This window comes from Rhodococcus sp. PvR099 (assembly GCF_017833315.1).
GTDB classification, from domain to species: Bacteria; Actinomycetota; Actinomycetes; order Mycobacteriales; family Mycobacteriaceae; genus Rhodococcus_G; species Rhodococcus_G oryzae.
Genome location: NZ_JAFIBV010000001.1, coordinates 2,198,187 through 2,253,399, shown reverse-complemented (window position 1 = coordinate 2,253,399; position 55,213 = coordinate 2,198,187). Strand labels below are relative to the sequence as shown.

The following is a 55,213-nucleotide window of genomic DNA, read 5'->3' as shown; positions in this document are numbered from 1 at the left end:
CCACCACTCCGAGATGTGCTCGGGGCTGCTGACCACCTCGAAGGCCACCTCGGGCGAGGCGTCGACGTAGATCTCTCGTTCGATGCTGCCGAACTCCATGTTCTGCACCCTTCCTCGATATGCAACGTTTGGTTGCACATCACGCTAGCCGAGGGTTCGGCATCGCGCAACCATTGGTTGCATATTGGCGGAAGCGGTGCTGCGCCGAGTGTGCAGCTGCCGTCGCCCGCACTCGGGCGATGCCCCGGCAGCTGCACACTCGGCGGGGCGCGGGGCTAGCTGAACTCCGCGCGGAACGCCGCGACCAGTTCGGGGAGGAGGGCAGTGGCCGCGTCGGGATCGGCGTCGAGGGCCTGCAGGGCGACGCTCACATCGGTGACACCCAGCCGTGCCTGCGCCGCGGCGTTCGCGACGGTGGCGGGCAGGTCGACCGCGCCGCTGCCGGTCCGCTCGACGGTCAGCCGCCCACGAACCTGGAGCTCGGCCGGGTCGCGGCCCGCGTCGGCGAAAGCGTCGCGCAGCCGCTCGATTCCCGCGCCGAGGTCGTCGTCGGTGGCGCCCATGATGGGAATCCAGCCGTCGCCCCAGGTGGTCAGGCGGCGGACCACCGCCTTCGACAGGGTGCCGGACACCCAGATCGGGATGCGTCGACCCGCCGCAGGCCGGGGCGAGCAGTGGGCGTCGTCGAAGGTGATGCCGGGGCGGGCGACCGCGGCGGGTGCGCCCTCCCACAATGCCCGGCACACCGCCAGGGTGTCGTCGAGCAGCGGGCCGCGCTTGGCGAAGTCCAGCCCGACCGCCTCGTATTCCTTTGCCTGCCAGCCGGTCCCGACGCCCAGGTCGACCCGGCCGCCCGACAGTAGATCAAGTGTCGCGGCCGTCTTCGCCAGGACCGCCCCGCCGCGTAGCGCGGCGATCACGATCCCGGTGCCGAGCCGGATCCGCTCGGTCTGCCCGGCCACCAGCGCGAGCACCGTCATCGGCTCCAGCCATGGCGCGTCGGGGTTGGTGGGGAAGGCGCCCCAGGAGTAGGCGGACGTGTCCGGGCCCATCACGACGTGGTCGGTGAGGATCAGCCGATCGACCCCGGCGGTGTCCGCGGCGCGGCAGACCTTGAGCAGGTGCCCGAAATCGTCTGCGGCGAGCAGGTTCCCGAAGTTGGGGACGTTGAGACTGAGCGTTGGCATGGTGATCCTTCGGAACTGGTCAGGGATTGAGGGGGCGGTTGGTCCAGCCGCCGGATGCGCGCGGCACCCAGCCGCCCGCGCCGTGCGTGCCGCCGTCGACGTGGATGGTGCCGCCGGTCACGAAGCGGGACAGGTCCGACGCCAGGAACAGGGCGGCGCCCGCCACGTCCTCCGGCTGCCCGGGGCCGCCGAGCGGGGACCACGTCGGCCACAGCGGCGCCTGCTCCTCGGGCACCAGCTCGGCGTAGGGGACCTGCACCGACTCGATGAGATCGGGGGCGATGGCGTTGACCCGAATCCCCGCCGGGCCGACCTCGGCGGCGAGCGAACGGGTGAACTGCATCAGCGCGGCCTTGTATGCCGAGTAGACGGTGTGCCCGGGCATCGAGCGATGCGCCTCGACGGTGGTGAGGTTGATGACCGATCCGTCGCCGCGCTCGGCCATGCCGGGCAGCAGGGAGTGCGTGAGCCGCAGCACGTGACCGAGGTTGACCTCGTGCAGCTGCTCCCACAGCTCGGGCTCGTTCTCGGCGAACGGGCGCGGCGGGCGCAGGTAGTGGCCGACGTTGTTCACCAGGATGTCCGGCCGGTGCTCGAGCAGCGCCGCGGGTACCGGGGCCGTGCGGACGTCGGCCTCGACGGCCTCGATCGTTCCGCCCGCGGCCGGGTCGAACCCGAGATCGGTGACCGGATCGAGGTCGGCGACCAGGACGTGGGCGCCGTGGGCGGCGAACGACCGCGCGACCGCCGCGCCGATGCCCGCCGCACCGCCGGTGACGACCGCGCGCCGGCCCGACAGCAGGGCGCCGGGGGTGAATGCGGCTCGTGATGGCATGGCTCCATCACAGACCACCGCCGTCGACGTCGCAGTCGTTCTTCCCGATCAACGGGAGCGGGGTTCGCGCCGGGTGTGGCGTGCCTCCCAGTGCCCCCGGCGGTTCCAGCAGGTGGTCGCACATCCTTGGTACGTTGGCTGGGATCCCGCTGCGAGGAGGCTGCCGTGCCCACCGGACTGGATGTGACCGCGACCCCGGCCGAGACGCTGACCGTGTCCGCCCGGGACGGCGACGCGCGCGGCTACGCGACGGGCACGGTGTTCGCCTGGAAGGGGATCCCGTATGCCGCCGCAGGCGCCGCGCGGCGGTTCCGGTCCGCGGTGGCGCCGTCCCCGTGGCTGGGCGAGCGCGACTGCCGGGACTTCGGCCCCATCGCCCCGCAAGCCAAGACGGTTCAGGTGCCGATGGAACCGGGCTCGGTCGTGGACGAGGACTGCCTCTCGCTCAACGTGTGGGCGCCCCGGCCGGACGGGACGCCGCGCCCGGTGATGGTCTGGATCCACGGCGGTGCGTACTGCGTCGGCTCGTCGTCGCAGAGCGTCTACGACGGTAGGCGGCTGGCCGAGCTGGGCGATGTCGTGGTGGTCACGGTCAACTACCGGACCGGCGTGCTCGGGTTCCTCGACCTCTCGACCTTCTCTACCGACGAGCATCCCTTCGAGACCAACATCGGGCTCCGCGACATGATCGCCGCGTTCGAATGGGTACGTGAGTGCATCGAAGCGTTCGGCGGGGACCCGGACAACGTCACCGCGTTCGGGGAGTCCTCGGGCGCCGGATCGATCACGACGCTGATGACCTCACCGCGCGCGGAGGGTCTCTTCCAGAAGGCCATCGTGCAAAGTGCTCCCGCCACATCGGTTTACGGCGCCGAGCGGGCGGCGTCGGTGGCCAGGCGCTTCCTCGAGATCGTCGGCGTCAGCGAGGACGAGGCAGGCAGGCTGTTCGAGCTGCCGATCGAAAAGCTGACCGCGGCGGGTGACGTGCTGCTCGACGAGGTGACGACCTCGGTGCCCGGCACGCTGTCGATGGCTCCCGTGGTCGACGGCGACCTGGTGCCCCGGTACCCGGTCGCCGCGTTCCAGAAGGGTTTCGCGCACCGCATCCCCCTGATCATCGGCACCAACAAGGACGAGGCGTCGATCTTCCGGCTGACCAGGTCGCCGATCATGCCCGTCACCGCGGACACCGTGAACCAGATGTTCACCGCGATCGCCGCCGACCACCCGAAGCTGCCCGCGATCCGCGTCGCGGAGATCATCTCGGCCTACCCGGACTGGTCGAAGACCAGCGGTGCCCTCGCGGTGTCGCGGGACGCGGCCTTCCGGATGCCGTGCCTGTGGATCGCCGACGCGCACAGCAAGCACTCGCCCACCTGGGTGTACCGGTTCGACCACGCCACCCCGATGCTGTGGGCGGCCCGGGTCGGCGCCGGGCACGCCACCGAACTGCCCTATGTGTTCGGCAATTTCGGCACGCTCAATCATGACCCGACCTTCTGGCTCGGCGGGCGCAAGGCCGCGCTCGAGGTCTCCGGCCGGGTGCAGCGGCGGTGGCTGGCGTTCGCGCAGCACGGCGTGCCCGCGGCGCTCGACGCGTCCAAGCACTGGGCGCCGTACCGCGAGGACACCAGGGCGACGCTGCTCATCGACAAGACCGACACCCTGGCGAGCGACCCCGACAAGGAGCTGCGGGCCGCGTGGGGCGACAAGGTGATGGGGTTCCGGTGACCGGCACCGCTGTAGCGTCATGCGCATGAGCAAGCTGGATGAGGTCGGCGAACGGGAATCGTGGCGCTGCTGGTTGTGCGACGAACCCGTCGACCCGAACATGTCGGTGAACGACCCGCGCGGTCCGAGCATCGACAGCATCAACACCGCCAAGAAGGGCAAGGGCGGGCCGGAGCGGCTCGCGCACCGCGCCTGCAACACCAAGAAGGGCGCGATCAAGCCGGTTGTCCCGTGGTCGGACGCGCTGTTCGTCATCGATCCGGCGCCGATCATCGGCGTGGTCGAGCAGCTCACCCGCAAGCCAGGACGGGTCGCCGTCGCGCGGTGCCCCTCGAAGTCCGACGCCGAGGACGCGTCCGCCTGGCTGCTGGACCGGTTGTCCCGGCTGGCGCCCGAGCTGACGCTCGACACCAAGATCGAGCCGGGCGGCGGCGGATTCCTGCTGGTCGTCTCGCGCTGAGGCGCGCTGGCGTTCGTCAGCCCTGTGCGGCGCCCACCGTGTGGAGTGCCGCCACGAGCGGCGCGAGTTCCGGTATGGCGCAGGCCTCGTCGAGCGCCTCGCGCAACTTCGCGTCGTGGGTGGGTCGCGCCCGCTCCAACAGGGCCCGGCCTGCCTCGGTGACCTCGGTGTAGATGCCCCGACGGTCGTCCTGGCACAGATACCGGGCAAGTAGTCCCCGGCTCTCGAGCCGGTTCACCAGCCGGGTGGTCGCGCTGCTGCTCAGCGCGGCCGCCCTGGCGAGCTGCGACATCCGCATGTGCCAATCGTCCTGACGGCTCAGTGCGTCGAGCACCGTGTATTCGACCACCGAGAGGTCGTGTTCGCGCTGGAGCGCGCGTTCGAGCTCGGTGTCGAGCAGTCCGTGCAGCGCCGCGAGGGTGCGCCACCCCTGCGCTCGGATTTCGACGGCGTCGTCGGCGATCCCCACGAGATACCTCCCAATCGGTTGCCCCACCATACATGGCTTGCGCCATTATCGGGCGCGTGCAACTATCTATGGGGCGTGTGCAACTACTGCTTGCGCCAGCTATCTGCTTGAGCAATCGAATTGTGGAGGGCATTCGCATGCCGTTGGGACTATTCGCCCTGGCCATGGGGGGCTTCGGAATCGGCCTCACCGAATTCGTGATCATGGGGCTGCTGCCCGAGGTCGCCGCCGATTTCGGTGTCTCCGAGTCCGTCGCGGGTCATCTGATCTCGGGCTACGCGCTGTCGGTCGCGATCGGTGCCATCGCGCTGACCGCTGCGGTGGGGCGATTCGACCGCAAACGGGTGCTGATGTCGCTGATGGTGCTGTTCGTCGTCGGCAATCTGCTCTCCGCGGTCGCGCCCACCTACGAGGTGCTCATGGCCGGACGCATCGTCGCGGCACTGTGCCACGGCGCCTTCTTCGGGATCGGAGCGGTCGTCGCGGCGGATCTGGTGGCGCCCGGCAAGCGTGCAGGCGCCATCGCCACGATGTTCACGGGTCTGACCATCGCGAACGTCCTTGGCGTGCCGTTCGGCACCCTGCTCGGACAGCAGTTCGGGTGGCGCTCCACGTTCTGGGCCATCACCGTGATCGGTGTGGTGGCGCTGGCCGGCATCGCCGCGCTGGTCCCATCCGTATCCCGTTCGGACGCAGCGGTTTCGGCGGGGCTCGGCAGCGAGCTGCGTGCGTTCCGGTCACCACAGGTGTGGTTCTCGATCGCGATCACCGTCCTCGGTTTCGGCGGCATGTTCGGCGCCTTCACCTACATCGCCTTCACCCTCACCGAGGTCAGCGGGTTCGCCTCGACCACGGTGCCGTGGCTGCTGATCCTGTTCGGCGCGGGCCTGTTCGTGGGTAACTACGTCGGCGGCAAGGCGGCGGACCGGGCGCTGACCGCGTCGCTGGTGACGCTCCTCGCCGGGCTGACCGTGGTGCTGATCGTGTACGCGCTGACCGCCCAGAGCAAGACGATGACGGTGGTGTCCCTGATCCTCATGGGAGCCTTCGGTTTTGCGACGGTCCCCGGATTCCAGATGCGGATCATGAACTACGCGGCGCAAGCGCCCACCATGGCGTCGGGCGCGAACATCGCCGCCTTCAACGTCGGTAACGCACTCGGCGCGTGGCTCGGTGGGTTCGCGATCGCCGCCGGGTTCGGGTTCGTCTCACCGATCTGGATCGGTGCGGCCGTCACCGCGGCGGGGCTGGGCGTGCTGCTGATCGCGACCCGCGTCGACCGGGGCGCAGGCGTCGCGGGGGAGGAGCGTGTTCCGGTCGCCGCGTGAGGTCGGGGCGTCAGCCCACCTGGAACGGGCGCACCTCGATCGGGAGGGTGGTCGCGGCCGCCAGCTTGCGGCCCCAGCCGAGCGCGGTGTCGAGGTCCGGCGCCTCGATGATCGTGAATCCGCCGAGATGATTCTCAGCCTGCGCGAACGGGCCGTCGGTGACGAGCACCTCGCCGCTCTTCGGTCGCAGGACCGTCGCCTGCTCCGGCGGGTGCAGGCCCCCTGCGAACACCCACGCGCCCGCGGCCTTGAGTTCCTGGTTGAAGGCGTCGATGTCCTCGATGATCCCCTCCAGGATCTCCGGCGCGGGGACCGGTCCGTCGGGCTGGTAGACACTGAGCAGGTACTGCGTCATGGCATTCCTCTCTCACTCCCTGGTGCGTCGAGTGTCGACCGGATCGGCCACCGGTGCATCCAGATCGCGTAATGCCGGCAGCGTGAAGCAGACGGCGGCGATCACCAGGACCGGGATGGACAGTGCGAAAAAGGTGATTCGCAGGCCGACCGCATCGATCAGCGGGCCTGCGAGCAGGTAGCCGAGCGGGCCCGCGGCGTACGCGGTGGACGTCATGACGCCGACGACACGGCCGCGCATGTGCTCGGGGCTGCGGGTCTGCATCGCGTAGTTCGCGATCGGCCCGACCGGCCCGAACACCAGGCCGACCAGCAGCGCCAGCGTGAGCGTGACCCACAGCGCAGGCAGGAACGCCATGCCGACCATGCACCCGCCGAGCGCGGTCACCGCCAGCAGCATCAGGGTCCGGCGCTTGACGTGGGCGGCGAGTGCACCGTACGTCAGGGCCCCGATGACGCCGCCGATGCTCATCGCCATCAACACCCAGCCGAGCTGCGCGGGCTCGCCGCGCTCGGTGAAGTAGACCGGGAACAGCACGCTCTCCACCGGCATGTACAGCGCGACGATCGCCATGTCGACCAGCGCGAGGGTGCGCAGCAACCGGTTGTGCCACACGAACTTCAGGCCCTCGAGCGTGCCGCTCCACATCGATTCCGGCCTGGTCTCGTGATCGGGGGCGCCCGCGCCCTCGAGCCGGAGGAAGGCGATGGTGAGGATCGAGAGCGCGAAGCAGACGGAGGTCACCCACAGGGTGTTCACCGCGCCCACCGTGGCGATCAGCACGCCGCCGATGCCGGGGCCGATCAGGTACGCGACGTTGTAGTTGGCCTCGTACAGGCTGTTCACCCGGTCCAACGACCACCTGGCCTCCTTCGTCGCGGCAGGCAGCATGGATTCGCGGGCCGAGATGCCTGCCGGGTCGAAGGCGGCGCCGAGTGCGGCGAGCGCCGCGATGCCACCAACCGACAGCCCGACCGTCGCGGACATCACCGGGATCAGCGCCACCGACACCGCGGACAGGAAGTCGGAGACCAGCGAGGTGCGGCGGCGGCCGAACCGGTCGACCACCGTGCCGGAGAACAGGCTCGAGAGCAGCAGCGGCAGGGTGGCGGCGCCCGCGACGACGGCGGCGTCGGTGGCCCGGCCGGTCTTGGCGAGCACCAGCCACGGCAGCGCGACGATGGTGATGCCATTGCCGGTGGCCGAGAGCAGGGTCGCGAGGTTGATCAGGGCCAGCGGCGTGTACCGGCGTGCGGCCGTGGCCGTCGTCGCAGTCATGTCGGGGTTCTCTCAGGCTGGAGGAGACATGTCCCGAGGCTAGCGAACCCGCCACCGCCGCGCGAGCGATTATTGCTCGCGCGGCGGTGTGGTCAGGAGGCCAGGATCCTGGCCTTCTCCGCGTTGAACTCGTCCTCGGTGAGAACTCCTTGGTCCTTGAGTTCGGCGAGTTGTTTCAGGGCGGTGATGCGATCGACGCCGCCCGAGGGTGGTGCGGCAGCGGGCGGCGGCGGGGGCGGAGGCGGCGCGGCCTGCGGGGGCGCCTGTTGGGTCTCCTGTTCGGCGTTCCATCGCCGACCCTGCCGACGGGAAACGCGATTCGAGACCGCGGTCGCGGTCCCGGCCACGACGGCGGTACGCGCGACGCCACGGAGTAGTCCAGGCATGGTGTGCTCCTTCTCTTCAGCTGTCGGCGTCGAGTGAGTCGAGTGCCGCCATGATGCCTTGTAGGGGGATGCGGCCCGAGGCCACCAGTTGCGCGCCGCCACGGCGCAGCGCCGCGGCGAACGGGGCTGCCCACAGGTTCTCGTAGACGAGAATCGCTCCGGAACAGCCGGGTTCGAGGATCGCGCCTGCCTCCTCGACGTCGCTTGGATTCACCAGTCCCGACGACGCCTCGGCGAACAGCGTCACGTCGATGCCGCCCTCCAAGCCGAGGTCGTCGATCGCGATCCCGGCCAGCGATCCGTCGGTGTCCTTGCGGACGAACACGAGGTCGAGCACGCGAATGATGCCGTTGTCGACCAGGTCGCGGAGCATCGGCAATGCCGAGCCGTCCGGCTGCCGGTCGGCGGGGAACTCCACCACGAGGTAGTCGATGGGCCCGACTTCGTCGAATTCGTTGTTCACTACAGGACCTCTCTCGTTGAAGATGGCCGTGGTCAGAACGGTGTTCGAGTGGTGCACGATCGGGGGTGCGGTGGCTTGCTGTCGGCCCCGCATGCTGCTCTCGGCGAATGGATTCGGACCAGGGGGCAACCGCGGCATCACGGCCCTTCCCCGACGCATGCCAGCATCTCACCTGGAGGGCCACGCGGCCAGGAAACCGGGCCATCGCGCGGCTCGGCGTTGTCGGCGCTGGCCCAGAGCCGCTGGTGCGTCCGTTCCGCCGGCCTCGGTCGCGGGCCGCGACAGTGCCGTGGGAGTTCGCGGCTGCGTGGTCACCCAGCCCGCGATGTCCCGACGGGCCGCCTTCTCGACGAGCAGGGGAACGAAGTCGCGCACCTTGCCGTCGGCGAAACGCTGGTGGATCGTGCGTACGGTGTGCTCGATGTCGATCGGCGATATGGACGGGTAGCGAGCGGTCAGACGCGCGATGACCTGTTCGACTTGAAGCAGTTCGTCATCGCCGGTCATGGACTCATGGTCTGCCCGATTCTCCACCGCGGTCAAGACTCGAAAAGGACTCGAGACAGGCACGGTTCACTCCGCGGACGCTTCCCTGGCTCGCGGGATTCGATCTTCGAATCCGCGATGTAAGCGGTGCGGGAAGCGGACACTGGGGACATAGCACCATTCGGTTGCGAGGAAGGGGACCGTCATGTCTGAGAAGTCGCCGGCCGAACAGGGAATCGCTGCGGGTACGTCGATGGGGGCGGCCGTCATCCTGGTGACCGTTGGCATCATCCAGTTCTTCCAGGGGATCGCCGCGGTGGCCGAGAACGAGGTCTTCGTCGTCGGCATCGACTACACCTACAAGTTCGACCTCACCACGTGGGGCTGGATCCACATCGTGCTCGGCGTGGTGGTGGCGGCGATCGGTGTCGCGCTGTTCACGGGGGCCGGTTGGGCGCGGATCGCGGCGATCGTGATCGCGGCGATCTCGATCATCGCCAACTTCATGTGGTTGCCGTACTACCCGTGGTGGTCGGTGCTGATCATCGCCCTCGACGTGGTGGTGATCTGGGCGGTGTCCACCTGGAAGCCGCAAGCAGTCTGACCCGGAAACACGGTCTGACCGGAAACACGGTCTGACCGGAAACACAGTGGAAAGCAGGACAATTCGGTGACAAGTCCGACAGCAGGGCCGCGCACCTCGGTGCCGCGGCCCTGCTGTCGGCGAACCTGGTGAAGTCCTGGACGAGCACCGCACACAAGGACGGCCGAGGGAGAACCCGGTGGGCAAATCCAAGGACAAGAAGTCCGAGAAGCGCTCCGAGCAGACCGGTCGGCAGCCTGCCGAGGCCGGCGAGTTGATCGATTCGTCGGCCGAGGAGCACGCCCCGCCGATGACGAACAAGGAATACCGCCGCCATCTGAAGGTGCTCGACGCCGAGCTGGTCGCGCTGCAGGAGTGGGTCAAGTCGACCGGGGCGAAGGTCTGCATCGTCTTCGAGGGCCGCGATACCGCAGGCAAGGGCGGGGTGATCAGGGCGATCACCGAGCGGGTGAGCCCGCGGGTGTTCAGGGTGGTCGCCCTGCCCGCCCCGACCGAGCGGGAGAAGTCGCAGATGTACTTCCAGCGGTACGTGCCGCATCTGCCCGCCGCCGGGGAGGTCGTCATCTTCGACCGCAGTTGGTACAACCGGGCAGGCGTCGAACGGGTCATGGGTTTCTGCACGGAGGACGAGGCCAGGAAGTTCCTCGAGCTCATCCCCGTGGTCGAGCGCGTGATCGTCGAGTCGGGGGTCATCCTGCTCAAGTACTGGCTCGAGGTGAGCGAGGAACAACAGACGCTGCGCCTGCAGAGTCGCATCGAGGATCCGCGGAAGATCTGGAAGCTCTCCCCGTTGGATCTGAAGTCCTACAGCCGCTGGTATGACTACTCGCGGGCCCGTGACGAGATGTTCCGGTTCACCGATTCCGGCTTGGCGCCCTGGTTTGTCGCGCTCAACGACGACAAGAAGCGGGGGCGGCTCAACATCATCAGTCACCTGCTCAGCCAGATCCCGTACACCCCGCTCGAGCGTCCCGACGTCACCCTGCCGAAGCGGCAGGACCCCGGCGGATACCGCGCACCGGCTCTGCCGTTGCACTGGATTCCCACTCCTTACTGACGTTTCCGAGTACCCGGCGAGGAGCAGCGGTCATGGCCACCACGGAACCAACACCGGACCGGGTGCACACACGCACCACCGCCGAATCCGAAGCGACCTGGTTCGCCCAGGACGCGGACGCCGTCGTCGCGGCGCTCGACACCGACCCGACGTCGGGCCTGACGGACGGCGAGGTCGACGCGCGGCGGCGGCGGTACGGCGGCAACGAGATCGCGGCCGAACCCGCACCCTCGACGTGGTCGATCGCCCTGCTGCAGCTGAAGGATCCGATGAATCTGATGCTGGTCGCGGTGGCCGTCGTCAGCGTGATCATCGGCGAGGTGCCGACGGCGCTCGTGGTGGCGGCTCTCGTGGTGCTCAACATCGTGCTGGGCACGCAGCAGGAACTGAAGGCGCGCGCCAGCGTGGACGCGCTCGCGAAGATGCAGACGCCGCAGGCCCGGGTGATCCGCGGCGGGACGCTGACCGAGCTCGACGCGACCGAACTCGTCCCTGGCGACATCGTCGCGCTCGAGGCGGGCGACATCGTCCCCGCCGACGGCCGGCTGTTGCGGTCGGCCACCCTCGAGACCCAGGAGGCGGCGCTGACCGGTGAGAGCGCACCGATCGCGAAGGATCCCGGGACGCTCGACACCGCAGACGTCGCCCTCGGCGACCGCAACAACATGGTGTTCCAGAACACCTCGGTCACCCGCGGCACCGCCACCATGGTGGTCACCGAGACCGGCATGCGCACCCAGATGGGCCTGATCGCGTCGATGCTCTCGGCCGTCGCACCGAGCAAATCCCCCTTGCAGCGCGAGCTGAACGCGCTGACCAAGGTGCTGTCCGTCATCGCATGGACGGCCGTGGCGATCATCGTGATCCTCGGTGTGCTGCGCGGGCAGAGCCTGACGACGCTCCTGCTGCTGGGCATCTCGATGGCCGTCTCGGCCATCCCGACCGGTATGCCGACGTTCGTCCAGGCGATGCTGGCCTACGGGGCGCGCCAGCTCGCCGACGCGAAGGCGATCGTGAAGAACCTCAACGACGTCGAGACCCTCGGCGCGACGAGCGTGATCAACTCCGACAAGACCGGCACCCTGACCATGAACCAGATGACGGTGCGCTCGTTGTACTTTCACGGCCGGTGGTTCACGGTGGACGGCGAGGGCTACGGCAAGGCCGGGACGATCGCCCAGGTCGCGGGCGAGGCGGTGCCGGACTTCACCCTGCTCGCCTACGGGCTGTGCCTGGACAGCGACGCGACCGTCTCCGACTCCGGGGAGGTGGTCGGCGATCCGACCGAGGCCGCGCTGGTGGTGCTCGCGGCCAAGATCGGGGTCGACGCCCCGCTCACCCGGCGGACGTACCCGCGCGTCGCCGAGGTGCCGTTCGATTCCGCCTACAAGTTCATGGCGACCTTCCACCATCTTCCGGTTCGCGGCAGTACCCGGTTCGCGGAGCTGGTCAAGGGCGGACCCGACGTGGTCCTGGCCCGCTGCGCGACCGCGTTCGTCCCCGGCGGGGAGACGGTGCCGCTGGCCGAGGTTCGGGACGAACTCGTGGCCGCCAACCGCGCCATGTCGGAGAAAGGGCTTCGCGTGCTGGCCTTCGCCACCCGGCTGCTCGACGGCCAGGAGGCGGCCGTGACCGCGGACCCGATGTCGTTCGTCGAGGACCTCACGTTCGTCGGCATGGTGGGGATCATCGACCCGCTCCGGCCGGAGGCGATCGACGCCGTGCGCACCGCCCACTCCGCGGGCATCGACGTCCGGATGATCACCGGCGACCATGCCATCACCGCATCCGCGATCGGCGCCGAGCTGGGACTCGGGCCGGGCGCGATCGGCGGCGCCGAACTCCAGGCCATGACGGACGAGGAACTCGCGGCGGCCCTGCCGGAACTCCACGTCTTCGGCCGCGTCACGCCGCAGGACAAGCTGCGCCTAGCCGACATCATGCAGCGGGGCGGCGCGATCGTGGCGATGACCGGCGACGCCGTCAATGACGCCGCCGCGCTGAAGAAGGCCGACATCGGGGTGGCGATGGGGTCGGGGAGCGAGGTCACCAAGCAGGCCGGGCGGATGGTGCTGACCGACGACAACTTCGGGACGCTGGTCACCGCGATCCGGTTGGGTCGCGGCATCTACGAGAAGATCGTGTCGTACGTCCGCTATCAGATGGCCAAGCTGTTCGCGATGGTGCTGTTGTTCCTCGTCGCGAGCGTGTTCGACATCAACGACGGCATCGCCCTCACCCCACTGATGGTGCTGTTCCAGAACTTCTTCATCACCCTGTTCCCGGTCGCCGTCATCATGCTCGACCCGCTGCCTGCGGACCTGATGAGCAAACCGCCCCGGGATCCGAAACTCCCTATCGCACACCGGAAGGCGTTCATCCAGTGGCTGGCATACGGGGTCCTACAGTTCGCCGTCACCCTGGCGGCGATGCTCGTCGCCCCCGGCCCGATGAGTCCGACCGAGGCGAGCGTGCCGATGACGATGGCGTTCGTGGTGCTGTCGATCGGGTCGGTCCTCAGTGGCCTGGTCATGAGGCGCGATCCCGAATCCGGTCTCGCCGCTCCCGTGCTCGGTGCGCTGAAGATCCTCTCCATCCCGATCATCGCCACCGTGTTCGCGGTCGAGCTCGGCTTCCTCCAGGATCTGCTCATGACGACGTCCCTGACGGGTGGACAGTGGCTCGCCTGCATGGGTTGGGCGCTGATCATCCCGGTCGTGATCGAGACCGAGAAGGTGATCCGGCGTCGCAGGCGTCGACTCTCGGGGCCACCGGAACTCCTGTCCGCCGCCGTCGCGGTCGACCCGGCGCGGGCACGCACAGCCTGACCACGTCACCGCGATCGGCCGAGCACGGCGGGCGGAGTTTGGTGCTTCAATTGATGCATGTGTAGGTGGATGGCCTACTCGGGAGAGCCGATCCTCGCGGAGGACCTGCTGTTCCGGCCTGAACACTCCCTGATCGACCAGAGCCTGCACTCCCGCCTCGGCGCCACGACCACGAACGGCGACGGCTTCGGCATCGGCTGGTACGGCGAGGGCACCGAACCGGCGGTGTTCAAGAGCATCGAACCGGCCTGGAACGACTCGAATCTGCGCGAGATCGCCGGCCACGTGCGCACCCCGCTGCTCTTCGCGCACGTGAGGGCCTCGACCGGGACCGCGGTGCAGCGCAGCAACTGCCATCCGTTCCGGCACGGGCGCTGGTTGTGGATGCACAACGGCGCCCTCGGAGGATTCCGCGAGACCCGGCGCGACCTGATCACCGCGATCGACCCGGCACTGTTTCCCGATCTCGAGGGTTCGACCGACTCCGAGACGCTGTTCTTCCTCGCGCTGACCTTCGGCCTCACCGACGACCCCTTCGACGCCGTCGCCCGGGCCGTCGGTCTCGTCGAGGATGTCGGCCGGGCCCACGGGGTCGACGATCCGGTCCAGATGACGGTCGCGACGACGGACGGCGAATCCACCTGGATTTTCCGCTACTCGACCGCGAGGCAGTCGAGGTCGCTGTTCTTCTCGACCGAGATCTCCAGGCTGCGGGATCTGCACCCGGAGGTGCCCGTCCTCCATCAGTTGGGCGGGGAGACCCGGTTCGTGGTCTCCGAACCGTTGCGTGACCTGCCGGGCGCGTGGAACGAGGTGATGGAGTCCTCGGCCGGGGTGGTCAGGCCGGGACAGGACGAGCTCCGCGCGTTCCGTCCGATCGCACCCGCCTGAGACAAACGCCCGTGGAACCGGGGCCGTGCGCGCCCGGCATCGGGTGCCGGGCGCGACGGTCCTACTCCCGGGAGGAGATGGCCGCGACCGGATCCGCGCGGAGCCTCGCGCGGGTCGGTATCGCGATCGCGATCAGTCCCAGCGTCACCGTCGCGGCGATGATCGCGGCGTAGGTGACGGGGGAGATGGCGGGGATCGGCTGCCCGGAGACCCCGAGGCTGACCCCCACCAGCGGCGGCAGTGCGATCAGCGTGCCCACCACCGACGCGATCGTCACCACCATCACCGCCTCGGCGCGCATCATCGCGCGCACCTGCCTGCGGCTCGATCCGACCAGGCGCAGCAGCGCGAACTCCCGGCCCCGCTCGGCCGTCGCCATCACGAGGGTGTTCACCACCGCCACCGCCAGGTAGGCCAGCAGCACCGACAGCGCGATCAGGCTCGTCCAGGACTGCGCGCTGCGCTCGGATTCGCCCGCCGCGCCGAGCCCGTCCCGGTCGGTGACGGTGTAGCCCGCCGCGGCCAAAGCGGCGCCGACCTCGGATTGTCTGCCGGGCTCGGCCCGCACCAGGATGCTGTCGTCCAGCCCGCTCGTGGTGTGGGCGCGCACCACCTCGTTCGCGAAGGTGACATCGCCGAATCCGAGTCCGCGCCCGTAGGTGGCGACGACGGTCGGGCTGACCGCGGTGCCGTCGCCGAGGTGCAGCGTGGCAGTCTCTCCGACGCCGACTCCCAGCGTCTGGGCGGTGTCGCTGCTCAGCGCCACCGTGTCCCGCCCGGCCAGCGCGTCGAGGCTGCCGGACTCGACCTGGAGATCCATGGTCGCGACCGTCGCGGCCGGGTCGATGCCCTGCGCCGCGTACCGCTCGGTGGTGGTGGACTCGCCGTCGAAGCGCGGGACGTACACCTGGCTGCGGGCAACGGGATTCGCCGCCTCGACGCCGGGTGTCCGGCCGATCGCGTCGACGACGGCGGGGGACAGCCCCGACCCGGTGCCGGTGACGAGGAAGTCCGCTACGACGCCCTCCCTCGACTGGGTGGCGGCCTCCGCCGCGACGGTGGTCTGGACGAAGATCTGTACCGATCCGATCGCGATCGCCAGGGCGAGTGGGGTGATGGCGGCGGCGAGGCGGCGGGCGTTGCCGCGGGTGTTCGCGGCCGCCAGGAACAAGGCCGGCGATCCCGATCGGCGGAGCGGCCCACCGAACGCGGCCACCGCGCCGCTGACCAGACGCGGTCCCAGCAGTCCCACCGAGATCATCAGCAGGACAGCGGCGCCCCCGGCGCCCGCCAGCGCCGCCTGACCCGGGACAACGGCGGGCAGCAGCGAGATCACCAGGCCCGAAGCGCCGAGGACCTGCCCGGTGACCATCCGCCCGCGGCCGAGCCTGGCCGGGGTCGCCGACGCCTCCGCCAGCGCGTCGACCGGATTGATCCTGGCGGGCCTGCGCGCGGCGACGGCCGCCGCCGCACGGGCGGTGATCAGGCTCAGTGCCACGGCCGCGACGGCGGGCAGCGGGCTGAAGGCCAGCGCGAAGTCGGCGGGCAGCAGTCCGGCCGCCGCGAAGCGAGACCGGAGGTAGTCGGCGAGGACGAAACCAGGGACGGTGCCCGCGACCGCGGCGACGCCCGCGACCAGCATCACCTCACGCCCGACGAGCCGGTGGATCTGACCCGGAGTCGCACCGACCGCGCGGAGCAGTGCGAACTCGCGCCTGCGCTGGGCGATCGACAGCGACAGGGTGCTGGCCACCACGAACATCGCGATCATCACTGCGGTCCCGGCGAACGAGATGCCGATCATCACCAGCTCGGTACGCGCACTGCCCGCGTCGAGGAACTCCGCGTCGCCGCGGGCCCGTCCGGTGTAGGTCTCGACCTCGGGCACTCGTTCGCGGATCCGTTCGGCCAGCGCGTTCGCCGAGACGCCGTCGGCCGCCGTGACCCCGATGACGTCGACGTTGCCCGGACGCGGTGACAGCGAGGAGACCTGGCCGTCGGACAGGAACACGTGCGCGGCCCGGTCCGGGGTTGGGTTCGCGCCCGCCACCCCGACCACGGTGTAGTCGTCGGCGATGCCGCCGTGCGCCAACGAGATCCGGTCGCCGATGCGGGCGGGCTCGGCGTCGTCCACCACGACCTCACCCGGACCGTTCGGTGCCCGTCCCTCCCGGATCTCGTACGGGGTCAGCGCGGCCGAGCCCCAGCCGTGCGCCTGCACCGGCCTGCCCGACCACGCGAGCGGAACGCTGATGTCGGGGACCGCGCGCGCCACCCCGGGAACCGACGCCAGCTCGTCCGCGACGCCCGCGGTCAGCGGGGCCCGCTCCGCGAACGGCTGGTCGACGTCCTCCTTGACCACGAGCGACTGCCTGCCGCCGACGATGACGTCCGCGCCGGCGTAGCGCTGCGGCTCGATGCCGCCGCGGATCCCGGACTCGATGAGGACCCCGAGCCCGGTGACGAGCATCGAGGCGAACAGCACCGCGACGAACATGCCGACGAAACCGCCTCGGTGTGCGCGGATGTTCGCGCCTGCAAGCGATCTCATCGGGTCACCACTCCCCGAGGTGGGTCATGTGGTCGGCGACCTGCTGGGCGCTCGGCCGGTCCAGGTGACCGACGAAGGCGCCGTCGGCGAGGAACAGCACCCGGTCCGCGTACGAGGCGGCGATCGGATCGTGGGTGACCATGACCACGGTCTGCCCGAGTTCCTCGGCGGTGCGGTGGAGCAGTTCGAGGACCTGGCGGCCGGTCCGCGAATCCAGCGCGCCGGTCGGCTCGTCGGCGAACACGGCATCGGGCCGGGTCACCAGGGCGCGCGATCGCGACCCGCTGTTGCTGGCCGCCGGACAGCTCCGCGGGCCTTCGCCCGCGCAGATCTGCCAGGCCGACCGCGCCGGTGACGAAGTCGAGCCAGCCTGGGTCGGTGCCGCGGCCCGCGAGCAGCAGCGGCAGGGTGATGTTCTGCTCCACCGAGAGCGCGGGCAGCAGGTTGTACGCCTGGAAGACGAAGCCGACGTGATCGCGCCGGAACACGGTCAGCGCCTTGGACTTGAGCCGGGAGATGTCGGTGTCGCCGAGCCACACGGACCCCGAGGTCGGCTGATCGAGGCCGGCGGCGCAGTGCAGGAAGGTGCTCTTGCCGGAGCCCGATGGGCCCATCACGGCGGTGAAGGCCCCTCGGGGCAGGGTGAGGTCGATGCCCCGCAGCGCGGTCACCGCGGCGGGACCGGACCCGTACCTCTTGGTGACCTGCTGGAGTCGGAGGGCGGCGACGGGCGGGCTCAGAACCTGTGTGCTCATGGATGACGACGCTATGGACGGCAGCGTCGGCGGACGATCCCGCGCGCTACCGAATCCATGGTGTGGCTGGCTATACCGACACCTCCGCCGGGGTGCGGCATGCTGGGGGCATGGCGAGGACCGGGCGGCTGCGGAGCTGGTGGCGCGCGCTGCGCTACCTGGTGGCGGAGGGCGTCGCGGGCATGGTGTCGATGGCGCTGCTGGTCGTCGGGCTGGTGCTGGTGGTGTTCCTGCTGTTCGGGCCTGGCTGGCTGCTGGCGCCCCGGGCGGTGGGGCTGTTGCGGTGGTGGACGGGGCTGGCCCGGCGTCGGGCCGGGTGGTACTCGGGGGAGGAACTGTCCGAGCGATACCTGCCGATCCCGGCCGACCCGACGTTCGAGGACCTGCGGCGGCTGGTGACCGCGGCCTCGACCCGGCGCGACGCCGCCTGGGTCGGGGTGCACGCGCTGATCGCTCCCGCCGCGGGCCTGTTCGCGCTCGCGTTCCCCGCCGCGGCCGTCAATTCGCTGCTGATCCCGGCGTATTGGCAGATGATGCCTGCCGACGAGCCGGTGACCAACCTCTATCCGGTGACCTCGTGGTGGGGGGCCGCGGCGATGCCGCTGGTCGGTGTCGCTTACGGCGCGCTGTCGCTGTGGCTGACCCCGCTGATGGCGCGCGGGATGTGCTGGTTGGCCGCGCGGCTGCTGGCGCCGACCCGGGAATCGCGGCTGGTGGAGCGGGTGAGCGCGCTGACCGCGAGCCGCGCGGCCGCCCTCGACGCGCACGCCGCCGAGCTCCGCCGGATCGAACGGGACCTGCACGACGGTGCCCAGAACCGGCTCGTCGGGGTGGTGATGATGCTCGGCATCGCGGAACGGTCGCTGCGGACGAACCCGGAACAGGCCCTGCCGCAGCTGCTTCGGGCCCAGGACGCGGCCGCCGACGCGCTCGCGGGCCTGCGCACCATCGTGCACGACATCTACCCGCCGATCCTCGACGAGCTCGGGCTCGAGGGTGCGGTCTCGGCGCTGGCGGGCCGGAGCGCGGTGCCGTGCGTGCTGGACGTGGGCGGGCTGCGCCGCGCGCCTGCCGCGGTGGAATCGGCTGCGTACTTCGTGGTGGCCGAGGGACTGACCAATGTCGTAAAGCACGGCGGAGCGAGCGGGGTGACCGTCCGCCTGCATACGGCGGACCGGGGTTCCGGTGAGGTGCTGCGGATCACGATCACCGACGACGGGTACGGCGGAGCGGTCGAGCGGGCGGGCGGCGGGCTGAGCGGGATCCGGCGCCGGGCCGAGGCCTTCGAGGGGACGATGGAACTGGCCAGCCCCGAGGGCGGCCCGACGTCGTTGACGGTGGAACTGCCGTGCGGGGCGTGAGGGCAGCCGTGGGCTACCGTCGGTTCACCATGAGACTGGAGGCGCCGTGCGGATCGTGATCGCTGAGGATGACGCACTCCTTCGGGAGGGCCTCGCGCTGTTGCTGCGCGGGGAGGGCTTCGAGGTCGTCGCCGCGGTGGACAACGCCGAGTCCTTCCTGGAGGTGCTGGACTCCGCGGACGCCGCGGTGCTGGACGTCCGGATGCCACCGACCTTCACCAACGAGGGGCTCAAGGCGGCCGAGGAGGCGCGACGGCGCAGGCCGGGGTTCCCTGTGCTGGTGCTCTCCGCGTACGTGGAGGACCGGTACGCGGGTCGGCTGCTCGCCGAGGGCGCGAACGGGATGGGGTACCTGCTCAAGGAACGCGTCGGCCGTGTCGCCGAGTTCACCGACGCGCTGCGCCGGGTCGCGGCGGGCGGCACGGTGATGGATCCCGAGGTGATCTCGCAGCTGATGAGCCGCAGGCGGTCGGACGACCCGATCCGCTCACTGACCCCGCGCGAGTCCGAGGTGCTCGGCCTGATGGCCGAGGGCCTGGACAACGGCACCATCGCAGGCCGGCTCGTGGTCAGCGAGACCGCGGTGAGCAAACACATCGGCAACATCTTCGCCAAGCTCGGGTTGTCCGCGTCCGACAGCGGGCATCGACGGGTGCTGGCGGTGCTGGCCTACCTGCGCGGCTGAGCGGTTGCGGCTTCGCCGCCCGTGAGTCCTTCTGGTCCCCCTGCGGGCCAGAAGGACTCACGGGCGGGTCTGCCGTTCGGGGGCGATATCAGGGTAAATCCGGATGCGCCGAACGGTTCTCGCACCATAGGGTCGGGGTATGAAATCTGCTGCGATCGCGGTCGGTATCTCGGTCCTCCTGCTCGCCGGATGCTCGGACACCTCGGATCCGGTGGTGGTCAACAGCTTTCCCAACCGTGCGGCGGTACAGGCCGACCTGGACGAACTGGTCCGCTCGACCGTCGGCGGCGCGGTGGCCACCCTGTCCGTTCCCGGCGAGACGGTGGAGCTGCGCAGCGGGGTGGGCGACCGGGTCACCGCCGAGCAGATCCCGGACGGCGCACAGGTCCGGATCGGCAGCGTCACCAAGACATTCGTGGCTGCGATCGTGATGCAGTTGGTCGACGAGGGGAAGATCGAGCTCGATGCCCCCATCGATCGCTACCTGCCCGGCGCGCTGGTCGCGGAGGGCGTCGACCCGGGCGCGATCACGGTCCGGCAGCTGCTCCAGCACACCAGCGGGCTGCCCGAGTACTCCGATGACCCGCGCATCACACAGACCTATCTCGGCAGCGGCGAACGGTTCACCCGCCAGGATCTGCTCGCCATGGCGATGGCGCACCCCGCGCAGTTCCGCGCGGGCGAGCGGATGAAATACACCAACACCAACTACCTCGTGAACGGAATGCTGGTCGAGAAGGTCACCGGGAACACGGTCGAGGACGAGCTCGCGAGCCGGATCACCGGGCCGCTGGGCCTGACCGACACCTACCTGCCCGGCACGGGGGAGAAGCAGATCCGCGGACGCCACCCGTCCGGCTACGAGGCGGACGGGGACACCATCGTCGAGATGACGGCGACCGAGCCGTCCGGCCCGTGGGCAGCCGGCGCGATGGTCTCGAGCGGGGCGGACCTGACCGCCTTCCTGCGGGCGCTCGTGGAGGGCCGGCTCACCTCGGAGGCGTCCTGGGGTGCGATGACCAGCACCGTCCCGATGGATCAGCCCGGCATGTCCTACGGGCTCGGGTTGATGTCGGCGACACTGTCGTGCGGCAAGGTCTTCTGGGGGCACTCCGGCGACATCCCGGGGTTCCACACGCTCTCCGGCGCGACCGAGGACGGCCGGGCCGCGGCGATCACCGTCACCCAGGCGCCGCCGCAGGAGGTCGACACCCTCGCCCTGCTCAGCCATGCCCTCTGCTGATTCGCACGACTGCGCGTCAGTGCATGACGGCGGCGATCTCGCGGGCGGTGACCCTGGCCAGCTCGACGAAGAAGGGCACCCGTTCGGGGATCATCAGCTCGGTCGGCCCGCGCAGTCCCAGCGCGAACCGGGCGAGGCCGTCCACGCCGACAACCGGGACGCCGATCGTCCGGTAGCCGACGGCCAGCTCCTCGTCGTTGAAGGCATAGCCCCGCTCGCGGGTCAGGGCCAGCTCCTTGCCCAGCTCCTGCGGCCCGGGAACCGAACGCGCCGTGCCCGTTTCGTAAGGCAGCCGACCCAGCTCGTCGTCGGTGACCAGGGACCAGGCCAGCAGCGCCTTGCCCAGTGCGCTGGCGTGCAGCGGCAGCCGGACGCCCTGTAGCTGGTGGCCGTCGGCCTCCCGCCACCGGCTGGTGCCGAGCAGCACGGCGTCGTTGCCGTAGCGCGTCGCGATCGACGCGCTCGCGCCGGTGGTGGTGGCGAGCTGCTCGAGGTGCGGCTCGGCGAGATAGATGCGGTGCTGCCGGTAGGCGATCTGGCCGTACTCCGCCAGTGCGCCGCCGAGGCGATACCGGCTCGAGTCCGCGTCCTTATCGAGGAAGCCGGCGTCGACGAGCGCGGCGAGCAGCCGGTGCGTTGTGCTGACCGCGAGCCCCTGGAGGCGGGCCACCTCGGACACCCCGAGCTCGTCGCCGCCGCGGAAGCAGCCGAGCACCGAGAGGGCACGGGCGACGGTCTGCACGGATCCGGTCGCCGGGGGCGTGAGGTCTGAGGAGGTCTCCACGTCGCGACGCTAACACGCGCGGCCGGTGTGGACGCTTTCCACTATTCGGAAAATCTGCGATCTGAAACGGCGAGGAATGACCGAATCCTGCAGTGGGCGTCTGTCAATACTTCCAATCAGCAGAAAACTATACCTAGTCGATGGGGTTTGGCTCGCCTAGTTTTCGGGGCGTAGATCGATCAGCCTCTCGAACAGGAGCCCCCCGATGTCCCGCAACCGCCGACTTCCCCGAGCGCGCCTCGCGCTCGCGCTTCTCCCCGTCGTCGCCCTGGTTGCCGCCTGCGGGTCGGATTCCGAAGGCACCGCAGACGCCGCCGGCTCCGCCGAGCCCACCTTTGTCCTCAAGGTGACCGACCCGGGCAACGCCGGACCGCTCGCGGTCGGCAAGCGGGACGGCTCGTTCGACGAGGCGCTGGCCCCCCTCGGCGCGAAGGTCGAGTGGGTCAAGGCACCGCCCGCGTTCAGCGCGAACCTCAAGCTGTTCAACGCCGGTCAGCTCGACGTCTCCGGCGGTGCTTACAGCCCGGTGGTCGGCGCGCTGTCCAAGGACGTCGCGGTGCGGATCATCGCCGTCGCGGACCCGGTCGACCAGGACCAGAGCGGCATCATCGCGTCCCCTGGCTCGGGGGTGAAGGAGGTCAAGGACCTCGTCGGCAAGCGCATCGCGGTGAACCCCGCGGGCAAGGGCGAGTACATCACCCTGAAGGCGTTGCGCCGGGCCAACATCCCGTTCGACCAGGTCGAGCGGGTGCCACTGCAGCCGTCCGACGCGGCGTCGGCCTTCTCCACCGGACAGGTGGACGCGTGGGCGTCGTTCAACGACCCGTACCAGGAGGCCAAGGCCCGCGACGGCGTGGTCGAGATCGCCACCGAGGCCAGCATCGACTCCAAGGACAACACGATCGTCGCGTTCCGCACCGCGGTCCTCGAGGAGCGCCCCGACGTCGCGGCCAAGTACCTCGAGACCCTGCAGGCGCTGACCGAGCGGCAGCGCAGCAACCCGGAGGACTACCAGAACGTCTTCGAGAAGGCGGGCCCGCGGGCGCTGTCCGGGGACCGGCTCGAGCGGGCGGTCGATCTCGGCCGCCGGGCCTCGGTCCCGCACTACCCGACCGCGGCCGACGAGGCGGACCTGCAGGAGGTCGCCGACCTGTTCTTCCAGAACGGGGTGACCACCCGCGCGCTCACCGCCGGGGATGTCTTCTACCCCTTGCAGTCCAAGGTGGACGCGACCGCTCAGGTCCAGTCGGCCCCGACGAAGACCGGGAACTGACATGGCGTTGCTGAGCCCGCCGAGGGCGCGGGAGGAACGCGGCGGGCCCACCACACTGGAGCTCGAGGCGCCGCGGTACCGCGCGGGTCGCGCCCGGCCCGCCTGGGTGTCGATCCCGTTGCGGTTCCTGGTGCCCGCGCTGATCGTCGCGGCCTGGTGGATCGGGTCGGCCACCGGTGCGATCCCCGAGGAGATCCTCGCCGGACCGCCCGCGGTGTGGCGCGCCTTCACCGAGCTCTACCAGACCGGGCAGCTGGTCGACTTCTCCATCGCCTCCTTCAAGCGGGCCGCGGTCGGCGTGTTCTTCGGCGTCCTGATCGGCCTGGCGTTGGGGGTGCTCTCCGGACTGTCCAGCCTCGGTGAGGAACTCATCGACTCCACGATGCAGATCAACCGGGCCATCCCATTCCTGGCGCTGGTGCCGCTGTTCATCGCCTGGTTCGGCATCGACGAGACCTTCAAGGTGCTGCTGATCGCGGTGGCCACCGTCGGCCCGATGTACGCCTACACCTACCTCGGCGTCCGCAACGTGGACCGCAAGATGGTCGAGGCCGCCCAGAGCTTCGGCCTGCGGGGATGGCGGCTCGTGTTCGGCGCGATCCTGCCCGCCGCGCTGCCCGGGGTGCTGATGGCGCTGCGAATCTGCCTGTCCATCAGCATCACCGGTCTCATCGCCGCCGAACAGGTCGGCACCAGGGAGGGCATCGGCTACCTGGTGACGCTGGCGCAGGAGTACAACCGCACCGACTACATGGTGCTGTGCGTGGTGCTCTACGCGGTGCTCGGCCTGATCTTCGACGGCATCGTCCGCGTCATCGAGAAGTTCGCGATGCCGTGGCGGGGACAGGTGGCGGTCCGATGAGCGCCAACGACACCGCGTTGCCGCCGCTGGCTGTGCGGGAACGCACCGCGACGGCGGCCCGCGACCGGCGGGCGGGCGAGCCCGTCGCCGTCTCGCTGCGCGGGGTCCGCAAGGCGTTCGGTGACAAGACCGTGCTGGACGGCGTCGACCTGGAGATCCACCGCGGCGAGTTCGTGGTGCTCCTCGGTCCGAGCGGCACCGGCAAGACGACGCTGTTGCGGCTGCTCACCGGCCTCGAAAGGCCGGACGCCGGAGAGATTCTGGTTCCCCGGCAGCGCACCACCGTCTACCAGGAGCCGCGGCTGATCCCGTCCAAGCGGGTGCTGGCCAATGTCACCGTCGGGCAGCGCCGGACCGCACAGAACCGGGACCGCGCCGCCCGCTCGCTGGCCGAGGTGAACCTGGAGGCCAAGGCGCGGCAGTGGCCGGCCACCCTGTCCGGCGGCGAGGCGCAGCGCGTCGCGCTGGCCAGGGCACTGGTCCGCGAGCCCGAGCTGCTACTGCTCGACGAGCCGTTCGCCGCGCTCGACGCGCTGACGCGGCTGCAGATGCAGGATCTGGTCGGCGATCTGGTGGCCCGGCACCGTCCCGCGGTGCTGCTGGTCACGCACGACGTCGACGAGGCCGTCCGCCTGGCCGACCGGGTGCTGATCCTCAACGAGGGCAGGTTCGCGGTGGACGTCGACATCGACCTCGCCCGGCCCCGCGACCGCACCGACCCCGAGTCCCTCCGCTACCGCGCCGCGTTCCTCACCGAGCTCGGTGTCGGCCGCACCGCTTCCCCCACAACCACTTAGGAGCCCGAGATGACCGCAGTAGTCGACACCGCCCTCGACACCCTCTGGTACACCCGCTGCCCCGTGCCCACCGCGAGCGGCCTCGCGCACAGCCTCGGCTGGCTGGGGGAGACCGCGGCGGAGGCGGGCGTCGGCCTGGGCGTCCTGCAGGACGCCGGCCCGGAGCTGGCCGTCCGCCACTTCGACCATCAGCTGCTCGGCCTGGTCCGCGAGGGCGGCAACGTGCCCGCGATCGCGGCCCGCGCGCAGGGCTCGCCGACCCGGCTGATCGGGCTGACCTGGATCGACGAATCTCAGGCCATCCTCGTCGGGCCGGACTCCACGGTCGCCGGCGCCGCCGACCTGGCGGGCTTGCGGATCGGGATCCCTGCCTGGGCGCAGGACCAGGCGCGCAGCTTCCCGCGCGCGATGGCGCTGCACGGCTTCGCGAACGCGCTCCGCCTGGCCGGGCTCACCCTCGCCGATGTCGTCGCGGTCGAGGTGGAGGTCGAGCGGAACCCGCAGGTGCGCAGCGCTGTTCGCGACGGGCGGCGCAGCACCACCTGGGGTGTCGACGAGCTGCTGCGCGGCGAGGTGGACGCCATCTACGTCAAGGGCGCCCGCGCGCAGGAGGTGGCCCGCGAGCACGGCCTGCGGGCCGCGGTGGACCTCGACGCCACCGACGCGAAGCGGCTGCGGGTCAACAACGGCACCCCGCGCCCCATCACCGTGCACGCCGACCTGCTCGAGTCCCGGCCCGAGCTGGTGGTCGGCTTCCTCGCCCAGAGCCTGCGTGCCGCGGACTGGGCAGCCGATAACCTGCACCGCGTCCGCGAGGTGCTCGCGCGCGAAACCCTGTCCGGTCCCGAGGGAGTCGCCGCCGCGTACAAGGAGGGCTTCCACAAGGACCTGCACCCGTCGCTGTCGGACGAGCGGGTCGAGCTGATCGGGATCCAGAAGCAGTTCCTCTACACCCACGGGTTCCTGGCCGCCGACTTCGACCTCGAATCCTGGGTGGCCCGTGAGCCCCTGGAGCAGGCGCTGGAGCTGCTGGCCGCCGGAAAGGTGCCGTCATGACCGAGTTCCTGTGGCGGCTGCCCTCGCAGGGGGACGGCAGGCACGCGTCGCCCGGCTCGCGCAACCGCGGCGGCTTCGGCGGACCGCAGGTGCCCACCGTCGCGACCGATGTGCGGCCCGGCAACTTCGGGCCCTTCGACGACCTCGCGCAGGTGGTGCTCGCGGCCGAACTCTCCGGGCTCGACGGGGTGCTCGCGCCCTACGACCCGCTCGGCGAGGAGTCGTGGATCGTCGCAGGCGGCGCCCTGCGCGACACCCGGCACTCGAGCGTGATCGTCGAGTTCCACCCTTCCTTCGGCACCCCCGTGTACGCGGCGAAGGTGTCCGCGACGCTGCAGCGGCTCTCCAGGGCCCGGCTGTCCTGGCGGCTGCGGGTGGAGACCGACGAGGCCGACGCCCGCGCCCGCGGGGACCGGGTCACCGGCGTGGACCGGTACACCCGGGCCGCCGAGTTCCTCACCGTCGCGCGCGGGGTGTGGAACGAGACCCCGGTCGCAGGAGCCGGATTCAACGGCACCGGATTCGACTTCGACGGCGAGTACTTCGACGTGATCGACGGCGGGTTCCGCGGCATCCTGGCCGGGCTGCCCTTCCCGACCGTCTACCTGTCCGGGGACTCGGAGCAGGCGCTCGAGCTGTCCGCGCGGCACGGCGACGTGCACCTGTTCACCGAGACCGTCGACGGGATCGCGGCATCGGTGCGCGAGCTGCGGAGTCGGTCGCAGGCACTGGGCCGCACGGTGCGCGCCGGGCTGGAGCTGCCGATCATCGCCCGCGAAACCGAGGAGGAGGCCTGGGCCCGCGCCGAGCGGCAGTGGCACGAGGTCCACGACGACGGTGTCGGCGCGCGTTCGCTCGACCTCGGTGGCGGGCGCTGGGCCGGCTTCACCGAGATCGGCTACGACCAGCCGATCGGCCTGGTCGGCAGCTATGAGCAGGTGGCGCAGCGACTCTCGGAGTACGTCGACGCAGGCGTCGACAGCCTCGTGCTCGACGGCCGCCCGCACATCGAGGAACTGCACCGCACCGGCGAACACCTGCTGCACCTGGTCGATCCGGCCGGACGCACCTTGGCGAGTCAGGAGGCCACCGCATGAGCATCGACTTCTACTGGCGCATCGGGATGGAGGGCGACCACGCGTCGCTGCGCACCCCGCGCCGATACAACCGCGGCGAGGCGAACGGCCACGGCCCCGGCAACATCGCGCCCGCGATCCGTGGCGGAGAACTCGACGGCTACGGCTACATCGACCACATGGCGGCGGTGGCCAAGGCGTCGGAGTCGGCCGGGTTCCTCGGCGGCCTGCTGCCCTCGTTCCCGGTCACCGAGGACCCGTGGGCGGTGGCGGCGGCGCTGGCCCGCGAGACCACCACCTATCGGTTCATGGTCGCCTTCCAGCCCGGGTTCCTGCATCCCGTGCAGGCGGCGCGGATGTCGGCGAGCCTGCAGCGGGCCACCGGCGGCCGGCTCGTCTACAACATCATCAGCGGCGGCGGGGGACCGGCGCAGCTGTGGTGGGGCGACAAGGTGAACCACGACGACCGGTACGCGCGCACCAGCGAGTTCCTCGACGTGCTGCGCGGCGTGTGGGACGGCGAGCCCTACGACCACGACGGCCGGTTCTTCCAGACCGAGGGGGCCGCGCTGCCGCCCGGGCTGGCAGGCCAGCCGTTCCCGGAGGTCTACTTCTCGGGTTCGTCGGCCGCCGCGGTCGGGGCCGCCGGGCTGCACAGCGACTACTACCTGTCCTGGCTCGAACCCTTCGGCGACCTACGCGCCAAGTTCGATGGCGTCCGCACCCACGCGGAGAAGCTGGGCCGCACACCGAAGTTCGCGGTCCGGATCGACGTCGTCGCCCGGCACACCGAGGAGGCCGCTTGGGCCGAGGTGGAGAAGGGCTGGGCGTTCGTCGACCGCGCGGCCGCCAACCGGGCCGCCCAGGGTGACTCCGTCGGCGCGGCCAGGATCAAGGGCTGGGTGCCGGAGACCATCACCGGCTACCGCGATCTCGAGGTGCAGCCGAACGTCTGGGCCGGGTTCAGCCTGATCCGCGGCGGTCCAGCCTTCGGCCTGGTCGGCAGCTACGAGCAGGTCGCGCAGCGGCTCGACGAGCTGCGCGAGCTCGGCGTCGACGCGTTCATCCTCGCGGGCAACCCGCACCTCGAGGAGGCCTATCGCGTCGGCGAGGAGGTCCTCCCGCTGCTCCAGGCGGCTCCGCCGCCCGTGCGCGCTTCACGAGTCCAGGGACTCGACAACCACGCACGGCTCCTCACCCCCTGACCACTTTCGAATTCACCAGGAGAATCCCATGACCACCACCGAATCCCGCATCAACGAGACCGTCGCCGCCTTCGTCGCGAGCGCCACCCGCGACGCCGAGAAGGCGTTCCGCGTCTTTCGGGAGACCGGCACCGTCTCCGCCAACGGCACCGTCAACTTCGTCGAGCGGGTGCCCGGCGAGGAGATCGCCGTCGCGCTCAACGAGCCGGGGCCCTGGGCCGACGACCGCACCATCGAGCCCGTCGTCGCGACCTTCGACGGCGAGGTGCTCTCCGGCCGCGGCTCCGCCGGCTTCGTCACCGGCTACGCCAAGGTGTTCCGCGAGCACCAGGAGATCACCTCGATCGTGCACGCGCACACCCCGTGGCTCGGCGGCTTCGCGCAGACCCACAAGAGCCTGCCGATCCGGTACGCGGCCTCGCAGCGGCTGACGCTGTCCCGCGAGATCCCGCCGCACATCGACCGCAGCATCGGCGCGGGCGAGTTCATCCTCGGCGAGCTGGTCCGCGACCCCGACCTGGTCGCGATCTTCGAGGCCAACGGCGGCGTCAACGTGATCGGCCGCGCCGGGCTGCTCGATCTGGCCAAGTTCGTGGTGTTGCTCGAGGAGGGCGCCCAGTACCAGGCCATCGGCGAGTCCGTCGGCGGCACGGTCGAATTCGACAAGACCAACCTCGTCGCCCAGTGGTCCCGCAGCGGCCTTGTCGACGAGGCCCGCCGCCGCGGACTCGTCTAGGCGGCTCCGCCGCCTGTGCGCGGTTGACGAGTCCCCACACTCGTCAACCGCGCACAGGCGCGAAGCGCCTTCCCAACCCCATTTTTCGAGGAGAACTCTCATGACCGTTCGCGTCGGCTACTTCCCGCACAACAACTCCCTGTTCGTCCTGCGTCACCGCGGTATCCTGGAAAAGGCGTTGCCCGACGTGGAATGGGTTGACCTGCGCGCCCTTCCGGAGGCCGAGGCCGTGGATCCCAAGACCGGTCTGCCGAGCCTGCACTCGGATTGGCTGTTCACCGAGGGCGGCTACGACGTCATCGGCACCGGCTTCACCCCGCCGCTGACCGCCCTCGCGAAGGGCCACGACGTGGTCTACATCGGCATCTCCGGCCCCCGCGTGGAGAACGGCCGACTGGTGGCCCTCGCGAGCTCGGGCATCGAGGCCGCCGCCGACCTGCAGGGCAAGCGGGTGGGGATCGCGCACGGCTCCTGGCAGACCACGCTGCTGTTGTTCGCGCTGGAGACCGCCGGGCTCAGCTGGGCAGACGTCGAACCGGTCGACACCGGCGTGAACGACGGCGCCGAGGCGCTGCTGCGCGGCGACCTGGACGCGTGGGTCGGCGCCTACCCGGGCCTCGAGGCGCTCGAGAAGTCCCACGAGGTGAAGACCCTCGTGGACACAGAATCGCTGTTCAGCCATCCGTCGCTGTGGTTCACCCGCCGGGATTTCGCGGAGAACAACCGCGAGGCGCTCGAGGCCGTCATTGCGGCGCTGCAGGAATCCGACGCGTGGATCGAGGCCAACCCGCGCGAGGCCGCGCAGTACTTCGTCGACGATGCCCTCGCCCGCGGCGGTCGGGCCGACCTGGACCGCTGGGAGCGCGCGCTGCGCGGCCGCCCGTTCGGCCTGAACCGGGTCAGCGAGGCGTTCCTCGACGAGCAGCAGCGCGCGGGGGAGTTGTTGGCCGCCAACGGGCTGCTGTCGAGGCCGGTCGACGTTCGCGCCGCGGTGGTGCCGTGGATCGGCGAGGCCGTGGAGGCGGCTTCGCCTGTGCGCGCTTGACGAGTCCCCACACTCGTCAACCGCGCACAGGCGCGAAGCGCCTCCTCCGGGGCGGCGTCCTGGCACGATGGACGTCATGGACGAGGTGAAGTACGCCGAGGACCTGATGGTCGGCGACGTCATCGATCTCGGCTCGCATACCGTCGGCGAGGCCGAGATGGTGGACTTCTCGACCGTGTGGGATCCACAGGACTCCCATCTCGACGCGGCGGCGGCCGCCGACGGCTACTTCGGCGGGCTCATCGCCAGCGGGATCCACACCACCGCCGTCTACCAGCGGCTCGCGGTTCTCGGCGCCTATCGGTACTGGAGCGTGATCGGCGCCCGCGGGCTGCGCGACGTCCGGTTCCTGCGCCCCGTGCGTCCCGGTGACGTGCTGACCGGACTGCTGGTGATCGACGAGGTCGAACTGGACGATCGCGGCCGCGGGCTGGTGACCACGACCGGTCAGCTGGCGGACGCGCAGGGCCGGGCGGTGTTCAGCCTGCTCACCGAGCTGTACCTGCACCGTCGGCCCTGACGCCGTTCCTATCCGCGCAGGCACCGGAAGAACGCCCGCACGTCGCCCACCAGCAACTCCGGCACCTCCAGCGCCGCGAAGTGCCCGCCTTCGTCGAACTCGCTCCAGTGAACCAGCGTCGGGTGCGCCTTCTCCGAGACGCTGCGGACCGGACGGACGATGTCGTGCGCGAACACCGCCATCCCGAGCGGCGCGACGCCGGTCGGTCCGTCGCCGCGCGGTCCGCCGGACTCGAACGTCAGCCGCGCCGAGGATCCGGCGGTGCCGAAGAACCAGTGCAGCGAGACGTCGGTCAGCAGCACGTCGTCCGGCAGCGGGTGCGCCGGGTCGGTCCACTCCCTGACCTTGTCGGCGATCCAGGCCAGCTGCCCGGACGGTGAGTCGGTGAGGGAGTAGGCGATGGTCTGCGGGCGGGTGGCCTGCATCTGCATGTAGCCGGGCCTGTTGGCGAGGAAGTTCCGGATGACCTCGACCCGCGCGGCGTCGCCGTCGGAGAGCCCCTCGGTCGCGACGGGTCCGTGCGGCAGGTAGTTGACGTGCACGCCGATCACGTTCTCGGGCGCCGCGATTGCGAGCTGCTGGGAGACTCCGGAGCCCCAGTCTCCGCCCTGTGCGCCGTATCGCTCGTATCCCAGCCGGTTCATCAGCTCGGCGAAGGCGCGGGCGACGCGGGCGGTGTCCCAGCCGCGGTCGCGGGTCGGGCCGGACGGCCCGAAGCCTGGGATCGACGGGATCACCAGGTGGAAGGCGTCCGCGGGATCGCCGCCGTGCGCGCGGGGGTCGGACAGCGGGCCGATGACGTCGAGGAATTCTATGAACGAGCCCGGCCAGCCGTGGGTGAGGATCAGCGGCGTCGCGTCCGGCTCGGGGGAACGGACGTGCAGGAAATGCATAGTGGCGCCGTCGATCTCGGTGACGAACTGCGGGTGGCGGTTCAGGGCGGCCTCGTGTGCGCGCCAGTCGTATCCGTCGCGCCAGTAGTCGGCCAGTTCCCGCATCCGGCCGAGCGGGATGCCGTAGTCCCAGCCGGCCTCGTCGAGCTCGTCGGGCCAGCGGGTGCGGGCCAACCGGTCGCGCAGGTCGTCGAGCGCGGACTGCGGGATGTCGATCCGGGACGGGCTGATGGTCGTGTCGGGCATCGGAACCTCCTGCGTTGATCGTTGGCGACGCCAACGATAACAGAACTTGTTGGTAGCGCCAACGGTTACTAGGATGGTGCGCATGGAGTCCATCGATGACGGCCCGCCGACCGCGCTGCGACGCTCGCCGACCTGGCTGATGGGGCAGGCGGGCATTCACGCCCAGCGGCTGCTCAATGAGCGGATGGCCGAGGTTGGGGCGCACCGCTGGCACTACTCGGTGCTGTCCGCGCTCGCCGAGAACGGTCCGCTCAGTCAGGCCTCGCTCGGCCGTCTCTGTCGCCTCGATCGCAGCGATATCGCCGCCGTGGTCGGCGAATTGGAGGGCGGCGGGTATCTCGTGCGCGAACCGGATCCGGTGGACCGGCGCCGCAACGTCGTCACGATCACCCCCGAGGGGAGTCGGCACCAGCGGCGGTTGGAGGCCCTGGCGGTCGAGGCGCAGGAGGATCTGCTCGCGCCGCTCGGCGCGGGGGAGCGTGAGACGTTGATCGCGCTCGTCGAGCGGCTGGTCGAACATCAGTCCGGGCGGCGGGGAGCCGGCTGGGCCTAGGTATGGGAACGAATTGTGTTCTCGCGCAACGCTAATAGGTGCTTACGACGGTGGTGAATTGAGGTTAACTTCAGTATTGACGGCGGGTATATGGGTGGTTACTATCCAGTAAGTTTGTGACGGCGGCCACCCGGGCGATCGAGCGTCACCGGAGAATCCATGGGGGGTTCGAGTAGCGATGCGCACACGGATGGCTCGACGAGGGTCGCTCGCGCGGACCGGAACGCTGGCCCTGGTCGGCGCCCTGGCGATCGGCCTCGCCGTCGCGCCGGGCGGCGTCGCGTCCGCCGACCCGAGCGGGGGAGCGGACGGCGCGAAGTGGCAGGCCACCGCCGACGCCGCGCCGGAGTACCCGGTCGTCGCGATCGACTGGGACGTGCCGATCACGATGGGCGACGGGACCGTGCTCAAGGGCAACGTCTACCGCCCCGCGGACGCGTCCGGCAAGCCGATCGACACCAAGATGCCGTCGATCCTGAACGTGACGCCGTACACCAAGCTGATCAGCAACCTGGTCGACTCGATGATGGCCGTGCCGGGACTCGAGGACATCCTCGTCGACCTGGTCAGCTCCTACGACCTCGCCGGTACCCCGCTCGACGGCGTCGGCGAGACCGCGAAGGTGCTCACCGGCGGCGGCATGCGCGTCTTCGCCGTGAACCGGGACCTCATCCGCAGCGGCTACACCCAGGTGGTCGTCGACACCCGCGGCACCGGGTTCTCCCAGGGAGATTGGCAGACGCTCGGCCCGCGTGAGCAGCAGGATTCCGTCGAGATCATCGACTGGATGAGCAAGCAGGCGTGGTCGAACGGCAAGGTCGGCATGGGGGGCGTGTCCTATTCCGGGATCAACTCCCTGCAGGCCGCCGGCTACCGGCCGTCCGCGCTGAAGGCGATCTTCCCCATGGAGCCGGGGAACGACCTGCTCCGCGACATCGTCGGAACCGGAGGCGGGCTCGGCGTCGGCTTCATGCCGCTGTGGCTCGCACTCGTCAACGGGACCAAGCTCATTCCCGACGTGCAGTCCCTCGTGCAGGGACGGTTCGACCAGCAGTGGCTGCAGGACCGGTTGCGCGACCCGCTCACCCTGATCGCCGAGCTCGGCGAGGCGATGACCGCCCCGACGGTGAACGATCTCGATCCCACCACGCTGGGCGTCGCGCAGGACGGCACCTTCTATCAGGAGCGGAAGGCCAACGTGGAGAACATCGCGGTGCCCACCATGCTCTACGGCGCCTGGCACGACATCTTCGCCAACAGCGAGCCCCGCGTGTACAACGCGATCCCGCTCCCCGCCGGGCAGAAGCAGCTGATCATGAGCGACAACTACCACGTCACCTTCGGCGGCGGATTCGGCGAGGCGGGCGCCCCGCCGCGGCTCGACGTCCTCGAGCGGGCCTGGTTCGACAAGTGGCTCAAGGGAATCGACAACGGGATCGACCGCTACGGCCCGGTCACGCTTTACCAGCAGGGCAACGGCTGGACGACCACCGACCAGTTCCCCCGTGCGGGCGTCGAGTACCAGCGGATGTACCTCTCGGACGCGCCGAGCGGGACCGCGGGCCACGCCGCGCGCGACGGCAGCCTCGTCGCGGCGACGCCCCAGAGTTCGGCGCGGCTCACGGCCGCCCCCGGGCTGCGCGGGTTCTGCTCCCGCGACGGCGCGCAGGGGACCGCGGGCATGACCGTGATCCTGGGCTCGGTGTGCAGCAAGGACTCCCGGTTCCAGGAGGCCGAGGGGCTCGCGTTCACCAGTGCCCCGGTCGCGGAGCCGACCGAACTGTCCGGGCCGGTGAACCTGCACCTGGAGACGGTTCTCGACGCACCCGACGGCTTCTGGGCGGTCACCCTCAATGACGTTGCGCCCGACGGCACCTCGACCACGCTCACCAACGGCGCCCTCACCGCGTCGCTGCGCGAGGTCGACGAGGCGCAGAGCCAGCGGTCGGCGAACGGGGACTACGCCGAGCCGCACCACAAGCTGACGGTGTCCGCGCGCAAGCCCGTCATCCCGGGCCAGGTGACGCCGGTGGACATCAACCTGGTGCCCACCGACGCGCTGCTCAAGCCGGGGCACCGGCTGCGGGTGGACGTCTATGCCGCCAGCGTCCCCCGGTACCTGCCGCTCGGCCCGATGATGGCCGACGGCCAGAACCGGCCGCAGCACGTGCAGCTGTCGCCGGAGCGGCCCAGCTTCCTGAACCTGCCGCTGGTCGGGGCGAGCGCCTGGTAGCGGTGCGGGGCTACTTCTGTCCCGCCATGATCAGCTTGGCGGTGGTCTCGAGCCGGTCGGCGATCTGCTCGTAGGACTCGTAGCCCATGCCCGCCCGGACGAGCGCCCCGGACCACGCGATCTCGAGCGCGTCGAGCACCTCCGGGGCGTGCCCCGGGCCGAGGGCGGCGATCAGGCGGCCCCGGATGTCCATGCCGATCCGCAGGCGCAGGTGCTCGACGTCGGGGTCGTTGCCCAGGATCGCCGTGGTGCTCGCCGCGGCCAGGGCGGGCTCGTCGGAGACGAGCAGCGCGACATCGCGCAGCACCCGGCAGACCCGGGCGACCGGATCGAGGTCGGTGGGCACCTCCCGCGGGACCGCGTTCAGGCGACGCCAGAACACCTCCGCGACGAGGTGGCTCTTCGACGAGAAGTAGGTGTACGCGGTCGCCGCGGCGACGCCCGCCTCCGCCGCAACCATGCGGACGGTGAGGCCCGAGAATCCCTGCTCACGCAGCACCGCGACCGCGGCCGTGGTCAGCTTGTCGACGGTCTCGGCCTGCTGCTCGGTCAGGCGCCGGCGAGTGGATTCGAACTTGGCTTCACTAGACACATGTCCAGACGCTACTGGAAGCGGGGGGACTCGGGCAAAGGGTCGGGCTCGGCTCGATCACCAGCCCGCGGGCAGGGCCGTGAAGTCCGGCTGGCGGCCCTCCGCGAACGCGGTGAGGGCCTCGATGTTGGCGGGGCCGCCCATCAGGTCGCGGAAGCAGGCGTTCTCCCGCTCGCGTGCGGCGTCGATCTCGGCCCGCAGCGGCTCGGTCATCGTGCGCTTGACCGCGATCAGGCTGGAGATCGGCTTGGCGGCAAGCACTTCGGCGTGCCTGCGGGCCTCGCCCATCAGCTCGTCCGGCTCGCAGACCCGCCAGACCAGTCCCATCTCCTTCGCCTGCGCGGCGTCGATCCACTCCGAGGACATCAGCAGCCAGGCCGCGTTCTGCCTGCCGACCAGCTGGGGCATCAGGTAGCTCGAGGCCGCCTCGGGTGCGACGCCGAGGCCGGTGAACGGGCACTTGAGCTTGGCGGTGGTCGACATGAAGGCCAGGTCCGCGAAGCCGAGCACCGTCGCGCCGATGCCGAGCCCGATCCCGTTGACCGCGCAGATCAGCGGCTTGGGGAACTCGACAAGCGCGTCGAGCAGCCCGGGGAACCCGTGCTTGCCCGGCCGGAAGTCGGGATCGGTGGTGCGGGCGTGCATCTCGCGCAGGTCCGTGCCCGCGCTGAACGCGCGCCCGCTGCCGGTGAGCAGCAGCACCGCGACGTCGGGGTCCTCGGCGGCCGCGCGCAGGGCCTCGGTGGTGGCGTCGTAGAGCGCCTCGTCGAACGCGTTCAGCGCGTCGGGCCGGTTGAGGGTGATCGTCCGGACGCGCTTGTCGTCGGTGATGAGGAGGCTCATCGTTGCATGCTAGAACGTGTTGCAGTTTTGGGGAAGGGTGTCGGTGCCGACGCCGGTCGGGCGGTGCTGTCCGGGCGTCCCTCCGTACATCGTTAGCATTGGCACCAAGTAGCGGCCGGCCGAGAGGCGCGGCCCGGTTCGGACACCCGAGAAGGCGGTCGACGTCGTGAAGAAGTACCTCCCCAGCTGGCACGACGACGAGGTCCGTGCGCTCTCCGAGCTCGCGGCCGGATTCTTCGAGCGGGAGGTGGTGGCGCACAACGACAAGTGGGACGCCCAGCACCGCATCGACCGCGAGGTGTGGCTCAAGGCAGGTGAGCTCGGCCTGCTGTGCTGCTCCATCCCGGAGGAGTACGGCGGCGGTGGCGGCACCTTCGCGCACGACCTCGCCGTCTTCGAGGCCCAGGGCTACGCCGGCGATCTCGCCCTCGGGATCTCCGTGCACAGCGGCATCGTCCCGCACTACATCGCCGAGTACGGCTCCGAGGAGCAGAAGAAGACGTGGCTGCCGGGCATGGCGACCGGGGAGATCCTCACCGCCATCGGCATGACCGAGCCCGGCGCCGGCTCGGACCTCAAGGCCATCAAGACCACCGCCATTCGCGACGGCGACGACTACATCGTCAACGGCTCCAAGACGTTCATCACCAACGGCGCCTCCGCCGACATGATCGTGCTTGTCGTCAAGACCGACCCGAAGGCGGGCGCCAAGGGCGTGTCCCTGCTGATCGTCGACCTGCGCGACTGCCCGGGATTCGTCGTCGGGCGGGTGCTGGACAAGGTGGGCCAGCACGGCGCCGACACCTCCGAGCTCTCGTTCACCGACGTGCGGGTGCCGGTGTCGAACCTGCTCGGCGACGCCGAGGGGCAGGGCTTCGGTCAGCTGATGGCGCAGCTGGTGCAGGAACGGCTGATCATCGGCGCGCAGGCGTCGGGCGCGATGAACCGGGCCGTGCAGGAGACCGTCGCGTACACGAAGTCGCGGCAGGCGTTCGGGCACAGCCTCTTCGAGTTCCAGAACACCGCCTTCGAGCTGGCCGAGTGCCAGACCATCGCGCGCACCTGCGAGGTGTTCCTCGACCACTGCATCCAGTCGCACCTGCGCGGTGAGCTGGACCCGTCCGAGGCGGCGATGGTCAAGTACTGGCTCACCGAGCAGCAGTGTGCGGTGATCGACCGGTGCGTCCAGCTCTACGGCGGCTACGGCTACATGCGCGAGTACCTGATCGCCCGGATGTACGAGGACGCCCGCGTCCAGAAGATCTACGCCGGGGCCAACGAGGTGATGAAGGGAATCATCGCGAAGTCGCTGTAGCCGCTGCCGGGCGCCCGAGATCGACGCCCGGCCCGCTCAGTTCGACTGCCGGAGTAAGTCGGCCGCCCTTTCCCCGATCACCACGCACGGCGCGTGGGTGTGGCCGCGGATGATGGTCGGCATGATCGACGCGTCCGCCACGCGCAGTCGATCCACGCCGCGCACCCGCAACTGGGGGTCGACGACGCTGGCCGCGTCGCTGCCCATCCGACAGGTTCCGGTGGGGTGATAGAGGGTGTGCGAATTGCGCTCGAGGGCGATCTCGAGCACCTCCTCCAGCGGTGGGCGGGAGGTCATCGCGGGCCGGACCATCTCGCCGAGCCGCGACTTCAGCGCGGGGGCCGAGGCGAGCGAATCGCACACCCGCAGGCCCTCGAGCATCGCGCGGCGGTCGACGCCGCCCGCATCGCTGAGGTAGCGCGGATCGATGATCGGCTTGTCTGCGTGCGCCGCCGACCGCAGCGTGATCTCGCCGCGGCTCTCCGGCTTGAGCAGGATCGTCCCGAGGATCACGGCGTGCTCGGTGCCGGGCACCAGGCCCTCGTCGAAGAACGGGGCGGGCGCGAAGATCATTTCCAGGTCAGGCAGCGCGAGATCCTCACGGCTGCGGGTGAACCCGTACGCCTCGCCGACATTCGAGGTGAGCATCCCGCGGCGCCGGGCCAGGTAGTTGGCGAGCTCGGGGAGCTTCTCGGCGGCGAAGAGGGTATCCGCTTCGACGCGGTAGCCGAGCATCGACACCAGGTGGTCGGACAGGTTGCGGCCCACCTCGGGGAGGTGGTGACGCACGGCGATGCCGTGCGCGCAGCTGCTGCTCGTCGCCGATGCCGGACAGCATCAGCAGCTGCGGGGTGTTGATCGTGCCGCCGGCGAGCACCACCTCCTTGCGGGCGCGGACCGTGCGGACCGCGCCGCCCTGCACGTACTCGACCCCGACGGCGGCCGATCCCTCGAACAGCACCCGGGTCGCGGCGGCCTCGGTGAGCACAGTCAGGTTGGCGCGCTTGCGCGCGGGCGCGAGGTAGGCGTCGGCCGTGCTCCAGCGGGCGCCGCGCTTCTGGGTGACCATCGTCTGCAAGAAGCCCTCGGGCTGAGCGGTGTTCGCGCGCTCCACCGGGAATCCCGTCTCCCGCGCCGCCTCCAGGTAGGCGCCGGTGAGCGGTCGGGGGGAGCGCTGCCGGCTCACCGTCAGCGGGCCGGTGGTGCCGGCGTCGTCGGTGGCGGCGCCTTCCACGTTCTCGATCCGGCGGAAGTACTCCACCACCTTGCCGAAGGACCAGGAGTCGTCGGCGAGTTCGGCCCACTCGTCGTAGTCGGCGGCGAAGCCGCGCACCCACATCATGGCGTTCATCGACGAGGAACCGCCGAGCGTCTTCCTTCGCGGCCAGTAGATGCTGCGGCCGCCGAGTCCGGGCTGCGGCTCGGTCAGGTAGTCCCAGTCGACCTCGCTGCGGAACAGCTTGGAGAAGGCCGCGGGAATGTGGATGTACTTGTCCTTGTCCGGCGGACCTGCCTCGAGGAGGACGACCTCGGTGCGCGGGTCGGAGCTGAGCCGGCCGGCCAGCGCGGCGCCGGACGATCCCGCGCCGACGATGACGTAGTCGGCGACTGACGATGACTGGACATGCGTTCATCTCCACATCGGGAAGTGTTGGGGGGAGGCGGCTCTCGCCGCGGGTGCGGAACCGTCGGTCTTAGCCGCGCAGCGCCGAGGCGAAGATTGCGGGCAGCTTCGTCCACGATGGCTTGCCCGCGAACTCGGTCAGCCGCCGCCCGGTGCCTGCCGCGGTCCGGTTGGTGACGAACCACGGCGGCTTCGGTGAGATCGACCACTCCCGGTGCATCAGCGACCGCGGGGACGGCCGGAACGGCCCGCGCACCACGGTGCGCTCGGGCCGGTCGATCAGCAGCGCGTTGTGCACCACGCCGATGCCGCTCTGCACGTCGCTGAGGGTGTGGCCGGGGAACGCGCCCCAGGTCGCCGCGGGGGTGAGGTACCCGACCCCGGTCCATGCGTTGATCGCGATCGTGCCGTACCGCAGCGATTCGAGCAGCGCGTCGAAGCGCGCCCCCATCGAGTCGATGGTGCCGGGCTCTGCGATGATGTTGACCCCGAGCGTCCCGACGAACTGCTCGTTGACCACGTCGGCGGCGCGGGTCGCGAACTGCTCGCCGTCGTGCGGCAGCTCGATCACCCCGAGCACCGGCCCGAAGTACTCGGTCTGCAGCAGCGGGGCGAACTCGTCGGGCTGCAGGCCCGACACCAGCACCCGGCCGCCCTTCTGGCCCAGGCGCTCTGCCTTCGGGTAGGACCGCTCGGCCGAGGCGACCCGGTCGTCGCTGCCCGGGTAGTACGCCGGCCGGGCGGGGGCGCGGTCGACGGCGGCGCGCAGCGCGGCGACGAACTCGTCGCGTTGCGGCCACCGCGAGGACAGCACGACCACCTGCGAGGCGATGCAGTTGTAGCCGCCGTTGTGCAGGCGCTGCGTGGCGATGTGCTCGGCCTGGAACTCGATGTCGGCGCGGCTCCAGGTGCCGGGCAGCACGATGGTCGGCGACACCCCGCCCAGCTCGCTGGTCATGCCTTTGTCGAGGACCGGCTCGCCGGCCGCCTTGCGGCGCGCGCCCTCCTCACCGGTGCCGAAGACGATCGCGTCGTGGGTGAGCGCGCTGCCCGTCATGTGCACGTGGTCGACGAGCCGGTGCCGGGTCAGGTAGGTGCCGACGTCGGCGCCGCCGGTCAGGATCCGGACCGCACCGATCGCGATGAACGGCTCGAGCACCTTCGTGAACACCGGCAGCATCCGGTCCATGATCGGGTTGAGCTTGAGCGCGACGACGCGGTTGTGCGCGAACAGTTCGTACAGGGTGTCGAGCGGCGCGATCGAGGTGATGTTGCCCGCGCCCAGGACCACCCCGACGCCCTGCGTCCGGGTCGGATCGAGCTGGGCGAGGCCCGCCTCGCGCTGTGCCGTCGCACGATCGACGCCCGGCTGCAGCCACACGTCGGCGCTGAACCCGCTCAGCAGCAGCTTGTCGAAGACGTTCATCGGCAGGGCCCGCACGGTGGTGCGGCCGCCGGGGGCGGTGCCGAAGGTGGCGTCGGTCAGCGGACTGGTGCCGGATTCCAGCTTCTCGAGGCTGTCCGACAGCACCGTCGCGGCGGTGGCCACGGAGTACGGTCCGGAGATCCACTCCTCGCCGACCAGGGGGGAATCGGGGTCGAGTCGCTTGATCTGCACCGCCGCCGCCACCCATTCGGCCGCGTGCGCCGCCGTGAGGTCGCGGACCTGGTCGAGCAGTTGGCGCCTATGGCCAAGGGACAGGCCCGCCCAGGCCTTCTCGCCCTCGACGAGGTCGGCCAGGGCCTGATCGATGGCCGGGTGGGTGCTGGCGGGGTCGTGATCAGACACGGGACAACTCCGTTCGATTCGAGTCGGGCGGGGCCGGACTCGTCGGATCTTCTATGTGTGATCCTCGTCCCATCCGGTGCCGTGCGCCATAGGCGGAGGGCGTCGATGTCGACCAGCCGGTTGTGCGACCGCACAAATTACTATGGCGTGGATCACTCACCGGCGGCTACCCTGGGGCGATGGTCGTCAGCCCCGAAATCGCTCCACCCACGCCCGCCGAGCTGCTGCACGACATGCGCGCCTCGGTGGACGCGCTCGCCGACGAATTGGTCGCTCGCATCGTGGCCGCCGAGCAGGACTACGCCGACGCCTCGCTGCTGACGCCGGAGCAACTGCGGTCCGCGTGCTGGGACAACCTCTCCTCGATGCTCGGCAACCTCGACGGCACCGCACCGATCCGGCTCGAGTCGGCCCGCGCGGCCGGGCGGATGAAGGCGGAACGGGGAGTGTCGCTGGCCGCGCTGCTGCACGCGTTCCGGCTCGGCGGGCGGCTGATCTGGGAGGAGCTGATGGCGCGGTCGGACGGTCGCGCCAGTCGCTGGCTGCTGGACATGGCCGAGCAGGTCTGGGCGCTGGTCGATGTCTATTCCGACGCCGCGGCCGACGCCTATCGGAAGGCGGCCGACACGAGGGCCAGGGAGGACGCCGAGGCGAGGCGGCGGCTGATCCGGATCCTGTTCGCGAACCATGCCCTCAACCCGGCGGGTGTCGCGGATGCGGTGCGGGCGTTCCGGATCCCCGATCGAGGATCCTTTCTGGTTGTGTCCGTGCGGGATTCGGAGTCCTGTCCGTCGGCGGACGCGCTGCGATCGCGGCTGGGCGGGGTCGGCGTCGACTCGGTGTGGGACACCGAGGTGGACGGTCGCCTCGGCCTGCTGTGGGCGCCGACGGAGGCGGCGCTGGACGCGGCACTCGCCGCGCTGGGCGAGATCGGCGGCGGACCCGTCGGGGTGAGCCGCGGGTTCGCCCGACCGGGCGGCATCGGGGCGGCGGTGGAGCAGGCCCGGCAGGCCAGGAGCTGCGCGCCCGACGGCGCGGGCGCCCCGACGCGCTACGACGCGGTCCCGGTGCCGCTGCTGGTGATCCGTCAGCCGGACGCCGGACAGCTCGCCGCCCGTCAGGTCCTGGGGCCGGTGCTGGCCCTGCCCGCCGACGAACAGCGCAACCTGCTGACGACCCTCGAGGCCTGGTTCGCCGCCCGCGGATCGACGACGGCCGCGGCGGCGGAGCTGCACTATCACCGCAACACCGTGCTGTACCGGCTGCGCCGGATCCAGGAGCTGACCGGCCGCGACTTCTCCGACCCGGTGCACGCCGCCGAGCTGTACGTCGGGCTGTGCGCCCACCGGCTGCTCGGCGCCGGGCGGGAGTGAGCCCGGGCCTGCGCCGGTCCTGATGGGGTCGAGCTTCGGTTGTGAGTCGCCCTGCACCCGTCTTCGGTGGTGATGGAACCGATCGAACCGTCCGTGCGTCCAAATCACGTGCGCTCTGTGAGTTGAGCCGGGACACTTCGGGAAGCGGGTGGGCAGTGCGGATCAACGTTCGACGACTGGACGGCTATCTCGAGCGACTCGGATTCGGTGAGCGTGATTATTCAATCGGTCGCGAAGTCGAGAACAGGCTCTGCCTTCTGCAGGAAGGCGACCAGTGGCTCGTGTTCTTTTCCGAGCGAGGCTCGAGGTGGGATGACGTGAGCTTTGACTCCGAGGAGGTCGCGTGCACCTTCATGCTCGGCCTGTTGGCGCAACAGTATGTCGAAGAGGGGCCGCGTCGATGACGGACTCGGTCACGACGGTGTCGATCACGGAGATAAGAAGACTGCTCGCTCAGTCGAGCCTCGACCGAACAGCGGTTGATATCGCCGATGGCTTGCTCGCGGGCGTCGGGCCTGCAGATCAACACGTCGAGGTTCACGAAACCGACCGGCAGGTGGCGGTCACGATCTACGAGCGAAGGTGGCGCCGCGAGTTGAAGTCCGGGGCCGTCGTTCATGGAACGCAAGATCTCCTGTCCGGGCTCGAGAACGCCGACTGCGAAACCGTGTGGATGGCGATGCCCGCGGTCGCTGGGCGGGCGGTCATCCTCTGGTTCGATTCGGCGATCGCCGAGGTGCTCGGGTGTGTCGTCACCTCACTTCCCCGACCGTTGAGGAGGCACGTGTGATCGCCCTGAACTCCACCTGGCAGGGCGAGTCCGTGCAAAAGCCGGATGGGCGTTGGATGTCGAGTTGGAGATCGCAGACCCGGTTCCGTGGGGGAGCGTTGTGATCATCAAGTGCGGTGTTGCCGAAGTGTCGGAGAGCAGCGGAGTTCTTGCCGTGAGCGGGCAGATCAAGGCTCTGGAGGCGGATGATGTTGTTGCGCTAGATGTTCGGCTCGGAATCATCCTTGTCGAAATGGTCGGGCAGCGGCCGACGATTCGAATCGGAGACTTCATCAGTTTTGCACCGCGTGACGTCACGATCTACCCGACCGGAATCTGGAGCAGCGGCGAATGAGCTGGATCGAATTCTTGCAGGACGCCCGCAGTGTTCGGGCGATCTACGGCGATGTGATCCCGAACCTGTCCGAAGTCGAGGTCCACGAGATCCGGTTCGACACGCGGGGGAGTTCGGTCATTCTGCGGCTCGACCTGGCCGACTATCCACTGAACCCGCCACCGAAGTGGGTCGAGCAGCAAGCGAATACGGTGCAGATCGAACTGCACTTCTCCGAGGTGCGAGGCGTTGAGTTGAGCGGTTGGGGTACCGAGCGACGGGCGAGCCTCCACGTCGACGAGGCCCCGGGCTCGGGGTATGAGGTTGCCTGCATTGGCGCGTCGCGTCTGAAGATGGTGGCGCGGTGGATCGCGATTCGCAAGATCTCAGCTCACCAGAGTGCCGGTCTGGGAGGAGGAGTGGCATGAGATACCTGAGACTGTCTGCCGACTATCTCGAACCGTCCCTGGTTGATCCGCAGGCGGGGCGGTCAACCGCGGCCGAACTGGGATTGTCCGAGGCGCTGAGTCAGCGGATCGAGGACTGGAACGAGCAATACCAGCAAATCATCGCGCTGACGATGCCGGAACGCGCCGCCGAGGAGATCCGGTCGGTGATCGCCTCGCTGGATTCGGAGGGGCGCGAACTCGCTAGGGACATCGTGGCCGAGACACCTGGTGGGGCGAAGGTCGAGTACTTCAGCGAGGGACTACTGAAACTCTATCGGGAGCTGCCATGACGGCTGTGGGACAGCTGGACCAGCGCATACACTGGGAGGCAACCGGAGACCCGCGCGAGCCACACCGCGCAAGACTGGATGGCCAGACGCTGTCGATTCGGCTGGGCGATTTCCCGGCGGACGCGCTCTACACACTGCTTCTCGACGGAGAGGTTGTCGCGGAGTTCGACGACTGGCCGGCCCTCTGGGTACGGTGACGGGGATGGCCATGGGGGTGGACTGATGTCTCGACAGTTGCTGTCCGACAACCAGCATGCGATCAGGGAGTTCGAACGAGATCTGATCGACGTGGCCGAAGTCCAGGGCAGGCTCGCCAGGTGCGGGCGAGGGCTGGATCGCACGTTGAAGCCGGTAGCCGATCGGATTCGCGATGTCGAGTTCGAACTGGAGCGGGTGCGGTTTCTGGTTTCCCAGGAGGACCAACGTGGGCAGGGGTTGCTCGCGCTCGAGGGCCTGGATGTCATGGCCTCATCCCTTAAATCCGGCAGGAATGAGGCGTAGGGGAATGCACCCTGCAATGAACGGCAACCGTTTCACGCTGAACCGTGAACCGGCGCAGTCAGTGCCCATTCTGGCGCCGGTCGCATCCGCGTATCCGGGCATCGGTGTGCTCGGTATCGAGTTTGCTCGGGTAGGAGACCGCTCGATATCGGGTGCGGTCGCGTCGGCATTCGAGGTGCTTCGGCCTGCCGTGTCGAGCTTCGCGAACAGTCGAGTCGCGCTTGTCGGGATGACGCCGCCGCTTCGGCCCTACAGCCGGACCGGACGGCTGTCGATGGAGCGTCAGGCGCTCTGGGGCCAGTGGGAAAGCCAGGGCGTGGCCCTTCCCCACGGGGAGCGCCGCGATTGGCAGACCGGGCGAACGGACGTGCAGTTCGGGGGATTGCTGGTGACAGATCTCGAGCAGTTGGGTACCGCGATCGAAGTCAGCCGCGCGCGGTCGGCCGTTTGCCTCGTGCTGCCGCCGCCGGAGAACATCGACCGACTGGAGCGCGCGGCCCGCGCGATTCGGGATGTGTCGGCCGACGGCAACACGCTCGTTCCACAACTCGTGCCCTCCATCCCGTCCGGCGGGCTGCTGATTCGGGGTTTCGGGTCGTTCGACGATCATGTGGTCGGTATAGATATCTATGCCGACACAGCGGAACTCGACAGCCTGCAGCAGGCATTGTCCTAGTTCGGAACGGTTGGATGAACGGCCAGGCGATGGGAGGCTTTCGTCTGACGAGTACGAGGGGGAGACATGTCATACCGCCAGTTCGAGACCCCGAATCTCTCGGATTTGTCGGAGGTCGACCGGATCTCCCTGCTGGAAGGTGGCGGGGATCTCGGAGTCCTGGCGCTCCGGGCGGTGTCCGACGACGGGGACCATGTCGACCTGACCCTCGATCCGCTCGGCCGTTCGATCAGGCTCGTCTGGATCGCGGACGGTCGTCGACTCGTCGATGTCTACCGTGAAGGCGCCACGAGATTCGATGTATCTCAGGAACCTGGTTCGGCTGTGCTCCGCGTCGCGGTGGAGTACGACGATGCGGCGGGACTCCTCGAGGTCGGGATCGGATCCGAAGTGTCCGTGAAGGATCGGCTGATGTTCAACTGAGGAACAGGTGCGCGAGGCCGGGTTGCAAAGGAGCAGCATGAGATTCAATGACACGTACGTCTCGCGCGACGAGCGATTCTCGGTCGGCATCGATCTGGTGACAGGCGGAGGCTACGTGTCGATCCCGGTGAGCAACGGACTGGTCGACTACGAGGAGTACTACGAGATCGACCCCGAAACCTACGCGCGTTTCTTGTCCGACCCGGCCGTTGCCTCGTCGTTTGCGGCTGAGTGCAGGCGCCGTGAGCGGGACGAGTTGCTCATCATGCCGCCGGGTCGGAACCGGGGTACCCCGATCTAGCAAACGCTCGATGGAAGATGGTGCGTGACTTAACGGATGGGACATCTCAAGAGTCGACCGAACTTCATCGATGGGGTCTCGGACGTGCTGGGGATCATGCTGGATCGGAAGGGGCGCGTTGAGTTCAAGGTGATCGAGCGGCTCGGCGTCGACCATCCGGGTCTCGACGAAGAACACCGCGCGCCCGCACTCGGACGGCCTGGCCTCATCCTCGTCGAACTGGCTGGGCCGCGGTCGGCGATTCACATCGAAGACTTCATCAGCTTCGCACCGGGTGAGGTCTCGATCTCCCCGACCGGAATCTGGAGCAGCGGCGAATGAGCTGGATCGAGTTCCTACAGGATGCCCGCAGTATTCGGGCGATCTACGGCGATGTGATCCCGAACCTGTCCGATGTCGAGATCCACGAGATCCGGTTCCATACCAAGTAGGCGGGTCAGTCGGCAGCCGTGACGAAACCCTTGTCCACCAACCACGCTCGGGCCACGTCGGCCGGCTCCTGGCCGTCGACGTCGACGCGGCGGTTCAGCTCGGTGATCTCTTCGTCGGTCAGCTCCGCGGATACTGGCGCCATCACCTCCGCGACCTGCGGGTGCTCCTGCGCGAATCCCTCACGCATGATCAGTGCCGGATTGTATTTCGGGAAGAAGGAGCGGTCGTCGTCGAGCAGGACCAGGTCCAGCGCGATGATCCGGCCGTCGGTGGTGAACACCTCGCCGAACTTGCACTGGGTGCCGTCCGCGGTGGCCTGGTAGATGATGCCCGTCTGCAGGATCTGCTTCTGCGCCTTGGCCGGATCGAAGTCGTAGGCCGCGGCCATACCTGGATAGCCGTCCTGGCGGACGTTGAACTCGGTCTCGACGCAGGTGGTCGCCGCGGCCGGGTCACGCTTGACCAGATCCGCGTACTCGGAGAGCGTCCGCACCCCGGTGGCTTCCGCGGTGGCTCGGCTGGTGGCCAGGGCGTAGGTGTTGTTCATCGGCGCGGGGTCGGTCCACACCAGTCCGTTACGGGTGAGGTCCTCGTCGCGCACCGCCTCGAACTGTGCGGTGGGGTCGGGGATCGGGTGCTCGTGGCCCAGGTAGTTGATCCAGCCGGTGCCGGTGTACTCGTAGGTGAGGTCGATCTGGCCGTGGACCTGCGCGTCGCGGGTGCTATTGGAGCCCTGGATGTTGGTGAGGTCGCGGATGTCCGCGCCGGCCGCGGACAAGGCGAACTCGATGATGTACCCGAGGATGATCTGCTCGGTGAAGTCCTTGGAGCCCACCGTGATCGGGACACCCTCGAGCTCGGGGACAGGAGTGATGCTGCCCGGGCCGACCTTGAGGGGCAGCGCGCCGCCGGACTCGAGCCCACAGGAGGCCAGCGTGACGGCAGTCGCCGCGACCATCGCGAACGCTGCGACCTTACGCAGCAGGGGCTTCCGGCGTCCGGCCATGTCAACGCAATCCCTTCGGGCCGAGGTAGACCTCGGCGAGGGCGCCGAGCCAGTCGACGAGCAGGGCCAGCGAGACCGCGAGTACGGCACCCACCACCAGGGTCACGTTGTCGCGCAACTTGTACCCCGTGTCGATCAGGACGCCGAGCCCGCCGGCGCTGACCAGGAAACACAGGGTGGCCGTGCCGACCGCCAGCACCAGCGAGGTGCGCAGGCCGGCCAGGATGTACGGCACCGCCATCGGGAACTCGACGCGGCGGAGCACCGTGCGCGCCGACATGCCCTGGCCGCGGCCCGCGTCGATCAGCATGGGATCCACCTGCTGGTAGCCGAGGATCGTGTTGCGCAGCACCGGAAGTAGTGAGTAGAAGGCGATCGGCAGTACCCCGATCCAGAACCCGGTGGTGCGGGTGGCGAGGTAGAAGAGCACCAACAGGCCGATGGCCGGGGCGGCGGCACCGATGTTCGCGATGCCGACGAACACCGGCGCCAGCCGGGTCCAGCCCGGCCGGGTGAGCAGCGTGCCCAGGGGTACCGCCACTGCCACCACGATCACCACGACGGCGACCGTGATCAGCACGTGCTGCCAGGTCAGGGTCGCCAGATTGGCCACGCTGATGCTGGCCTGCTGGGTGGCGTTCAGGTCGCGGCTGAACGCCCACGCCAGGACCCCACCGGTCAGCAGGAGAACCAGCACCGGCTGGGCGAGCAGGCGCATCCGTTCGGCGCGGCGGTCGGCGGCCGCGGTGTGGTCGACGACGGCCACATCGGTGGCGGCGACGCCCGCGCCCGGCGCGGAGCCCCGCGGGGACGTCTCGGTGCTCACGGGGCCAGCTCCTCGGGAGCGCGCTGCGCCCCACCGGGCTCGTCGAGCGCGCTGGGGCCCGGGTCGGAAAGGTCGTCGTGGTCGTCCGCGTGCTCGTCGCGCAGCTGGCGCAGGTTCTCCACCAGGGTATCGATGGTGATGAGGCCGACGTACTCGCCGCGACGTCCGGTCACGACCGTGGACGCGCTGGACTCTGCGAGCAGGGCCTCGAGGGCGTCCTGCAGCGTGGACTGCACCGAGAGGATCTCGCCGACCGGATCACCCACGTCGCGCAGCGAGTCCACGGTGGCCAGGTGCGCGGGGGAGACCCAGCGGACCGGGCGGTTGCGGGCGTCGAGGATCAGGCCCCACTGCCGTCGGCGGGCGAGCAGGGCCCGGCGCATCTCGTCGACGGAACCGTCCTCGTGGGCGGTCGGGCATTCGATCAGCCGCACGTCCCGGACCCGGCTCAGGGTCAGTTGCTTGAGGGAGGCGTCGGCCCCGACGAACCCGGCGACCATGTCGTTGGCGGGGTTCGCCAGGATCGCCTCCGGGGTGTCGTACTGCATGATGTGAGACTGGCTGCCCAGCACCGCAATTCGGTCGCCGAGCTTGACGGCCTCGTTGAAGTCGTGAGTGACGAAGACGATGGTCTTGCCGAGCTCGGACTGCAGTCGCATCAACTCGTCCTGCAGCAGGCCCCGGGTGATCGGGTCGACGGCGCCGAACGGCTCGTCCATCAGCAGCACCGGTGGGTCCGCCGCCAGCGCGCGGGCCACCCCGACCCGCTGCTGCTGACCGCCGGACAGCTGTCGCGGATACCGGTCCCGGTAGGTGTCGGGATCGAGGCCGACGAGGTCGAGCATCTCGTCGGTGCGTTCGGCGATGTGTTTGCGGTCCCACCCGATCAGGCCGGGCACGGTCGCGACGTTCTTGGCGACCGTCAGGTGCGGGAACAGGCCCGCCTGCTGGATGGAGTAGCCGATGCCGCGGCGCAGTTGGTCGGGGTCGATCGACAGCGCGTCCTTGCCGCCGATGGTGATCCGTCCCGACGACGGCTCGATCAGCCGGTTGATCATCCGCATGGTGGTGGTCTTCCCGCACCCGGAGGGTCCGACGAACACCACGGTCTCGCCGGCGGGGATGGTCATCGAGACGTGGTCGACCGCGGCGTCCACCTGCCCGGGGTAGCGCTTGACCACGTCGTCGAGGACGATCTCGACCCCGTGGGTGTGGTCGTGGTGCGCGGCGGTGCCCTTGCGCGATGCGGTGTCGGTCACCGGATCCCCCTCGAGGTGGTGAGTCGGCCGAGCAGGACGTAGAGCCCGTCCAGGATCAGGGCCAGGACGACGATGAGCACGGTGCCGGTCAGTGCCTGCGGAACCGCGGTCGGGCTGCCCACGCGGGACAGGCCCGAGAAGATGAGGTTGCCGAGGCCCGGGCCTTTGGCGTAGGCGGCGATCGCCAGGATGCCCATCAGCATCTGGGTGCTCACCCGGATGCCGGCCAGGATCGAGGGCCAGGCCAGCGGCATCTCGATCCGCCCGAGCACGCGAAGGCGGTTCATCCCGACCCCACGCGCGGCGTCGGTGATGGCCGGGTCCACCGAGGCGAGACCGATGATGGTGTTGCGGATGATCGGCAGTAGGCCGTAGAGCACCAGCGCGGTGACGGTCGGGCGCACGCCGAGGCCGAGAATCGGGATGAGCAGACCCAACAACGCGAACGAGGGCACGGTGAGGATGGTGCTGGCCAGTCCGGTGGCCACCGCGGATCCGATCGGGCTGCGGTAGACCATGATGCCGATGCCGACGGCGATGATCGTCGCGATCACGATCGACTGCACGACCGCGCTCACATGGAGGTAGGAATCGGTGACCAGTTGGTTGCGTCGTGCGAACACAAAGTCCCACCAGGCCTGAAAGTCCACCGGCGACACCTCCGTCCGCACACCCGCCGACCACCACATTGCTCGCAGGTCGGCCTCTGCGCAAAGAAACGCGAAACGTGGCGTGTCAGGTTTCGAACACGCAACGGCGCCCCAACCGAGGGTTGGGGCGCCGTTGCGGTCTGCTGAAGTTCAGCCCTATGCCCCCGTCCGCAACTCCCGCTTGAGCAGCTTCCCGCTCTGGTTCCGCGGCAGCGCGTCGACGAACTGGATGTTCTTCGGCACCTTGAACGGCGCGATGCGCTCCTTCACGTGCCCGATCAGGGCCTCGGCCGTCACCGGCTCGTGGTCCTCGCGCAGCACCACGACCGCGGTGATCGCCTCGATCCACTTCTCGTCGGGGGTGCCGATCACGGCGACCTCGGCGACGGCCGGGTGGGTGTAGACGGCGTCCTCGACCTCGCGGGAGGCGACCAGGATGCCGCCGGTGTTGATGACGTCCTTGATGCGGTCGACCACGGTGATGAAGCCCTCGGCGTCGCGGGTGACGAGGTCGCCGGAGTGGAACCAGCCGTCGCGGAACGCCTCCGCGGTCGCCTCCGGGTTCTCCCAGTAGCCCTGGCACAGCTGCGGGGACCGGTACAGGACCTCGCCGGACTCGCCGTCGGGCACGTCGTTGCCCTCGGCGTCGACCACCCGGGTCTCCACGAAGAACACCGCGCGCCCGCACGCGGACGGCCGGGCCTCGTGCTCCTCGGGCTGCAGCACCGTCGCCAGCGGGCCGATCTCGGACTGCCCGAAGCAGTTGTAGAAGCCGAGGTTCGGGTAGCGCTCGCGCAGCCGGTTCAGCACCGTGACCGGCATGATCGACGCGCCGTACTGCGCCTTCGTCAGCGAGGATAGGTCGCGGGTCTCGAGGTCCGGGTGGTTCGCCAGCGGCACCCACACGGTCGGCGCGAGGAACAGCGAGCCGATCTTCTCGGCCTCGATGCGGCGCAGGATCTCCGGGATGTCCGGCGCCGCCATCAGATTCACGGTCGCGCCCACCGACAGGTAGGGGATCGCGAAGACGTGCATGCCCGCGGAGTGGTACAGCGGCATGCAGATCAGTGGGTTGTCCTCGGCGGACAGGCCGAGCGCGATCACCGACGAGACGTACTCGTGCATGAGCGCCCCGTGGGTCATCATGGCGCCCTTGGGCTTCGACGTGGTGCCCGAGGTGTAGAGCAGCTGCACCAGATCGGTCGAGGCCGCCTGCGGCTCCAGCGCAGGTACCTCGCCGGTGCCGCTGAGCTCGAGCAGCGAGCCGTCCGCGTCGCGCAGCGGCAGCACGTGCTCGATCGCCAGGTTCTCGCGCACCGAGGCGAGCGTGCCCTCGAGCGCCGGATCCACCAGCACCGCCCGCGCCCCGGACTGGGACACCAGGTAGCTCAGTTCCTCGCCCTTGAGGGCGTAGTTCACCGGCACGTGCACCAGGCCCGCGCGGGCACAGGCGAGGAAGCCGATGACGTACGCGTCGGAGTTGGTGCCGTACGCGGCGACGCGGTCGCCCGGCTCGAGTCCGAGCGCCAGAAGGTGGCCGGCGGCGCGGGTCACCGCGTCGTCGAGGTCGCGGTAGCTGCGGCTGCGGCCGTCGAAGGTCAGCGCGGTGCGATCGGGAAACTTGGCGGCCGAGCGGCGGAGCACGCCGTCGACGGTGTTGGTGCGCGGATCGAGACTCATGGACGTCAGGTTATCGGACGTCCAACTATCGCGATAGGGGTTGCTTTTTCGCCCCGATTGTGGCCCGGATCACGCGACCTAGCGGTCGTCGGTCGAACTCAGGTGGTCCATCAGTTCGTCCAGCGACTCGAACTCGACGACCTCGTCGTCCTTCTCATCTATTACGACATCCTCGACGACGAGATCCTCGTCGAGCTGGGCCCGGATCCAGCTGTCGGGGAATTGCTTCGGCGCGAGGAAGGAGAGCAGGACAGCGTCGTGCAAGACGGCCACGGACCTGAGGGTCAGGTCATCGCGCAGGTCGGTCGCTTCGATCACGCTCTGATCGCCGACCGCGTCCTCGATCTCCTCGGCGATCGAGTCGACTACCTGACCCCATCGCGCGGTCGAGATCGTGAGCAGTCGTTCGACAGCAGCAAGAAGCACACCGGTGTCCAGGCCGGACCGCTCATCGAGCTCGGGATCGACGTTCACCGTGACGTCGGTCCCGGCGGCACGCAGCTGTGCGGTGCCGACAACGATCCCGTCGTCGGCGAGTGGGTCCGTCAGCAGCCCAGTCCGAGCGATCTCGTCCCTGAGTCGGTCAATCGGGTCCATCGCGGCGATGCCTCCCTGTGCGCGCTCGGTGACCCCTTCCGGCGTATCCGGCACTTCGTATGCGGTGTCGACCGGCGCCTTCGAGGGGCTTTCGCCGAGTCTATCTGTGCGGTTATCTCCAACTCCTCAACACGGTTTGGCAACACGCTCTCGTCGCGCGAGTCCGACGTTGATGACGCTCAAGCTGTGGGCCAGCGGCGACGTCCGCGCGTCGAAGACCGCGTTGCTCGAGTCCATGTAGGCGCTGTGGCTTCAGGCGGCGACCGGTACGACACGAGCAACTTGCAGAGCCTGTACGAGCCGCACCATGACGCGAAGACGCGCGCCGAGGCGCAGTCCAGCAGTCGACGAGATTGCGTCGACGGCTGCCCGTTCTAGGCCGCGCGGCCCGAGGCGACCGTCGTAACGGAGTTGCTGAGGGGAAGAAGGTGTCCGGCGGCACGAACAGCGACTAGCAGGCCTACCAAGGCCACACCTGCAGCGTCGCGCGTCCGATACTCGAGCCTGTCTGAACACACTCTTTCCAGCTCACTCTGCGGTAGTGGGCTGGACCTCACCACAGTTTCACCGGTCGCGGCATCCGTCACTTTCAGTTCGCTTCCCGGTACCGGGTTCACGACAGAACCGCAGACAATTTCCGTTTGCCCGACGCTGTCTGCTGGAACAGATATATCCGAGAACATCGAAGCTCCACTGCCGAATATTGCTCCGGCACCAAACAGCCCACACGTGACTCCAAACAGGAGCCAGTACTGGCCGCGTCGGCGCCTCGTCCACCACATGTAGCTCAGGGCGACTCCGGCAATCGTGAACACGAGGTATTCCCACCAGTAGAGAATCCCGATGAGCCTGTACATGAACATGAGTGTGAGGATCCAGAAGGCTGCAGTGAGCCACTCGGTAGGTGATTCTTCGCCTGGTCGCTCCCGGGGTGTCATCAGGTCATTCTCTCCGCGCCGACACCCGTGCGTGGCTCAAGGCGGCACCAGGGCGGGTCCTGCTCGTCGGGGATAGAAGGTCGGAATCCCTGTATAGGCACCACGGGGCGCCGGCGCGGCCGACGACGTGGGACATCCCGCGGTTCGCCGAGCATCACCAGTACCAGGCGATCATCACCGAAAACGTTCGCCGACGTGACCGAGCAGTGTGCGCAGGATCGGTTCGGCATATGTCCACAGCACGGCGCCGCCGATGCCCGGCACCAGGTGGCGCACGGCTCCTGGGATGCGGGCGGCCAGCCACTCGCCGCGGTCGGGTGAGTGGCTGGTGTCCTGCTCGCCGTACCAGAGGTCCACGGGGACACGGATCGTCGTGAGGTCGAAGGGCCAGCGCCCCATCGCCAGCGCCGTGTCGCGGGCGTAGCCGGCCGGGCCCGGCGCGAACGCCTCGCGCATGCTGCCGCGGTAGGCACGCTCGAACGCGGGGTCCCGATAGACGGCGAGGTCGGACGCGGGGCTGGTGTCGGTCACCATCCGCCACATGGCGTCCGCATCGAACGTCGCGAAGAGGCGCTCCGCGGCGTCCGGGTCCGACGCGGTCAGGTCGACGAGATCGCGCAGTGGCTTCGGCAGGGCGTCGGCGAATCGCGGCGCCGCCACCTCGTCGCTGCCGGACACGATCGCGACCGCGGCGCCGACGCCCGCCGCCGCACACGCGAGCGCGAAGGGCGCGCCCTGCGAGTTGCCCACGATCGCCGGGTTGCCGAGCCCCCGCAGCGCGGCGAACTCGCGGACGTCGGCCGCGAAGTCCCGAAAGGTCTTACCGGGCAGCGGCGTCGACCGGCCGAGGCCCGGGCGGTCGAGCGCGACGAGCCGCACGCCGAGCGACTCGACTGCCTCGGCGCCGAACCCGAGCGACCCGGTGGTCGCGGCGCCCGGGCTCAGCAGCACCGGAATCCCGTCCGCGCGGCCCCATTCGGCCCACCCGATCACCCGCCCGTCGGCGAGACGCGATTCGCCCAGCCGGGCCGGCGCCGAGACATCCACAGACATGGTCGTGATTCTCGCCGACAGCGCCGGGCATCGCGACCGAGTTTTCGGTGTCGGCTACCGCCGCGCGAACAGCGCAGGCTCGCTGCCCGGCACCTGTGCGACCTGCTCGCGCGCGACCAGGTGCCGCAGGTGCGCGGCGGCCTCGGACAACGCCATGCCCTTGGCCATCGGATGGAAGTCGGTCCACGGGCGGTACCACTTCATTCGCTGGGCCACCTCCCAGACGGTGATCTGGTCGTCGCCGAACGCGGCGTACAGGTGCTCGAGCCGCTCCTCGTGGTGCTCGATCAGCTCGCCTGCGCGGCCCGCGACGTCGTCGATCGGGATGCCGTGCGCGCCGAGGCCGCGGGTGATGTCCATCGTCTGCACGCGGCGCAGCGAGTCCAGGAACTCGGCGAGCGCGTCGCGCTCCTCGAGCGGGTAGACGAAGTTGCCGACGTGCGGGGTGGTCTTCTGCAGCACGTGGTCGCCGGTGAACATCACGTCGGCGTCCTCGAGGTAGAAGCAGGCGTGGCCGGGGGTGTGGCCCGGCGTGAACACCACCCGCAGCCCGCGCCCGGTCAACGCGATCACCTCGTCGTCGGCGAGGATCCGGTCGGGAGTCGATTCCGGGCCGGCCGGAGACTTGCCGTTCGCCACGGCTGCGAACGCGTCGAGGTCCGCCTGCGTCGCGCCCGCGCGGGTCAGGTTCACCTGCTGGTCCGCGAGCCAGACCTCGTCGTGGGGGGAGGACATCTTCCCGAACATGTCCATGTCATCGGCGTGCATCGCGATCCAGGCCCCGGAGGCCTCGCGCACCCGCCCGCACAGACCGGTGTGGTCCGGGTGGAAGTGGGTGAGCACGACGCCCTCGACCTCGGAGATCGAGTGCCCGACCGACTCGAGTCCGCTGGTCAGGCCCTCCCACCCCTCGTCGCCGTCCCAGCCGGCATCGACCAGGACGATCCCACCGGGCGACTCCATCGCGTAGACGAGCGTGGTGCCCAGGGGGTTGTGGGACATGGGAACGGGAATCTGAAAAATGCCATCGCCGATGGCGGCCGCGTCGAGCATGGGATACCTCGTCACTAGTGAAATTGGTTTCAACTCTTTGTCCTCATCATTACCGGACGTCGACGCGCCGGTCCATACCAGGGTCCCGGGCGGCGGGACCGGCCCGACGATGCACGGGTCGATGTCAGCCCCGGTTCTGATCGACCATCCAGGCGGCGACCTGCGTTCGGGAGGTGAATCCCAGCTTGGCGAGGATCCGTTCGACGTG

At 69.5% G+C, this 55,213-nt stretch carries 58 protein-coding genes and 3 pseudogenes (2 of these 61 only partly in view); 34 read left to right on the top strand and 27 right to left on the bottom strand.

The annotated features are described in order from the left end of the window. The 3 genes from JOE46_RS10170 to JOE46_RS10160 all read right to left on the bottom strand — a co-directional run. Positions 1-99: the beginning of an SRPBCC domain-containing protein gene (locus JOE46_RS10170; protein WP_097214017.1), read on the bottom strand. The gene continues 354 nt to the left of window position 1, outside the view; only the first 99 of its 453 coding nucleotides appear in the window; the start codon lies at positions 97-99; its stop codon lies off the left edge, out of view. Between the two features lie 176 nt (positions 100-275). After that, positions 276-1,187 (bottom strand): TIGR03619 family F420-dependent LLM class oxidoreductase, encoded by a 912-nt coding sequence (locus JOE46_RS10165; protein WP_209927146.1) that lies wholly within the window; start codon positions 1,185-1,187, stop codon positions 276-278. Positions 1,188-1,206: 19 nt separating this feature from the next. Next, positions 1,207-2,022: an SDR family NAD(P)-dependent oxidoreductase gene (locus JOE46_RS10160; protein WP_097214019.1), complete on the bottom strand. Its 816-nt coding sequence runs from the start codon at positions 2,020-2,022 to the stop codon at positions 1,207-1,209. A gap of 165 nt (positions 2,023-2,187) precedes the next feature. Here JOE46_RS10160 and JOE46_RS10155 point away from each other — a divergent pair, with 165 nt between their 5' ends. Both JOE46_RS10155 and JOE46_RS10150 read left to right on the top strand, forming a co-directional pair. Continuing rightward, positions 2,188-3,753 carry a carboxylesterase/lipase family protein gene (locus JOE46_RS10155; protein ID WP_374102890.1) on the top strand — a complete coding sequence of 522 codons (1,566 nt, stop codon included), beginning with the start codon at positions 2,188-2,190 and terminating at the stop codon, positions 3,751-3,753. Positions 3,754-3,778: 25 nt separating this feature from the next. Then, entirely contained in the window at positions 3,779-4,213 is a 435-nt protein-coding gene (locus JOE46_RS10150) for a hypothetical protein (protein ID WP_077042365.1), read from the top strand. 16 nt (positions 4,214-4,229) lie between these two features. On the opposite strand, the gene JOE46_RS10145 is transcribed toward JOE46_RS10150, so the two are convergent. Continuing rightward, entirely contained in the window at positions 4,230-4,682 is a 453-nt protein-coding gene (locus JOE46_RS10145) for a MarR family winged helix-turn-helix transcriptional regulator (protein ID WP_209927145.1), read from the bottom strand. A gap of 137 nt (positions 4,683-4,819) precedes the next feature. On the opposite strand from JOE46_RS10145, the gene JOE46_RS10140 reads away from it, so the two are divergent. Then, the gene (locus tag JOE46_RS10140) at positions 4,820-6,010 is read left to right on the top strand and encodes an MFS transporter (RefSeq protein WP_209927144.1); all 1,191 of its coding nucleotides are present in this window, start codon (positions 4,820-4,822) and stop codon (positions 6,008-6,010) included. 10 nt (positions 6,011-6,020) lie between these two features. Here the strand turns inward: JOE46_RS10140 and JOE46_RS10135 are convergent, their stop codons facing one another. The 5 genes and pseudogenes from JOE46_RS10135 to JOE46_RS10115 form a co-directional block, all read right to left on the bottom strand. Further along, complete coding sequence (locus JOE46_RS10135; protein WP_097214021.1) at positions 6,021-6,365, bottom strand: YciI family protein; 345 nt, start codon at positions 6,363-6,365, stop codon at positions 6,021-6,023. A 12-nt stretch (positions 6,366-6,377) separates the two neighbouring features. Further along, the gene (locus tag JOE46_RS10130; protein ID WP_097214022.1) at positions 6,378-7,643 is read right to left on the bottom strand and encodes an MFS transporter; all 1,266 of its coding nucleotides are present in this window, start codon (positions 7,641-7,643) and stop codon (positions 6,378-6,380) included. Positions 7,644-7,735: 92 nt separating this feature from the next. After that, positions 7,736-8,029 (bottom strand): SHOCT domain-containing protein, encoded by a 294-nt coding sequence (locus JOE46_RS10125; RefSeq protein ID WP_097214023.1) that lies wholly within the window; start codon positions 8,027-8,029, stop codon positions 7,736-7,738. A gap of 16 nt (positions 8,030-8,045) precedes the next feature. Beyond that, positions 8,046-8,492 (bottom strand): DUF6325 family protein, encoded by a 447-nt coding sequence (locus JOE46_RS10120; protein ID WP_257017801.1) that lies wholly within the window; start codon positions 8,490-8,492, stop codon positions 8,046-8,048. Positions 8,493-8,813: 321 nt separating this feature from the next. Beyond that, positions 8,814-8,999 (bottom strand): annotated as a pseudogene (locus tag JOE46_RS10115) (three-helix bundle dimerization domain-containing protein); the annotation flags it as partial. A gap of 184 nt (positions 9,000-9,183) precedes the next feature. On the opposite strand from JOE46_RS10115, the gene JOE46_RS10110 reads away from it, so the two are divergent. From JOE46_RS10110 to JOE46_RS10095, 4 genes are all read left to right on the top strand, one after another. Beyond that, positions 9,184-9,582, top strand: coding sequence for a hypothetical protein (locus JOE46_RS10110; RefSeq protein ID WP_097214024.1), 399 nt, complete (start codon positions 9,184-9,186; stop codon positions 9,580-9,582). Positions 9,583-9,835: 253 nt separating this feature from the next. After that, positions 9,836-10,639: a polyphosphate kinase 2 gene (gene ppk2, locus JOE46_RS10105; protein WP_245221600.1), complete on the top strand. Its 804-nt coding sequence runs from the start codon at positions 9,836-9,838 to the stop codon at positions 10,637-10,639. A gap of 32 nt (positions 10,640-10,671) precedes the next feature. Then, complete coding sequence (locus tag JOE46_RS10100; RefSeq protein ID WP_097214025.1) at positions 10,672-13,467, top strand: cation-transporting P-type ATPase; 2,796 nt, start codon at positions 10,672-10,674, stop codon at positions 13,465-13,467. Between the two features lie 69 nt (positions 13,468-13,536). Continuing rightward, complete coding sequence (locus JOE46_RS10095) at positions 13,537-14,358, top strand: class II glutamine amidotransferase (protein WP_209927143.1); 822 nt, start codon at positions 13,537-13,539, stop codon at positions 14,356-14,358. Between the two features lie 61 nt (positions 14,359-14,419). On the opposite strand, the gene JOE46_RS10090 is transcribed toward JOE46_RS10095, so the two are convergent. Then, entirely contained in the window at positions 14,420-16,909 is a 2,490-nt protein-coding gene (locus tag JOE46_RS10090; RefSeq protein ID WP_097214027.1) for an FtsX-like permease family protein, read from the bottom strand. A gap of 4 nt (positions 16,910-16,913) precedes the next feature. Beyond that, positions 16,914-17,664: pseudogene (locus tag JOE46_RS10085) on the bottom strand (ABC transporter ATP-binding protein). 110 nt (positions 17,665-17,774) lie between these two features. Here JOE46_RS10085 and JOE46_RS10080 point away from each other — a divergent pair. From JOE46_RS10080 to JOE46_RS10070, 3 genes are all read left to right on the top strand, one after another. Next, positions 17,775-19,025, top strand: coding sequence for a sensor histidine kinase (locus tag JOE46_RS10080; RefSeq protein WP_209927142.1), 1,251 nt, complete (start codon positions 17,775-17,777; stop codon positions 19,023-19,025). A gap of 46 nt (positions 19,026-19,071) precedes the next feature. After that, complete coding sequence (locus JOE46_RS10075) at positions 19,072-19,710, top strand: response regulator transcription factor (RefSeq protein ID WP_027502323.1); 639 nt, start codon at positions 19,072-19,074, stop codon at positions 19,708-19,710. A 139-nt stretch (positions 19,711-19,849) separates the two neighbouring features. Beyond that, entirely contained in the window at positions 19,850-20,953 is a 1,104-nt protein-coding gene (locus JOE46_RS10070; RefSeq protein WP_245221011.1) for a serine hydrolase, read from the top strand. Positions 20,954-20,969: 16 nt separating this feature from the next. Here JOE46_RS10070 and JOE46_RS10065 read toward each other — a convergent pair whose 3' ends face one another. Further along, positions 20,970-21,737, bottom strand: a complete 768-nt coding sequence (locus JOE46_RS10065; protein WP_269589989.1) for an IclR family transcriptional regulator — start codon at positions 21,735-21,737, stop codon at positions 20,970-20,972. A 205-nt stretch (positions 21,738-21,942) separates the two neighbouring features. Between JOE46_RS10065 and JOE46_RS10060 the strand changes: the two genes are divergently transcribed. The 9 genes from JOE46_RS10060 to JOE46_RS10020 all read left to right on the top strand — a co-directional run bounded on the left by JOE46_RS10060 (position 21,943) and on the right by JOE46_RS10020 (position 30,307). Beyond that, entirely contained in the window at positions 21,943-23,010 is a 1,068-nt protein-coding gene (locus JOE46_RS10060) for an NrtA/SsuA/CpmA family ABC transporter substrate-binding protein (protein ID WP_097214030.1), read from the top strand. 1 nt (position 23,011) lies between these two features. Then, positions 23,012-23,872: an ABC transporter permease gene (locus JOE46_RS10055; RefSeq protein ID WP_097214031.1), complete on the top strand. Its 861-nt coding sequence runs from the start codon at positions 23,012-23,014 to the stop codon at positions 23,870-23,872. Next, positions 23,869-24,669: an ABC transporter ATP-binding protein gene (locus JOE46_RS10050; protein ID WP_209927141.1), complete on the top strand. Its 801-nt coding sequence runs from the start codon at positions 23,869-23,871 to the stop codon at positions 24,667-24,669. The genes JOE46_RS10055 and JOE46_RS10050 overlap by 4 nt, the downstream gene beginning before the upstream one ends. Positions 24,670-24,678: 9 nt before the next feature. Further along, positions 24,679-25,725: an ABC transporter substrate-binding protein gene (locus JOE46_RS10045; protein ID WP_209927139.1), complete on the top strand. Its 1,047-nt coding sequence runs from the start codon at positions 24,679-24,681 to the stop codon at positions 25,723-25,725. Continuing rightward, a complete protein-coding gene (locus tag JOE46_RS10040) occupies positions 25,722-26,822 on the top strand; it encodes an LLM class flavin-dependent oxidoreductase (RefSeq protein ID WP_209927138.1) in 1,101 nt (366 codons plus the stop codon). The genes JOE46_RS10045 and JOE46_RS10040 overlap by 4 nt, the downstream gene beginning before the upstream one ends. Beyond that, the gene (locus JOE46_RS10035) at positions 26,819-28,006 is read left to right on the top strand and encodes an LLM class flavin-dependent oxidoreductase (RefSeq protein ID WP_245221010.1); all 1,188 of its coding nucleotides are present in this window, start codon (positions 26,819-26,821) and stop codon (positions 28,004-28,006) included. The genes JOE46_RS10040 and JOE46_RS10035 overlap by 4 nt, the downstream gene beginning before the upstream one ends. Positions 28,007-28,034: 28 nt before the next feature. Then, entirely contained in the window at positions 28,035-28,742 is a 708-nt protein-coding gene (locus tag JOE46_RS10030) for a class II aldolase/adducin family protein (RefSeq protein WP_209927137.1), read from the top strand. 100 nt (positions 28,743-28,842) lie between these two features. Then, the gene (locus JOE46_RS10025; protein WP_209927136.1) at positions 28,843-29,787 is read left to right on the top strand and encodes an ABC transporter substrate-binding protein; all 945 of its coding nucleotides are present in this window, start codon (positions 28,843-28,845) and stop codon (positions 29,785-29,787) included. A 67-nt stretch (positions 29,788-29,854) separates the two neighbouring features. Continuing rightward, positions 29,855-30,307: a MaoC/PaaZ C-terminal domain-containing protein gene (locus JOE46_RS10020; protein ID WP_209927135.1), complete on the top strand. Its 453-nt coding sequence runs from the start codon at positions 29,855-29,857 to the stop codon at positions 30,305-30,307. 8 nt (positions 30,308-30,315) lie between these two features. Here the strand turns inward: JOE46_RS10020 and JOE46_RS10015 are convergent, their stop codons facing one another. Next, a complete protein-coding gene (locus tag JOE46_RS10015) occupies positions 30,316-31,446 on the bottom strand; it encodes an epoxide hydrolase family protein (protein WP_209927134.1) in 1,131 nt (376 codons plus the stop codon). 82 nt (positions 31,447-31,528) lie between these two features. On the opposite strand from JOE46_RS10015, the gene JOE46_RS10010 reads away from it, so the two are divergent. Beyond that, entirely contained in the window at positions 31,529-31,999 is a 471-nt protein-coding gene (locus JOE46_RS10010) for a MarR family winged helix-turn-helix transcriptional regulator (RefSeq protein WP_209927132.1), read from the top strand. Positions 32,000-32,189: 190 nt separating this feature from the next. Continuing rightward, positions 32,190-34,232, top strand: a complete 2,043-nt coding sequence (locus JOE46_RS10005) for a CocE/NonD family hydrolase (RefSeq protein ID WP_245221008.1) — start codon at positions 32,190-32,192, stop codon at positions 34,230-34,232. 10 nt (positions 34,233-34,242) lie between these two features. Here the strand turns inward: JOE46_RS10005 and JOE46_RS10000 are convergent, their stop codons facing one another. Continuing rightward, positions 34,243-34,824, bottom strand: coding sequence for a TetR/AcrR family transcriptional regulator (locus JOE46_RS10000; RefSeq protein ID WP_097214040.1), 582 nt, complete (start codon positions 34,822-34,824; stop codon positions 34,243-34,245). Positions 34,825-34,881: 57 nt separating this feature from the next. Further along, positions 34,882-35,667, bottom strand: coding sequence for an enoyl-CoA hydratase/isomerase family protein (locus JOE46_RS09995; RefSeq protein WP_097214041.1), 786 nt, complete (start codon positions 35,665-35,667; stop codon positions 34,882-34,884). Positions 35,668-35,833: 166 nt separating this feature from the next. Between JOE46_RS09995 and JOE46_RS09990 the strand changes: the two genes are divergently transcribed. Further along, positions 35,834-36,982 (top strand): acyl-CoA dehydrogenase family protein, encoded by a 1,149-nt coding sequence (locus JOE46_RS09990; RefSeq protein ID WP_097214042.1) that lies wholly within the window; start codon positions 35,834-35,836, stop codon positions 36,980-36,982. Between the two features lie 36 nt (positions 36,983-37,018). On the opposite strand, the pseudogene JOE46_RS09985 reads toward JOE46_RS09990, so the two are convergent. Together JOE46_RS09985 and JOE46_RS09980 are read right to left on the bottom strand one after the other, a co-directional pair. Next, positions 37,019-38,576: pseudogene (locus tag JOE46_RS09985) on the bottom strand (GMC family oxidoreductase). 100 nt (positions 38,577-38,676) lie between these two features. Continuing rightward, positions 38,677-40,395, bottom strand: a complete 1,719-nt coding sequence (locus JOE46_RS09980; RefSeq protein WP_307861273.1) for an aldehyde dehydrogenase family protein — start codon at positions 40,393-40,395, stop codon at positions 38,677-38,679. Between the two features lie 179 nt (positions 40,396-40,574). On the opposite strand from JOE46_RS09980, the gene JOE46_RS09975 reads away from it, so the two are divergent. The 12 genes from JOE46_RS09975 to JOE46_RS09920 all read left to right on the top strand — a co-directional run bounded on the left by JOE46_RS09975 (position 40,575) and on the right by JOE46_RS09920 (position 45,832). After that, positions 40,575-41,768: a CdaR family transcriptional regulator gene (locus JOE46_RS09975; RefSeq protein WP_209927130.1), complete on the top strand. Its 1,194-nt coding sequence runs from the start codon at positions 40,575-40,577 to the stop codon at positions 41,766-41,768. Positions 41,769-41,923: 155 nt separating this feature from the next. Further along, on the top strand, positions 41,924-42,172 hold the full coding sequence (locus JOE46_RS09970; protein WP_097214044.1) for a hypothetical protein: 249 nt from the start codon (positions 41,924-41,926) through the stop codon (positions 42,170-42,172). Further along, entirely contained in the window at positions 42,169-42,558 is a 390-nt protein-coding gene (locus JOE46_RS09965; RefSeq protein ID WP_209927129.1) for a hypothetical protein, read from the top strand. Before JOE46_RS09970 ends, JOE46_RS09965 begins: the two co-directional genes overlap by 4 nt. A 64-nt stretch (positions 42,559-42,622) precedes the next feature. Continuing rightward, on the top strand, positions 42,623-42,892 hold the full coding sequence (locus tag JOE46_RS09960; protein WP_209927127.1) for a hypothetical protein: 270 nt from the start codon (positions 42,623-42,625) through the stop codon (positions 42,890-42,892). Then, positions 42,889-43,299, top strand: a complete 411-nt coding sequence (locus JOE46_RS09955) for an Imm50 family immunity protein (RefSeq protein ID WP_097214047.1) — start codon at positions 42,889-42,891, stop codon at positions 43,297-43,299. The genes JOE46_RS09960 and JOE46_RS09955 overlap by 4 nt, the downstream gene beginning before the upstream one ends. Then, on the top strand, positions 43,296-43,610 hold the full coding sequence (locus JOE46_RS09950; RefSeq protein WP_097214048.1) for a hypothetical protein: 315 nt from the start codon (positions 43,296-43,298) through the stop codon (positions 43,608-43,610). Before JOE46_RS09955 ends, JOE46_RS09950 begins: the two co-directional genes overlap by 4 nt. After that, entirely contained in the window at positions 43,607-43,807 is a 201-nt protein-coding gene (locus JOE46_RS09945; RefSeq protein ID WP_097214049.1) for a hypothetical protein, read from the top strand. Before JOE46_RS09950 ends, JOE46_RS09945 begins: the two co-directional genes overlap by 4 nt. Positions 43,808-43,832: 25 nt before the next feature. Beyond that, positions 43,833-44,111, top strand: a complete 279-nt coding sequence (locus tag JOE46_RS09940; protein ID WP_209927126.1) for a hypothetical protein — start codon at positions 43,833-43,835, stop codon at positions 44,109-44,111. Between the two features lie 16 nt (positions 44,112-44,127). Beyond that, positions 44,128-44,787 carry a hypothetical protein gene (locus JOE46_RS09935; RefSeq protein WP_097214051.1) on the top strand — a complete coding sequence of 220 codons (660 nt, stop codon included), beginning with the start codon at positions 44,128-44,130 and terminating at the stop codon, positions 44,785-44,787. 66 nt (positions 44,788-44,853) lie between these two features. After that, entirely contained in the window at positions 44,854-45,210 is a 357-nt protein-coding gene (locus JOE46_RS09930; RefSeq protein ID WP_097214052.1) for a hypothetical protein, read from the top strand. Between the two features lie 37 nt (positions 45,211-45,247). Then, complete coding sequence (locus JOE46_RS09925) at positions 45,248-45,511, top strand: hypothetical protein (RefSeq protein WP_097214053.1); 264 nt, start codon at positions 45,248-45,250, stop codon at positions 45,509-45,511. A 36-nt stretch (positions 45,512-45,547) separates the two neighbouring features. Next, the gene (locus JOE46_RS09920) at positions 45,548-45,832 is read left to right on the top strand and encodes a hypothetical protein (protein ID WP_209927125.1); all 285 of its coding nucleotides are present in this window, start codon (positions 45,548-45,550) and stop codon (positions 45,830-45,832) included. Positions 45,833-45,947: 115 nt separating this feature from the next. Here JOE46_RS09920 and JOE46_RS09915 read toward each other — a convergent pair whose 3' ends face one another. The 10 genes from JOE46_RS09915 to JOE46_RS09870 all read right to left on the bottom strand — a co-directional run. Then, positions 45,948-46,901 carry a glycine betaine ABC transporter substrate-binding protein gene (locus JOE46_RS09915; RefSeq protein WP_097214099.1) on the bottom strand — a complete coding sequence of 318 codons (954 nt, stop codon included), beginning with the start codon at positions 46,899-46,901 and terminating at the stop codon, positions 45,948-45,950. A gap of 49 nt (positions 46,902-46,950) precedes the next feature. Then, entirely contained in the window at positions 46,951-47,667 is a 717-nt protein-coding gene (locus tag JOE46_RS09910) for an ABC transporter permease (RefSeq protein ID WP_209929042.1), read from the bottom strand. 104 nt (positions 47,668-47,771) lie between these two features. After that, positions 47,772-49,034, bottom strand: a complete 1,263-nt coding sequence (locus tag JOE46_RS09905) for an ABC transporter ATP-binding protein (protein WP_209927124.1) — start codon at positions 49,032-49,034, stop codon at positions 47,772-47,774. After that, positions 49,031-49,723, bottom strand: coding sequence for an ABC transporter permease (locus JOE46_RS09900; RefSeq protein WP_209927123.1), 693 nt, complete (start codon positions 49,721-49,723; stop codon positions 49,031-49,033). Before JOE46_RS09900 ends, JOE46_RS09905 begins: the two co-directional genes overlap by 4 nt. A gap of 117 nt (positions 49,724-49,840) precedes the next feature. Then, positions 49,841-51,364 (bottom strand): acyl-CoA synthetase, encoded by a 1,524-nt coding sequence (locus tag JOE46_RS09895; RefSeq protein WP_209927120.1) that lies wholly within the window; start codon positions 51,362-51,364, stop codon positions 49,841-49,843. 78 nt (positions 51,365-51,442) lie between these two features. After that, on the bottom strand, positions 51,443-51,961 hold the full coding sequence (locus tag JOE46_RS09890; protein ID WP_209927119.1) for a cytochrome C5: 519 nt from the start codon (positions 51,959-51,961) through the stop codon (positions 51,443-51,445). A gap of 374 nt (positions 51,962-52,335) precedes the next feature. After that, entirely contained in the window at positions 52,336-52,899 is a 564-nt protein-coding gene (locus tag JOE46_RS09885) for a hypothetical protein (RefSeq protein ID WP_209927118.1), read from the bottom strand. Positions 52,900-53,073: 174 nt separating this feature from the next. Next, positions 53,074-53,952: an alpha/beta fold hydrolase gene (locus JOE46_RS09880; RefSeq protein WP_209927117.1), complete on the bottom strand. Its 879-nt coding sequence runs from the start codon at positions 53,950-53,952 to the stop codon at positions 53,074-53,076. Between the two features lie 54 nt (positions 53,953-54,006). Further along, positions 54,007-55,005, bottom strand: coding sequence for an MBL fold metallo-hydrolase (locus JOE46_RS09875; RefSeq protein ID WP_209927116.1), 999 nt, complete (start codon positions 55,003-55,005; stop codon positions 54,007-54,009). A 124-nt stretch (positions 55,006-55,129) separates the two neighbouring features. Beyond that, on the bottom strand, positions 55,130-55,213 hold the 3' portion of the coding sequence (locus JOE46_RS09870) for a protein kinase (RefSeq protein WP_209927114.1). Its footprint extends 3,180 nt past the window's final position; the window shows 84 of its 3,264 coding nt (coding positions 3,181-3,264); its start codon lies beyond the right edge, outside the window — the gene reads right to left on this strand; the stop codon is at positions 55,130-55,132.

Coding starts and splice junctions, on each gene's coding strand:
- JOE46_RS10165 (WP_209927146.1), bottom strand. CDS start 1,187: ATGCCAACGCTCAGTCTCAACGTCCCCAACTTCGGGAACCTGCTCGCC.
- JOE46_RS10160 (WP_097214019.1), bottom strand. CDS start 2,022: ATGCCATCACGAGCCGCATTCACCCCCGGCGCCCTGCTGTCGGGCCGG.
- JOE46_RS10150 (WP_077042365.1), top strand. CDS start 3,779: ATGAGCAAGCTGGATGAGGTCGGCGAACGGGAATCGTGGCGCTGCTGG.
- JOE46_RS10140 (WP_209927144.1), top strand. CDS start 4,820: ATGCCGTTGGGACTATTCGCCCTGGCCATGGGGGGCTTCGGAATCGGC.
- JOE46_RS10135 (WP_097214021.1), bottom strand. CDS start 6,365: ATGACGCAGTACCTGCTCAGTGTCTACCAGCCCGACGGACCGGTCCCC.
- JOE46_RS10130 (WP_097214022.1), bottom strand. CDS start 7,643: ATGACTGCGACGACGGCCACGGCCGCACGCCGGTACACGCCGCTGGCC.
- JOE46_RS10125 (WP_097214023.1), bottom strand. CDS start 8,029: ATGCCTGGACTACTCCGTGGCGTCGCGCGTACCGCCGTCGTGGCCGGG.
- JOE46_RS10110 (WP_097214024.1), top strand. CDS start 9,184: ATGTCTGAGAAGTCGCCGGCCGAACAGGGAATCGCTGCGGGTACGTCG.
- JOE46_RS10100 (WP_097214025.1), top strand. CDS start 10,672: ATGGCCACCACGGAACCAACACCGGACCGGGTGCACACACGCACCACC.
- JOE46_RS10095 (WP_209927143.1), top strand. CDS start 13,537: ATGGCCTACTCGGGAGAGCCGATCCTCGCGGAGGACCTGCTGTTCCGG.
- JOE46_RS10090 (WP_097214027.1), bottom strand. CDS start 16,909: ATGAGATCGCTTGCAGGCGCGAACATCCGCGCACACCGAGGCGGTTTC.
- JOE46_RS10080 (WP_209927142.1), top strand. CDS start 17,775: ATGGCGAGGACCGGGCGGCTGCGGAGCTGGTGGCGCGCGCTGCGCTAC.
- JOE46_RS10070 (WP_245221011.1), top strand. CDS start 19,850: ATGAAATCTGCTGCGATCGCGGTCGGTATCTCGGTCCTCCTGCTCGCC.
- JOE46_RS10060 (WP_097214030.1), top strand. CDS start 21,943: ATGTCCCGCAACCGCCGACTTCCCCGAGCGCGCCTCGCGCTCGCGCTT.
- JOE46_RS10055 (WP_097214031.1), top strand. CDS start 23,012: ATGGCGTTGCTGAGCCCGCCGAGGGCGCGGGAGGAACGCGGCGGGCCC.
- JOE46_RS10050 (WP_209927141.1), top strand. CDS start 23,869: ATGAGCGCCAACGACACCGCGTTGCCGCCGCTGGCTGTGCGGGAACGC.
- JOE46_RS10045 (WP_209927139.1), top strand. CDS start 24,679: ATGACCGCAGTAGTCGACACCGCCCTCGACACCCTCTGGTACACCCGC.
- JOE46_RS10040 (WP_209927138.1), top strand. CDS start 25,722: ATGACCGAGTTCCTGTGGCGGCTGCCCTCGCAGGGGGACGGCAGGCAC.
- JOE46_RS10035 (WP_245221010.1), top strand. CDS start 26,819: ATGAGCATCGACTTCTACTGGCGCATCGGGATGGAGGGCGACCACGCG.
- JOE46_RS10030 (WP_209927137.1), top strand. CDS start 28,035: ATGACCACCACCGAATCCCGCATCAACGAGACCGTCGCCGCCTTCGTC.
- JOE46_RS10025 (WP_209927136.1), top strand. CDS start 28,843: ATGACCGTTCGCGTCGGCTACTTCCCGCACAACAACTCCCTGTTCGTC.
- JOE46_RS10020 (WP_209927135.1), top strand. CDS start 29,855: ATGGACGTCATGGACGAGGTGAAGTACGCCGAGGACCTGATGGTCGGC.
- JOE46_RS10015 (WP_209927134.1), bottom strand. CDS start 31,446: ATGCCCGACACGACCATCAGCCCGTCCCGGATCGACATCCCGCAGTCC.
- JOE46_RS10010 (WP_209927132.1), top strand. CDS start 31,529: ATGGAGTCCATCGATGACGGCCCGCCGACCGCGCTGCGACGCTCGCCG.
- JOE46_RS10005 (WP_245221008.1), top strand. CDS start 32,190: ATGGCTCGACGAGGGTCGCTCGCGCGGACCGGAACGCTGGCCCTGGTC.
- JOE46_RS09995 (WP_097214041.1), bottom strand. CDS start 35,667: ATGAGCCTCCTCATCACCGACGACAAGCGCGTCCGGACGATCACCCTC.
- JOE46_RS09975 (WP_209927130.1), top strand. CDS start 40,575: ATGGTCGTCAGCCCCGAAATCGCTCCACCCACGCCCGCCGAGCTGCTG.
- JOE46_RS09965 (WP_209927129.1), top strand. CDS start 42,169: ATGACGGACTCGGTCACGACGGTGTCGATCACGGAGATAAGAAGACTG.
- JOE46_RS09955 (WP_097214047.1), top strand. CDS start 42,889: ATGAGCTGGATCGAATTCTTGCAGGACGCCCGCAGTGTTCGGGCGATC.
- JOE46_RS09950 (WP_097214048.1), top strand. CDS start 43,296: ATGAGATACCTGAGACTGTCTGCCGACTATCTCGAACCGTCCCTGGTT.
- JOE46_RS09945 (WP_097214049.1), top strand. CDS start 43,607: ATGACGGCTGTGGGACAGCTGGACCAGCGCATACACTGGGAGGCAACC.
- JOE46_RS09940 (WP_209927126.1), top strand. CDS start 43,833: ATGTCTCGACAGTTGCTGTCCGACAACCAGCATGCGATCAGGGAGTTC.
- JOE46_RS09935 (WP_097214051.1), top strand. CDS start 44,128: ATGAACGGCAACCGTTTCACGCTGAACCGTGAACCGGCGCAGTCAGTG.
- JOE46_RS09930 (WP_097214052.1), top strand. CDS start 44,854: ATGTCATACCGCCAGTTCGAGACCCCGAATCTCTCGGATTTGTCGGAG.
- JOE46_RS09925 (WP_097214053.1), top strand. CDS start 45,248: ATGAGATTCAATGACACGTACGTCTCGCGCGACGAGCGATTCTCGGTC.
- JOE46_RS09920 (WP_209927125.1), top strand. CDS start 45,548: ATGGGACATCTCAAGAGTCGACCGAACTTCATCGATGGGGTCTCGGAC.
- JOE46_RS09915 (WP_097214099.1), bottom strand. CDS start 46,901: ATGGTCGCGGCGACTGCCGTCACGCTGGCCTCCTGTGGGCTCGAGTCC.
- JOE46_RS09910 (WP_209929042.1), bottom strand. CDS start 47,667: ATGCGCCTGCTCGCCCAGCCGGTGCTGGTTCTCCTGCTGACCGGTGGG.
- JOE46_RS09900 (WP_209927123.1), bottom strand. CDS start 49,723: ATGTGGTGGTCGGCGGGTGTGCGGACGGAGGTGTCGCCGGTGGACTTT.
- JOE46_RS09895 (WP_209927120.1), bottom strand. CDS start 51,364: ATGAGTCTCGATCCGCGCACCAACACCGTCGACGGCGTGCTCCGCCGC.
- JOE46_RS09890 (WP_209927119.1), bottom strand. CDS start 51,961: ATGGACCCGATTGACCGACTCAGGGACGAGATCGCTCGGACTGGGCTG.
- JOE46_RS09885 (WP_209927118.1), bottom strand. CDS start 52,899: ATGACACCCCGGGAGCGACCAGGCGAAGAATCACCTACCGAGTGGCTC.
- JOE46_RS09880 (WP_209927117.1), bottom strand. CDS start 53,952: ATGTCTGTGGATGTCTCGGCGCCGGCCCGGCTGGGCGAATCGCGTCTC.
- JOE46_RS09875 (WP_209927116.1), bottom strand. CDS start 55,005: ATGCTCGACGCGGCCGCCATCGGCGATGGCATTTTTCAGATTCCCGTT.